This is a genomic window from Oceanimonas smirnovii ATCC BAA-899, from assembly GCF_000381965.1.
GTDB lineage: Bacteria > Pseudomonadota > Gammaproteobacteria > Enterobacterales > Aeromonadaceae > Oceanimonas > Oceanimonas smirnovii.
The window spans coordinates 1-54813 of record NZ_KB908470.1; the positions used below are offsets into that span (position 1 = coordinate 1).

At 56.7% G+C, this 54813-nt stretch carries 55 protein-coding genes, 5 tRNA genes and 1 rRNA gene (1 of these 61 only partly in view); 31 read left to right on the plus strand and 30 right to left on the minus strand.

The features are described 5' to 3' along the window. Nucleotides 1-6 precede the first annotated feature (6 nt). Both rrf and G364_RS0114545 read left to right on the plus strand, forming a co-directional pair. Nucleotides 7-121, plus strand: a 5S ribosomal RNA gene (gene rrf, locus G364_RS0114540). 34 nt (nt 122-155) lie between these two features. Then, nucleotides 156-232, plus strand: a tRNA-Asp gene (locus G364_RS0114545). 40 nt (nt 233-272) lie between these two features. Here the strand turns inward: G364_RS0114545 and G364_RS0114550 are convergent. Continuing rightward, nucleotides 273-1181 carry a LysR family transcriptional regulator gene (locus G364_RS0114550; protein ID WP_019935874.1) on the minus strand — a complete coding sequence of 303 codons (909 nt, stop codon included), beginning with the start codon at nt 1179-1181 and terminating at the stop codon, nt 273-275. A gap of 161 nt (nt 1182-1342) precedes the next feature. Here G364_RS0114550 and G364_RS0114555 point away from each other — a divergent pair, with 161 nt between their 5' ends. The 3 genes from G364_RS0114555 (at nt 1343) to G364_RS0114565 (ending at nt 3578) form a co-directional block, all read left to right on the plus strand. After that, a complete protein-coding gene (locus G364_RS0114555) occupies nt 1343-1819 on the plus strand; it encodes a DoxX family protein (protein WP_019935875.1) in 477 nt (158 codons plus the stop codon). Nucleotides 1820-1874: 55 nt separating this feature from the next. Then, entirely contained in the window at nt 1875-2642 is a 768-nt protein-coding gene (locus tag G364_RS0114560; protein WP_019935876.1) for a DODA-type extradiol aromatic ring-opening family dioxygenase, read from the plus strand. 132 nt (nt 2643-2774) lie between these two features. Next, a complete protein-coding gene (locus G364_RS0114565) occupies nt 2775-3578 on the plus strand; it encodes a siderophore-interacting protein (protein ID WP_019935877.1) in 804 nt (267 codons plus the stop codon). Between the two features lie 67 nt (nt 3579-3645). On the opposite strand, the gene G364_RS0114570 is transcribed toward G364_RS0114565, so the two are convergent. The 3 genes from G364_RS0114570 to G364_RS0114580 form a co-directional block, all read right to left on the minus strand. Further along, entirely contained in the window at nt 3646-4383 is a 738-nt protein-coding gene (locus tag G364_RS0114570; protein ID WP_019935878.1) for a spermidine synthase, read from the minus strand. 75 nt (nt 4384-4458) lie between these two features. Then, nucleotides 4459-4746, minus strand: coding sequence for a hypothetical protein (locus G364_RS0114575; RefSeq protein ID WP_019935879.1), 288 nt, complete (start codon nt 4744-4746; stop codon nt 4459-4461). Between the two features lie 94 nt (nt 4747-4840). Then, nucleotides 4841-5389 carry a LysM-like peptidoglycan-binding domain-containing protein gene (locus G364_RS0114580; protein ID WP_019935880.1) on the minus strand — a complete coding sequence of 183 codons (549 nt, stop codon included), beginning with the start codon at nt 5387-5389 and terminating at the stop codon, nt 4841-4843. A gap of 187 nt (nt 5390-5576) precedes the next feature. Between G364_RS0114580 and gltX the strand changes: the two genes are divergently transcribed. From gltX to G364_RS0114610, 6 genes are all read left to right on the plus strand, one after another. Beyond that, entirely contained in the window at nt 5577-6989 is a 1413-nt protein-coding gene (gene gltX / locus G364_RS0114585) for a glutamate--tRNA ligase (protein WP_019935881.1), read from the plus strand. Between the two features lie 232 nt (nt 6990-7221). Beyond that, nucleotides 7222-7297 (plus strand) — tRNA-Ala (locus tag G364_RS0114590). Nucleotides 7298-7324: 27 nt separating this feature from the next. Further along, nucleotides 7325-7400: transfer RNA gene (locus G364_RS0114595), tRNA-Ala, on the plus strand. 38 nt (nt 7401-7438) lie between these two features. After that, nucleotides 7439-7514: transfer RNA gene (locus G364_RS0114600), tRNA-Ala, on the plus strand. Nucleotides 7515-7533: 19 nt separating this feature from the next. After that, nucleotides 7534-7609: transfer RNA gene (locus tag G364_RS0114605), tRNA-Ala, on the plus strand. 100 nt (nt 7610-7709) lie between these two features. Further along, nucleotides 7710-8378: a DNA-3-methyladenine glycosylase I gene (locus G364_RS0114610; RefSeq protein ID WP_019935882.1), complete on the plus strand. Its 669-nt coding sequence runs from the start codon at nt 7710-7712 to the stop codon at nt 8376-8378. A gap of 9 nt (nt 8379-8387) precedes the next feature. Here G364_RS0114610 and G364_RS0114615 read toward each other — a convergent pair whose 3' ends face one another. Next, the gene (locus G364_RS0114615) at nt 8388-8984 is read right to left on the minus strand and encodes an arylesterase (RefSeq protein ID WP_026344930.1); all 597 of its coding nucleotides are present in this window, start codon (nt 8982-8984) and stop codon (nt 8388-8390) included. On the opposite strand from G364_RS0114615, the gene G364_RS0114620 reads away from it, so the two are divergent. Beyond that, on the plus strand, nt 8983-9669 hold the full coding sequence (locus tag G364_RS0114620) for an ABC transporter ATP-binding protein (protein ID WP_019935884.1): 687 nt from the start codon (nt 8983-8985) through the stop codon (nt 9667-9669). The two genes, G364_RS0114615 and G364_RS0114620, sit on opposite strands and share 2 nt — an antisense overlap. Beyond that, the gene (locus G364_RS0114625) at nt 9662-12085 is read left to right on the plus strand and encodes an ABC transporter permease (RefSeq protein ID WP_019935885.1); all 2424 of its coding nucleotides are present in this window, start codon (nt 9662-9664) and stop codon (nt 12083-12085) included. The genes G364_RS0114620 and G364_RS0114625 overlap by 8 nt, the downstream gene beginning before the upstream one ends. 183 nt (nt 12086-12268) lie before the next feature. Here the strand turns inward: G364_RS0114625 and G364_RS0114630 are convergent, their stop codons facing one another. Next, nucleotides 12269-13174: a TIGR01777 family oxidoreductase gene (locus G364_RS0114630; protein WP_019935886.1), complete on the minus strand. Its 906-nt coding sequence runs from the start codon at nt 13172-13174 to the stop codon at nt 12269-12271. A 151-nt stretch (nt 13175-13325) separates the two neighbouring features. Further along, nucleotides 13326-13826 carry a thiol peroxidase gene (gene tpx / locus G364_RS0114635; RefSeq protein ID WP_019935887.1) on the minus strand — a complete coding sequence of 167 codons (501 nt, stop codon included), beginning with the start codon at nt 13824-13826 and terminating at the stop codon, nt 13326-13328. A 200-nt stretch (nt 13827-14026) separates the two neighbouring features. On the opposite strand from tpx, the gene frdA reads away from it, so the two are divergent. From frdA to frdD, 4 genes are read left to right on the plus strand one after another with little or no spacing between them, the layout of a single operon-like run. Continuing rightward, nucleotides 14027-15802 (plus strand): fumarate reductase (quinol) flavoprotein subunit, encoded by a 1776-nt coding sequence (gene frdA, locus G364_RS0114640; RefSeq protein ID WP_019935888.1) that lies wholly within the window; start codon nt 14027-14029, stop codon nt 15800-15802. Then, complete coding sequence (locus tag G364_RS0114645) at nt 15799-16524, plus strand: succinate dehydrogenase/fumarate reductase iron-sulfur subunit (protein ID WP_019935889.1); 726 nt, start codon at nt 15799-15801, stop codon at nt 16522-16524. The genes frdA and G364_RS0114645 overlap by 4 nt, the downstream gene beginning before the upstream one ends. 9 nt (nt 16525-16533) lie before the next feature. After that, nucleotides 16534-16929: a fumarate reductase subunit C gene (locus G364_RS0114650; protein WP_019935890.1), complete on the plus strand. Its 396-nt coding sequence runs from the start codon at nt 16534-16536 to the stop codon at nt 16927-16929. Further along, on the plus strand, nt 16926-17291 hold the full coding sequence (frdD, locus tag G364_RS0114655) for a fumarate reductase subunit FrdD (RefSeq protein ID WP_019935891.1): 366 nt from the start codon (nt 16926-16928) through the stop codon (nt 17289-17291). Before G364_RS0114650 ends, frdD begins: the two co-directional genes overlap by 4 nt. Before the next feature lie 38 nt (nt 17292-17329). Here the strand turns inward: frdD and yfbV are convergent, their stop codons facing one another. Next, nucleotides 17330-17770 (minus strand): terminus macrodomain insulation protein YfbV, encoded by a 441-nt coding sequence (yfbV, locus tag G364_RS0114660; RefSeq protein ID WP_026344931.1) that lies wholly within the window; start codon nt 17768-17770, stop codon nt 17330-17332. 277 nt (nt 17771-18047) lie between these two features. Here yfbV and G364_RS0114665 point away from each other — a divergent pair, with 277 nt between their 5' ends. Then, on the plus strand, nt 18048-19259 hold the full coding sequence (locus tag G364_RS0114665) for an acetate kinase (protein WP_019935893.1): 1212 nt from the start codon (nt 18048-18050) through the stop codon (nt 19257-19259). Then, on the plus strand, nt 19256-21415 hold the full coding sequence (gene pta / locus G364_RS0114670) for a phosphate acetyltransferase (RefSeq protein WP_019935894.1): 2160 nt from the start codon (nt 19256-19258) through the stop codon (nt 21413-21415). The genes G364_RS0114665 and pta overlap by 4 nt, the downstream gene beginning before the upstream one ends. Nucleotides 21416-21460: 45 nt before the next feature. Here the strand turns inward: pta and G364_RS0114675 are convergent, their stop codons facing one another. Next, nucleotides 21461-21640, minus strand: coding sequence for a YgaP family membrane protein (locus G364_RS0114675; protein ID WP_019935895.1), 180 nt, complete (start codon nt 21638-21640; stop codon nt 21461-21463). Between the two features lie 132 nt (nt 21641-21772). Between G364_RS0114675 and G364_RS0114680 the strand changes: the two genes are divergently transcribed. From G364_RS0114680 to G364_RS0114690, 3 genes are all read left to right on the plus strand, one after another. Further along, nucleotides 21773-22531 (plus strand): M15 family metallopeptidase, encoded by a 759-nt coding sequence (locus G364_RS0114680; RefSeq protein ID WP_019935896.1) that lies wholly within the window; start codon nt 21773-21775, stop codon nt 22529-22531. Between the two features lie 370 nt (nt 22532-22901). Next, nucleotides 22902-24395, plus strand: coding sequence for an alanine/glycine:cation symporter family protein (locus G364_RS0114685; protein WP_019935897.1), 1494 nt, complete (start codon nt 22902-22904; stop codon nt 24393-24395). 130 nt (nt 24396-24525) lie between these two features. Then, a complete protein-coding gene (locus tag G364_RS0114690; RefSeq protein ID WP_019935898.1) occupies nt 24526-25971 on the plus strand; it encodes an NAD-dependent succinate-semialdehyde dehydrogenase in 1446 nt (481 codons plus the stop codon). Between the two features lie 21 nt (nt 25972-25992). Here the strand turns inward: G364_RS0114690 and G364_RS0114695 are convergent, their stop codons facing one another. Then, a complete protein-coding gene (locus tag G364_RS0114695; RefSeq protein WP_019935899.1) occupies nt 25993-27087 on the minus strand; it encodes an RNA-guided endonuclease InsQ/TnpB family protein in 1095 nt (364 codons plus the stop codon). A 46-nt stretch (nt 27088-27133) separates the two neighbouring features. On the opposite strand from G364_RS0114695, the gene tnpA reads away from it, so the two are divergent. Next, nucleotides 27134-27538 carry an IS200/IS605 family transposase gene (tnpA, locus tag G364_RS0114700; RefSeq protein ID WP_026344932.1) on the plus strand — a complete coding sequence of 135 codons (405 nt, stop codon included), beginning with the start codon at nt 27134-27136 and terminating at the stop codon, nt 27536-27538. Nucleotides 27539-27747: 209 nt separating this feature from the next. Further along, the gene (locus tag G364_RS0114705) at nt 27748-29811 is read left to right on the plus strand and encodes a BCCT family transporter (RefSeq protein ID WP_019935901.1); all 2064 of its coding nucleotides are present in this window, start codon (nt 27748-27750) and stop codon (nt 29809-29811) included. A 43-nt stretch (nt 29812-29854) separates the two neighbouring features. Here G364_RS0114705 and G364_RS16645 read toward each other — a convergent pair whose 3' ends face one another. Beyond that, nucleotides 29855-30307 carry a hypothetical protein gene (locus tag G364_RS16645; protein WP_019935902.1) on the minus strand — a complete coding sequence of 151 codons (453 nt, stop codon included), beginning with the start codon at nt 30305-30307 and terminating at the stop codon, nt 29855-29857. A gap of 182 nt (nt 30308-30489) precedes the next feature. On the opposite strand from G364_RS16645, the gene G364_RS0114715 reads away from it, so the two are divergent. Further along, the gene (locus G364_RS0114715; protein WP_019935903.1) at nt 30490-31299 is read left to right on the plus strand and encodes a glycine betaine ABC transporter substrate-binding protein; all 810 of its coding nucleotides are present in this window, start codon (nt 30490-30492) and stop codon (nt 31297-31299) included. A 49-nt stretch (nt 31300-31348) separates the two neighbouring features. Here G364_RS0114715 and G364_RS0114720 read toward each other — a convergent pair whose 3' ends face one another. Continuing rightward, on the minus strand, nt 31349-31840 hold the full coding sequence (locus tag G364_RS0114720; RefSeq protein ID WP_019935904.1) for a GlcG/HbpS family heme-binding protein: 492 nt from the start codon (nt 31838-31840) through the stop codon (nt 31349-31351). Nucleotides 31841-31938: 98 nt separating this feature from the next. Continuing rightward, a complete protein-coding gene (locus G364_RS0114725; protein WP_019935905.1) occupies nt 31939-33597 on the minus strand; it encodes a VRR-NUC domain-containing protein in 1659 nt (552 codons plus the stop codon). Between the two features lie 121 nt (nt 33598-33718). On the opposite strand from G364_RS0114725, the gene G364_RS0114730 reads away from it, so the two are divergent. Beyond that, nucleotides 33719-34324, plus strand: a complete 606-nt coding sequence (locus G364_RS0114730) for a class I SAM-dependent methyltransferase (protein WP_019935906.1) — start codon at nt 33719-33721, stop codon at nt 34322-34324. Continuing rightward, nucleotides 34324-37197, plus strand: a complete 2874-nt coding sequence (locus G364_RS0114735) for a DEAD/DEAH box helicase family protein (RefSeq protein WP_019935907.1) — start codon at nt 34324-34326, stop codon at nt 37195-37197. Before G364_RS0114730 ends, G364_RS0114735 begins: the two co-directional genes overlap by 1 nt. A gap of 4 nt (nt 37198-37201) precedes the next feature. On the opposite strand, the gene G364_RS17245 is transcribed toward G364_RS0114735, so the two are convergent. Continuing rightward, a complete protein-coding gene (locus G364_RS17245; protein ID WP_019935908.1) occupies nt 37202-37345 on the minus strand; it encodes a hypothetical protein in 144 nt (47 codons plus the stop codon). 17 nt (nt 37346-37362) lie between these two features. Between G364_RS17245 and G364_RS0114745 the strand changes: the two genes are divergently transcribed. From G364_RS0114745 to G364_RS0114760, 4 genes are all read left to right on the plus strand, one after another. After that, nucleotides 37363-38658, plus strand: coding sequence for an AAA family ATPase (locus tag G364_RS0114745; RefSeq protein WP_019935909.1), 1296 nt, complete (start codon nt 37363-37365; stop codon nt 38656-38658). Beyond that, nucleotides 38655-39452 carry a retron system putative HNH endonuclease gene (locus G364_RS0114750; RefSeq protein WP_019935910.1) on the plus strand — a complete coding sequence of 266 codons (798 nt, stop codon included), beginning with the start codon at nt 38655-38657 and terminating at the stop codon, nt 39450-39452. Before G364_RS0114745 ends, G364_RS0114750 begins: the two co-directional genes overlap by 4 nt. A 280-nt stretch (nt 39453-39732) precedes the next feature. Then, nucleotides 39733-40005 carry a type II toxin-antitoxin system RelE/ParE family toxin gene (locus G364_RS17435; protein WP_418135448.1) on the plus strand — a complete coding sequence of 91 codons (273 nt, stop codon included), beginning with the start codon at nt 39733-39735 and terminating at the stop codon, nt 40003-40005. Continuing rightward, nucleotides 39998-40294, plus strand: coding sequence for an addiction module antidote protein (locus tag G364_RS0114760; RefSeq protein ID WP_019935911.1), 297 nt, complete (start codon nt 39998-40000; stop codon nt 40292-40294). The genes G364_RS17435 and G364_RS0114760 overlap by 8 nt, the downstream gene beginning before the upstream one ends. 115 nt (nt 40295-40409) lie before the next feature. Here G364_RS0114760 and fis read toward each other — a convergent pair whose 3' ends face one another. The 16 genes from fis to G364_RS0114840 form a co-directional block, all read right to left on the minus strand. Next, entirely contained in the window at nt 40410-40709 is a 300-nt protein-coding gene (gene fis / locus G364_RS0114765) for a DNA-binding transcriptional regulator Fis (protein ID WP_019935912.1), read from the minus strand. A gap of 2 nt (nt 40710-40711) precedes the next feature. Next, the gene (gene dusB, locus G364_RS0114770; RefSeq protein ID WP_019935913.1) at nt 40712-41701 is read right to left on the minus strand and encodes a tRNA dihydrouridine synthase DusB; all 990 of its coding nucleotides are present in this window, start codon (nt 41699-41701) and stop codon (nt 40712-40714) included. 172 nt (nt 41702-41873) lie between these two features. Continuing rightward, the gene (prmA, locus tag G364_RS0114775; protein ID WP_019935914.1) at nt 41874-42749 is read right to left on the minus strand and encodes a 50S ribosomal protein L11 methyltransferase; all 876 of its coding nucleotides are present in this window, start codon (nt 42747-42749) and stop codon (nt 41874-41876) included. Nucleotides 42750-42800: 51 nt separating this feature from the next. Continuing rightward, nucleotides 42801-44252 (minus strand): sodium/pantothenate symporter, encoded by a 1452-nt coding sequence (gene panF / locus G364_RS0114780; RefSeq protein ID WP_019935915.1) that lies wholly within the window; start codon nt 44250-44252, stop codon nt 42801-42803. Then, nucleotides 44249-44485 carry a DUF997 family protein gene (locus G364_RS0114785; protein ID WP_019935916.1) on the minus strand — a complete coding sequence of 79 codons (237 nt, stop codon included), beginning with the start codon at nt 44483-44485 and terminating at the stop codon, nt 44249-44251. Before G364_RS0114785 ends, panF begins: the two co-directional genes overlap by 4 nt. A gap of 173 nt (nt 44486-44658) precedes the next feature. After that, complete coding sequence (locus tag G364_RS0114790) at nt 44659-45024, minus strand: RidA family protein (protein ID WP_019935917.1); 366 nt, start codon at nt 45022-45024, stop codon at nt 44659-44661. 90 nt (nt 45025-45114) lie between these two features. Next, nucleotides 45115-46455 carry an acetyl-CoA carboxylase biotin carboxylase subunit gene (gene accC / locus G364_RS0114795; protein ID WP_019935918.1) on the minus strand — a complete coding sequence of 447 codons (1341 nt, stop codon included), beginning with the start codon at nt 46453-46455 and terminating at the stop codon, nt 45115-45117. A 9-nt stretch (nt 46456-46464) separates the two neighbouring features. Beyond that, nucleotides 46465-46920: an acetyl-CoA carboxylase biotin carboxyl carrier protein gene (gene accB / locus G364_RS0114800; RefSeq protein WP_019935919.1), complete on the minus strand. Its 456-nt coding sequence runs from the start codon at nt 46918-46920 to the stop codon at nt 46465-46467. Between the two features lie 36 nt (nt 46921-46956). Next, on the minus strand, nt 46957-47406 hold the full coding sequence (aroQ, locus tag G364_RS0114805) for a type II 3-dehydroquinate dehydratase (protein WP_019935920.1): 450 nt from the start codon (nt 47404-47406) through the stop codon (nt 46957-46959). 324 nt (nt 47407-47730) lie between these two features. Next, entirely contained in the window at nt 47731-49680 is a 1950-nt protein-coding gene (gene acs / locus G364_RS0114810) for an acetate--CoA ligase (RefSeq protein ID WP_019935922.1), read from the minus strand. A 172-nt stretch (nt 49681-49852) separates the two neighbouring features. Next, entirely contained in the window at nt 49853-50470 is a 618-nt protein-coding gene (locus tag G364_RS0114815; RefSeq protein WP_019935923.1) for a 3'-5' exonuclease, read from the minus strand. Beyond that, nucleotides 50470-52260: a putative nucleotidyltransferase substrate binding domain-containing protein gene (locus G364_RS0114820; RefSeq protein WP_019935924.1), complete on the minus strand. Its 1791-nt coding sequence runs from the start codon at nt 52258-52260 to the stop codon at nt 50470-50472. Before G364_RS0114820 ends, G364_RS0114815 begins: the two co-directional genes overlap by 1 nt. 66 nt (nt 52261-52326) lie before the next feature. Next, nucleotides 52327-52758 carry a YqaA family protein gene (locus G364_RS0114825; RefSeq protein ID WP_019935925.1) on the minus strand — a complete coding sequence of 144 codons (432 nt, stop codon included), beginning with the start codon at nt 52756-52758 and terminating at the stop codon, nt 52327-52329. After that, a complete protein-coding gene (locus G364_RS0114830) occupies nt 52751-53440 on the minus strand; it encodes a gamma-glutamyl-gamma-aminobutyrate hydrolase family protein (protein ID WP_019935926.1) in 690 nt (229 codons plus the stop codon). The genes G364_RS0114825 and G364_RS0114830 overlap by 8 nt, the downstream gene beginning before the upstream one ends. Next, the gene (locus G364_RS0114835) at nt 53428-54396 is read right to left on the minus strand and encodes an amidoligase family protein (RefSeq protein ID WP_019935927.1); all 969 of its coding nucleotides are present in this window, start codon (nt 54394-54396) and stop codon (nt 53428-53430) included. The genes G364_RS0114830 and G364_RS0114835 overlap by 13 nt, the downstream gene beginning before the upstream one ends. Before the next feature lie 2 nt (nt 54397-54398). Then, nucleotides 54399-54813, minus strand: the 3' portion of a protein-coding gene (locus tag G364_RS0114840) for a molecular chaperone TorD family protein (RefSeq protein WP_019935928.1). The gene runs 191 nt beyond the window's last position; 415 of the gene's 606 nt are visible here — the last part of the coding sequence; the start codon falls outside the window, past its right edge; the stop codon is at nt 54399-54401.

The following is a 54813-nucleotide window of genomic DNA, read 5'->3' on the forward strand; positions in this document are numbered from 1 at the left end:
TTAATGCCTGGCGGCCATAGCGTTGTGGAACCACCTGATTCCATGCCGAACTCAGCAGTGAAACGCAACCGCGCCGATGATAGTGTGGCAGCTGCCATGTGAAAGTAGGTCACTGCCAGGCACCCAATTTAGTACTCTGACTATACAGCTTTTGCGGAGCGGTAGTTCAGTTGGTTAGAATACCGGCCTGTCACGCCGGGGGTCGCGGGTTCGAGTCCCGTCCGCTCCGCCATTACTCAAAACCCCAGCCGATTGGCTGGGGTTTTTTCGTCTTAATCAAAATTATCCCAGTACGGCGGGTTACTGAAGTATCCTTCCATAAAATCGATAAAGCATCTGACCTTGCTGGCCAGCAATTTACGGTGTGCATATACGGCATAAAGACCCATAGGCTCGGGCTCATGTTGCGGCAGCACAACTTTCAGCTTGCCTGCTGCAATGGCGGGGCCGCAAATAAAAGAGGGTTGAATGATAATACCGGCACCTTCTATGGCGGCGCTGACCAGTATTTCTCCATTATTGCTGAGCATGTCACCTGTTTGTTGATATCCAGCCGGTTGTAGCCACTCGTTGATAGAAAAACCGGTGTTGTCTTCCATATAGCTGTAGCGCAGATACCGATGATTTTTTAGTTCATCCGGACTGGAAGGAGTGCCGTGTTTTTCCAGGTAATCCGGAGCGGCGCACATGATCAGCCTGACCGGAGCTATCAGCTTGGCAATCATGGATGAGCTCTTTAAATGGCCGATGCGCAGCGCTATATCAAAGCCTTCTTCCACAATATCCACTTTTCGGTCGTTCAGTTGCAGGTCGATACTCACCGCCGGATGAGCGCGCTGAAAGCGACAGAGCAAAGGAGCCAGGTGCAGAGTAGCAAAGGATACCGGGGCACTGATGCGCAGTAGCCCCTGTGCATTTTGCTGCAGATCAGTAAGCTGGCTATCCATATCGTCAATATCATCCAGCACTAACTGGGCACGCTGGGCGTAACGGGATCCGGCTTCGGTAAGGTGTATCTTGCGGGTGGTGCGATTGAGCAAGCGTGCACCGAGGTGGTCTTCCAGGCGGGAAACATACTTGCTGACCAGCTGCGGTGACATATTCAGCCGCTCTGCTGCACGGGTAAAACTGCCTTCGGTGACCACGGTAACAAAGGCACGCATAGCATCAATACGGTCCATGGAAGCTCCTGACAAAGTAGACGTCTAATTATCAATGTTATGTTTATAATTAAGCAATATGAGCAGTATTAATCCCTTCAAAAAGAGATAGTAAAGTGTGCTTACTTCCTGAACATATACTTTCAGGCACACTCATTATTATCTTCATTTGAGGGCATTCCATGAAACGTTCATTAGCACAGAGCTTGTTCAGCAGTAACGGTGGTTATGCTTCATTGGTGCTGCGGATACCCGTCGGGCTGATCCTGGCTGCTCATGGGGCACAAAAGCTGTTTGGCTGGTTTGGTGGCCATGGTCTGGAAGGAACAGGGCAGTGGCTGGCAAGCATTGGTCTGACTCCCGGCTATCTGATGGCAATGCTGGCCGGCAGTGCCGAGTTTTTTGGTGGTATAGCGCTGCTACTGGGCTTGCTGACTCGTCCGGCAGCGCTGGTGTCTGCTTTTACTATGCTGGTGGCAATTTTTTCCGTACATATCGACAATGGCCTGTTTATGTCCAATAACGGCTACGAATATGCTCTGACATTATTGGCGGCGACACTTGCTCTGGCCATTCAGGGAGCGGGACGGCTCTCGCTGGACGACATAATACTGAAGCATTTCGAGCGTGCAGGAAACGGGTTGCGTACTGATGCATAATCATTCCCGGTCTAAACCCAGCAATATTCTCTTTATCTCTCACGGAGGCGGCCCTATGCCGCTGCTGGGAGATCCGGGCCATCAAGAGATGGTGTTTCAGCTCAAGACAATCGCCGGTGCCTTGCCCAGGCCCTCGGCCATACTGGTGATCAGTGCCCATTGGGAAGAGACGGTGCCAACCATTACTTCAGGAGCCAGCCCGTCTCTGATCTACGATTACTTCGGCTTTCCGCCGGAGTCCTATCTCATCGAGTATCCCTGCCCGGGTGAACCTGTGCTGGCGGTGCAGATCCACCAGGCGCTTGAGCAGGCAGGCATTACTGCCCGGCTCGATGAGCACCGGGGGTTTGATCACGGCCTGTTTGTTCCGCTTAAGCTCATGTATCCGGCGGCAGATATTCCGTGTGTTCAGTTGTCACTGGTCACTAGTCTGAATGCAGCTACGCACCTTGCTATCGGACGTGCGTTACAGGCTCTGGAGTGTGAAAATCTGCTGGTGATTGGATCTGGTTTCTCCTTCCATAATATGCGCGCTTTTTTCGCGGCTGATACACCGGACATTCAGGCCGGTAATGCGGCATTTGAATACTGGCTGAAAGAAACCTGCAGCAGTACTGACATAAAGGAGCCGGAACGTGCGGAGCGGCTGGTGCACTGGGAGCATGCGCCCTATGCCCGACTCTGTCACCCCCGGGAAGAGCATCTGCTGCCGCTGCACGTCTGCTACGGGCTGGCAGAAAAGCCCTGTAGTACTCATATTTCTGCGACGATCCTGGGCAAAAAGTCGGGCATTGTATATTGGGGGCCGGAATCTCTGGTTTGATCGTCTGTTTAAAGACCTGGCTGAAGCGTAAAAATTACTGTAAAACGTAAATGCAAATTAGTTTTAATTGCATTATAGTGTGGTTGCCTGGTTTTATCACATCAAATGCCATTAAATACTAACGGGTGAAAAATGAAAAAAGATAAGAAAATACAAAAGCTGACAGTAAGTGATTGTTACTCTGTCACACCTCATATGCAGCGCCTTGTATTTACAGTCGATGATATTACCCCTTTCACAGAGTGTAGTGCTGGCCAGTACATCAAACTTATGTTTACTCCACAGGGTAAAACCGATCTGTCTTTACTTGGTGAAGAAGAAAAGCCGGTATTACGAACTTACACCATCAGAAAATTCAGCCCGTTACATCAACAAATCACGGTAGATTTTGTCAAGCATCGGGATCTGCCAGAAAAAACATCCATATCGATTAACAGCGGCGGTTATGGTCATTACTTTGCCCAGCATGCAGCTATTGGTGATACCATTTTCATGGCAGGGCCCGGTATCATAAAGCCCATCAATATGGATGCAGACTGGTTTTTACTGGTTGCTGACATGGCAGCAATTCCTGCATTAAGCGTTGAAATAAACACCTTGCCTGAATGTGAAAAGGGCTATGTTGTATTAGCATTAACATCTGAAGATGATATGCCCGAAATAAATATTCCAGCAGGAATGAACTTGAAATTATGTATTAAAGGTGAAGAGGAATCACTGGCAAACACAGTAGAAAAACTTGAGTGGTTGCGTGGTCGTCCTTCAGTCTGGTGCGCATGTGAGTTTAATGTCATGAAGGCCATTCGCAGATATATCTCTGACCAGCATAATGTTGAACGTAGTAGATGTTACTTTAGTAGTTACTGGAAGGAAGGTGTTACCGAAGATGGCCACAAGGTATTGAAACGAGAAGATAACGACGCTTTTTATCGTTAAATAATACGGGTGACCTACCTACGTTGTTATAACACGCAACCTGGCTGCAGTAGCTCAGAATAGGAAATCATGAGCCATGACTGGCCAGCCTTCCCAGATAAGGCTGCAGCGAAAAGCCCAGCTGTTTGCTGAGCGCCCATTCCTGCTCTTTTAGTGCTTTGGCATTACCAGGAGCGGGGCTGGTGCCGGCAAATACCACCCAGTTGCCGCTGCTGAGCAGGCAGGAACGTACCTCGCAAAAGTGACGGTCCAGCAGTGCCATAAACTCGTCACTCTGATGACAGTCCCAGCAGTTCAGCACCAGCCAGCCGCCGGTTTTAAGCTGGTGTCGGCAGTTTTCGATAAACTCCGCCGAGAACTGCTCGCCTTCTGCATCATCAGCGTTATACAAGTCACTGAAGATCACATCCAGTTTTTTACCCTTGTACTCCCGCATAAAAGCAAAGGCATCGGCCTGATGCAGCTGCAGACGTTTGCCCTGAGGCAACTGAAAATAACGCTGAGCAGCCTCAACCACACCGGGGCGCAGTTCAACTACCTGCTGTTTCAAACCAGCCACGCCTGCATGCAGGCAACTGTTCAGGGTACCGGCACCCAGCCCCAGAGTCAGTGTCTGCCTGGGAGTATTAAATAACAGTACCAATAGCATGGCTCTTACATACTCCAGCTGTGGCACATGAGGTTCACTTCTGCTCCAGCTGCTCTGAGCATCCGGGCCGCCAAAGTTAAGGGTGCGTACACCGTCAGATTCCAGCACGCGAATTGGTCCGAATTCATCATGAGCAGTGAAAATTTCCTGCGGCATAGCTATCTCCCTGGCATAACAAAAAATAAAAAGCCCCGGCTGAGAGACCGGGGCCTGAAAAATACGGAAGGGTATTCAGTCCAGCAGCGCCTGCGCAATTTGCTGCCACTCATCTTTGGTGGAGCAATTGGGGCGTTTTTTACCGGCACGGCCATACCAGTAATCGGCATTCCACAGCACGCCTTCCACATGGTGCAGATAGGCATGAACCCAGGCAGAGGGCTGATCACTGTTATCGCGAATGCATTCGTGGGCATATTCCCACCGGTCGTTGGCATCCAGCCACAGTGCGGTGAGAGCATCAGACAGGCCGACCGGCGGCTGAGGCTGGTTAAGAGAAGCGTGAAAGGCCTTGAAGTTCATTGATGGCTCCCTGCAGGTTAACTGAAACTTTTGATAATGATCACAGTTTACCATAACGAAGCCGTCTAAAAACTCGCAAGCGGGCATCTGAATATTATTGAGTATTTACCATGGTGAACTCCTGGCCCAGCCGGCGAAAAGCATTCAGCACCAGACCATTATCCCGGACTTCCAGATAATGCAGGTTACCGTCGGCATTCAGCACCATGGTGAGCTGCTGGCCAGCCTGCAGCCGGCTTAGTGGCTTGTAAGAAGGCTCTGCCTGCACCAGGGCGATCAGCTCCTTGCCGGGCAGCTGCCAACTGCGGAACAGAGCGGATAGCGTTTCTCCGGGTGCCAGTGTGTGATCAATACGTTTGCCGCCAGTGGGCACATCTATCACCCGTTTGTCGGCATCACTCAAGGGCACCGCCAAGCGACCGGTAACAGGGGCATCCGGGGTTGCCGGAGCCGGTTGCCAGACAAACAACCCCAGCCAGGCGGGAAGCAGGATCAGCAGACCCGCCTTATGAACGCGAGGCAAGCGACCCAGAGCGTTCAGCAGCCGCCCCAGGCCTTTGCGGGCAGGCAGTGTAAATTGGTTAAAGCGCGCTCCCAAAGAGTGGCGCTGTTGATGTTTGGCGGCGCTTTTTGATCTGGACATAGTTTCCTCCCCTCGCGGCCACAAGTGTATCCAGCGCCCTGTAACTCCACAAGATAGCGGCACCGCTTCTTTACAAAAGCCGGCGTTGCAGACAGGGTGCTGCGACAAGGCGTTTCACCCCATGCCTTGCGGGTGCTAAAATAGCCGCCATTTCATTTTCAGCTCCTATTTAACCAAGGCAGACAGAATGACAGTTAAAACACGGTTCGCCCCCAGTCCAACCGGCTTTCTTCACGTAGGTGGTGCCCGCACCGCTCTGTATTCCTGGCTTTATGCCCGTCATCAGCAGGGCGAGTTTGTGCTGCGCATTGAAGACACGGATCTGGAGCGCTCCACCCAGGAAGCCATTGACGCCATTCTGGAAGGCATGAACTGGCTGGGCCTGAGCTGGGATGAGGGCCCCTATTACCAGACCAAGCGTTTTGACCGCTATAACCAGCTGATTGATCAGCTGCTGGAGCAAGGTAAGGCTTATAAGTGCTACTGCTCCAAAGAGCGGCTGGAAAGCCTGCGCGAGCAGCAAATGGCTGCCGGTGAAAAGCCCCGCTACGACGGCACCTGTCGTCATGGTGAGCACCAGCATGCTGCCGATGCGCCTTATGTTGTTCGTTTTGCCAACCCCACCGAAGGCAGTGTGGTCTTTGACGATCATGTACGCGGTCGCATAGAGATTGCCAACGATCAGCTGGATGATCTCATTATCCGCCGTACCGACGGCGCACCTACCTATAACTTCTGTGTGGTGGTAGACGACTGGGATATGGAAATTACCCATGTGGTACGCGGTGAAGATCACATCAACAACACACCGCGCCAGATCAATATCTATAAAGCGCTGGGTGCTCCTGTGCCGGAGTTTGCTCATGTGTCCATGATCCTGGGTGATGACGGTGCCAAGCTGTCCAAGCGCCATGGCGCGGTAAGCGTGATGCAGTATCGTGACGACGGTTATCTGCCTCAGGCCTTGCTGAACTATCTGGTGCGTCTGGGCTGGTCTCACGGCGATCAGGAGATCTTTACTCTTGATGAAATGATCTCGCTGTTCTCGCTCAATGCCATCAGCAAATCGGCGTCTGCCTTTAATACCGATAAGCTGCTGTGGCTGAACCAGCACTATATGAAAACCCTGCCTGCGGCAGAGGTGGCCGGTCATCTTGAATGGCACATGCAGGATCAGGGAATAGATATGACTCAAGGTCCGGCGCTGACCGACCTGATTGGCCTGTATGCCGAGCGTTGCCATACCCTGAAGGAGCTGGCCGGACAAAGCCGCTATTTGTTTGAAGACTTCAGCGAGTTTGATGCGGCGGCCGCCAAAAAGCACCTGCGCCCGGTAGCCGCCGAGCCGCTGCAGCTGGCCCGCACCAAACTGGCAGCCCTGACCGACTGGCAGGCGGCATCGATCCATGAAGTGATCAATGCGGTGGCGGCCGAGCTGGATCTTGGCATGGGCAAGGTAGGTATGCCGCTGCGGGTGGCGGTAACCGGTATTGGTCAGTCACCAGCCATTGATGGCGTGATGGCGCTGCTGAGCAAAGACAAGGTTCTGGCCCGCATCGACATGGCACTGGCCTTTATTGCCGAGCGTGCTCAAGGGTAATACATAGCTTGAAGCGAAAAGCCTGAAGCTGGAAGAAAAACGGCGTTGCCTGCAGGTAACGCCGTTTTCACAATCCTCAATCCTAAATTCCGCCAAAATGAATAATTACTGAACGCTTTGTTCAAAAATCATCTGCTTGCACTAATTTTTCTAATTGCCTGTTGACTCTGAACAGCGCTGTGCCTATTATGCGCCTCGCTCGCAGGGACAAGATTCCTGCAACGACTTGTGCGGGGCTATAGCTCAGCTGGGAGAGCGCTTGCATGGCATGCAAGAGGTCCGCGGTTCGATCCCGCGTAGCTCCACCAATCAAGTCAGAGCAGTTTCTGCCAAATGGGGTTATAGCTCAGCTGGGAGAGCGCTTGCATGGCATGCAAGAGGTCCGCGGTTCGATCCCGCGTAGCTCCACCAGGCGGCAGAAACAAACACCAGTGAAACAGCATTGTTTTGGGGCTATAGCTCAGCTGGGAGAGCGCTTGCATGGCATGCAAGAGGTCCGCGGTTCGATCCCGCGTAGCTCCACCAAAACAATCTGACCCAATTCGGGGCTATAGCTCAGCTGGGAGAGCGCTTGCATGGCATGCAAGAGGTCCGCGGTTCGATCCCGCGTAGCTCCACCAAATTTTAAAAAGCCGCAGTTATCATACTGCGGCTTTTTTCGTTCTGGCCTTTTTCCATTCAACTGCGCACAATAAAACAAACTCGTACGAGACTGTTTTTATGGAGCACTTCAATTCTATTTTTGAGCGCGCCTGCGCTCGTCACGGCGAAACCATGTTGCGCCGGCTTATCGCCACGCCTGCCCTCAGTGCCGGTGAACTGGCTGCCATTCCCGATGATCGCTGGCTGTCTTCCTTTACCATGAGCCTGTTTCAGTCGGGGTTTGTGTGGAAAGTGATCAGAGATAAGTGGCCGGACTTTGAGCGTGCCTTCTTTGGCTTTGATCCCAACAAGATGCTGCTGCTGGATGAACACCATCTGGAGCGGCTGAATAACGACGCCAGCATAGTGCGCCACGCGAAGAAGATTGCTGCTGTGCCGGTCAATGCTCAAATGGTGCTGGATTTAGGCCGTGATCACGGCGGCTTTGGTGCCTTTGTGGCCGCCTGGCCCAAAGACGATGTGGTAGGGCTGTGGCAGCACATTCGCAAGCACAGCAAACTGCTGGGCGGCAATATCGCCCCCTATGCCTTGCGCCGGCTGGGAGCAGAGACTTTTGTATTTACCGGTGATGTCAGCGCTTATCTGCAGCATCACGGTGTGGTGGATGCGGCGTTAAGCTCCAAAAAAGGCATGAACCAGGCCCAGGCCGCTTTTAACACCTGGCGCGAGCAAAGCGGCCTGAATTTAGGCGAAATCAGCAAGACCATCGCCTTTTCCATCGGTTAACGACAAGGGTTAAAGATAAGGCGCAAGAAACTCGTCTACTTGCTCGGCAATCAATGGCTGTGCCTCGGCAGTGGGATGAATACCGTCATCCATCATCATGCCGTTTTGGCCAATCAGCGGTGCCACAAAAAACGGCAGCAGAGGCACTTGCTGCTGCGTAGCTAGGCGGCTGAACAGGCTTTCAAACTGCTGCAGATAACGGCGGCCATAATTGGGTGGCAGCTGAATATCGGTCAGCACCACCCGGGCACCGGCGTTGTTGGCCAGCGTGATCAGCTGCGCAAGATTGCGTTCAATCAAATCCGGGGGCAGGCCGCGCAGGCCATCATTGCCACCCAGCTCCAGCAAGACCAGGCTGGGCTGATGGCGCTGCAGCAGAGGTGGCAACCGCTGCAGCCCCCCTTGAGTGGTATCGCCACTCACGCTGGCATTGATGACGGTGACATCACGTCCTTGCTGCTGCCATTTTTCAGCCAGCAAATGAGGCCAGGCCTGATCGGCACGCATGCGATAGCCGGCGCTCAGGCTGTCGCCAAGAATAAGCAGGGTATCGGCCAGCACGGCGGGCGACCCCAAAAAAACAAACAGCACAAGGATCCGTAGCATGACAACAGCATCTCCCATTATTCGTGTGGTGGATCTCGAGCACAGGGTGAGCCTGGGCGACGAGGACATTACCATCCTTAAAGGTGTTAATCTGGAAGTCAAGGCCGGACAGCGGCTGGCCCTGGTGGGCGCTTCCGGCTCGGGCAAGTCTACGCTGCTGGGATTGCTGGCGGGGCTGGACAGTGCCAGCCGCGGGCAAATTCATATTGCCGGTCAGCCCCTGCACCAGCTTGATGAAGAGCAGCGGGCGGCGCTCAGGGCCAGACACATCGGCTTTGTGTTTCAGTCGTTTTTGCTGCTGCCCACTTTAACCGCCCTGGAAAACGTCATGCTGCCGGCGGAGCTGAAGGGCGACAGTGGTAACCGCAAGCGGGCCATGGCGTTGCTGGAGCAGGTGGGTCTGGGTAACCGGGTGCGGCATTTTCCGGCTCAGCTGTCAGGTGGCGAGCAGCAGCGGGTCGCTATTGCCCGGGCCTTTATGACACAACCCGATATTCTGCTGGCAGATGAGCCTACCGGTAATCTAGATCAGCAAACCGGCGCCCGTATTATTGAGCTGTTGTTTGAGCTTAACCGCCAGCACGGCACCACCCTGGTGATTGTGACGCACGACGAATCTCTTGCCGTCCGCTGTGAGCGCCGTTTGCTGATGACCGCGGGTCAGCTGGAGGAGCAGCATGGCTAGTCTGGGATGGGGACTGATCAAACGGGAAATAGCCAGCGGCCCGCTGCGGCTGTTTGTGCTGGCGCTGGCCCTGTGTGTGGCCAGTATTCTCAGCGTCACTTTGGTGGCCGACCGGCTTAACGGTGCCCTGCAGGTATCAGGACGGGATTACATTGCCGCCGACAGAGTGCTGGCGGGCAGCCGGGCCGCCGAGTCTGAGTGGCTGAGCGAAGCCGAAGAACGTGGCCTGCAGGTGTCGCGGGGGCAATCGTTCAACAGTGTGCTGTTTGCCAATGAACAGCTGCAGCTGGCCAGCATCAGGGCGGTGGATAACGCGTTTCCGTTTTATGGCGATCTGGTGCTGGCACCGGCGGGCAAGGTTCGGCCTGGCAATATCTGGCTGTCGGCCCGGCTGCTGGCGTTGTTGCAGGTCAGCCCGGGAGACAGGGTGGAGCTGGGCAATCTTGAGCTGACCGTGGCCGGTGAGCTGGTGAGCGAGCCGGATCAGGGCTTTTCACCGTTTTTGCTGGCACCCAGAGCCCTGATGCATCTGGATGACGTGGCCGCCACCGGCATTTTTATGGAAGGCAGCCGCAGCCGTTACCGTTATCTGTTCAAGGGGGAAGACAACATCCTCAATGAATACGCTGACTGGCTGGAGCCACAATTGCAGCAAGGGCAGAACTGGCGCGGCCCCGACAATGCCGACACCCCCGTGGCCCGCTCCATTACCCGGGCTGAGCAGTTTTTTCGGCTGGCCTCACTGATTGGTGTGCTGCTGGGCATTCTGGCCATGGCCATTGCGCTGGGTTACTTCTCCCGCCGTGAGCAGGACCGCATTGCCTTGCTGAAAACCCTGGGAGCAGGGCGGCAGTCATTGCTGCGCTGGCTGGCGCGGCTGCTGAGCGGGCTGATGTTGCTGGGGGCAACACTTGGTGCTGCGGTGGGCTATGGCGTGCACCAGCTGATTTTGCTGGCGCTGGGGGATGCTCTGGCGGTGCCCTTGCCACCGCCTTCGCTCACGCCCTTCCTGGTGGCCGGCGGCCTGGCGTTGCTCACCACGGTTATGCTTTCTGTGGTGCCCATGCTGCGGCTGTTAAAAGTGCCGCCGCTCAGAGTGCTGCGCAACGAGGCCGAGGCATATATTTCACCCTGGCTCAGCGGCGGCATTCTGCTGGCAGGCACAGTGGTATTAAGCTGGCTGTTTGCCGGCAGTCTGGGCCTGGCCGCCGGTTTATTGCTTGGGCTGCTGGCGCTGGCGCTGTTGCTGGGCGGCTTGTGCCGGGGCTTGCTGGCACTGGCGCGTCTGCCCAAAGGCAGTGTGGCGTTCCGGCTGGCATTGAGCCGGCTTAATCGTGCCCGGCTGGCCACGCTGCTGCAGTTTGGTGGTGTGGCGATGGCGCTGTTTCTGGCCAGCCTGTTATGGGTAGTGCGCGGCGAGCTGACCGAGGGCTTTCTGGCCCGCCTGCCCGCCGACACTCATAACCGTTTTTTAATTAATATTGCCGATTATCAGCTGGATCCGGTACGTCAGATCCTGAACGATAACGGTCTGGCATCTTCTCGTTTTTATCCCATCGTACGCGGGCGGCTGGTGCAGGTGAACGGTGTGCCGGTGGCTGAAATCAACAGCGAGCGCGGCGGTGGTCTGGGCCGGGAGCTGAACCTGACCTGGAGTGACCAAATACCCGAAGGTAACCGCATTGTCAGCGGACAGTGGTCACAGGCTGAAGGTGGTGTTTCGGTAGAAAGCGACCTGGCCGAGCGGCTGGGGCTGATGCTGGGAGATACCCTCAGACTGGATCTGGCCGGCCAGCAGGTATCCGCTGAAGTACGCAATATTCGCGAAGTAGACTGGGACAGCATGAAACCCAACTTCTATCTGGTGCTCAGCCCCGACGTACTGGCGGATTATCCCGCCGCCTGGATGGCGAGTTTTTATCTGCCCGAGCGCCAGAAAGCGGTGGAAGTAGAGCTGATCCGTGCCTTTCCCACCATGACAGTGTTTGATGTGGAAGCTCTGCTGCAGCAGCTGCGCACCATACTGGCGCAGGTGAGTCAGGCGCTGCTGGTCATCATGGCGCTGGTGACCGGTGCCAGCCTGCTGGTGCTGCTGGCGCAGGTGGAAGCTACCCTGGAAAGCCGCCGCCGCGAGCTGGTATTGCTGCGCACGCTGGGGGCCAGCAACCGGGTGATTCGTGCCTCATTACGCTGGGAGTGGCTGGGGGCGGGTCTGGTGGCCGGGCTGGCGGCGGCGCTGGCGGTAGAGCTATGTGTGGCTGTGCTGCTGCCCTGGTGGCTTGATCTGCCCTGGCAGCCTCATCCGCGCTTATGGCTGGCGCTGCCGGGGCTGGGAGCCGTGCTTTTGCTGATCACCGGCCGCGCCGGCGGCCTGCTCAGCGGCACCCTGATGAACCGGCTGCGGCAATGGGGGTGACCCTGCGGGGAACTGTAAGTCGGAAGCTGGAAGTTTAAATCAAAACATTGTCACTCCGGTACTGAACCAAGTTCAGCATGACGGACCCGGAGTCTAAGTCAGAAACACAGTTATCTGCAGAAAGATTCCGGCTCGAAGGCCGGAATGACCAGTGTTTGGGGCCGGAGTGATGTTGGTTTTAACCTACCGCCTTGGCGCACTCAGGGTTTCTTTCAGCGCCTTGTCGAGGGTGGGGTAACGAAAATGAAAGCCGGCCTGTTGCAGCCGTACCGGCATCACCCGCTGGCCGGTCAGCAGCAGATCGGCCATTTCACCAAACAGCAGCTTCATGGCCCAGGCGGGAATGCGGGCAAAATGGGGCTTGCTCAGGTTCGCGGCCAGACTTTTACTGAACTGGGCATTGGTCACCGGCTCGGGAGCAGTGGCATTAAACGCACCGCGACACTCCTCGTGCTCCAGCAAAAACAAAATCAGGTTCACCACATCTTCAATGTGGATCCACGACATATACTGTTTGCCCGAGCCAATGGGGCCACCCATACCAAAACGATAGCTGGGCAGCATTTTGGCCAGCGCGCCTCCTTCGGCACCCAGCACCACGCCCAGACGAATACAACAGACCCGGGTCTGCTCGGTGTCTGCCCGTCTGGCCAGCTCTTCCCATCTGGCACAGACGTCATGGCTGAACTCGGGATGAGGGTGAGTGTCTTCGTCCACCAGGGTGTCGCCCTGGCGGCCGTAAAAGCCCACTGCCGAACCGCTGATCAGCACTCCGGGCGGATTGCTGCCGGCGCGTAGTTTTTCTACCAGCTGCTCGGTAATTTGCCAGCGGCTTTGACAAATGCGCTCTTTCTGCGCCGGACTCCAGCGCTTGTCGGCAATGGGCTCCCCGGCCAGGTTAATAACCGCATCAAAGCGGTCGAGATCGGGCAAATCATCAAGAGAAGAGAGGGCTTCAATATCGTGCCCCAAACGTTGATACACCTTATTGGGTGAACGGCTCAGCACCGACACCTGATGGTGCGGACGCAGGTGGCTCATCAGGCGGCTGCCTACAAAGCCGGTTCCTCCGGTAAGCAGTATCTTCATCACAGGCTCCTTCAAAAGGCGGGGCCGGCAGGCCCCGCAAAGACAAGGTTATCCACATTATCTGTGAGTAAGTCTGTAGATTATCTTGCCTGATAAGGATAGTTCTTTGATCTTTATAAAAAAATCAAAGACGCACAGGGATCCGTCAGGATCACTTCAGTGCGGCCAGAGCGCCGTCATAGTCGGGCTCGTTGGTCAGTTCGGGCACACGCTCAACGTGAGTGACCTTGCCGTCTTCGTCAATACATACCACGGCACGGGCAGACAGACCACGCAGGGCACCGTCGCTCAGGGCCACGCCATAGTCGGCCAGAAAATCAGTGTGACGGAAGGCTGAAGCCACCTGTACGTTTTCCAGACCTTCGGCAGCACAGAAGCGGCTGGCGGCAAAAGGCAGATCCATGGACACACACAGCACCTGAGTGTTGTTCAGGCCGGCGGCCTTTTCGTTAAAGGTGCGCACGCTGGTGGCGCACACACCGGTGTCGATGCTGGGGAAGATGTTCAGCAGCACTTTTTTGCCTTTGAAGTCACCCAGCTTGATATCGCTCAAATCGGCACCGGTCAGGGTGAAGTCGGGGGCCGCCTGGCCAACGGTGGGCAGCTGGCCGGAAACGGCAACGGAATTACCCTGAAAAGTTACGGAAGACATTGAGACTCTCCTGATGATTGCGGGTTGTTGGTGATTAGTTATCAGTATGAGTGACTAAGGTAGCAGTTTTCCTGTGCTGAAACAGCTTTTTATCCACCTGATAACGCCCCTGTTTATGTAGGGTTATGACCCTCGTCAACGCTTTTGTCATCCTTTGTTAGTAGAGTGGTCAAATGACTCTTTCATTTCAGGGAAATACGGTGCGTACTCTTCATCTGGATGTGGCCATTATCGGGGCTGGCGGGGCCGGGCTGCGGGCGGCCATTGCCGCCGCCGAAGCCAACCCGGCCCTTAACATCGGGCTGTTGTCCAAGGTCTATCCCATGCGCTCGCACACTGTGGCGGCGGAAGGCGGCGCTGCCGCTGTGGTGCGTGACGACGACAGCCTGCAACAGCACTTTGACGACACCGTCTCGGGCGGAGACTGGCTGTGCGAGCAGGACGTGGTGGCGTTCTTTGTGGAACGCTGCCCGGAAGAAATGACGCGCATGGAGCACTGGGGCTGCCCCTGGAGCCGCAAACCCGACGGCAGCGTTAATGTGCGCCGTTTTGGCGGCATGAAGGTAGAGCGCACCTGGTTTGCCGCCGATAAAACCGGCTTTCATATGCTGCACACCCTGTTTCAGACCTCAATCAAATACTCGCAAATTCAGCGCTTTGACGAGTTCTTTGTGCTTGACCTGCTGGTAGAAGAAGGCCGGGTGCGCGGGCTGGTGGCGCTGCACCTGGCCGAAGGGGAGCCGGTGCTGATTCGTGCCAATGCGGTGGTGATGGCCACCGGCGGCGGTGCCCGCGTGTTTCGCTATAACACCAACGGCGGCATTGTCACCGGCGACGGCATGGCCATGGCGTATCGTCATGGGGCCGCGCTGCGGGACATGGAGTTTGTGCAATACCATCCCACCGGCCTGCCCGGCTCCGGCATATTAATGACCGAAGGCTGCCGGGGGGAGGGCGGTGTGCTGCTCAATCGCCACGGCTACCGCTATTTGCAGGACTATGGCCTGGGGCCGGAACCCCCCCTGGGTGAGCCCAAAAACAAGCACATGGAGCTGGGTCCGCGAGACAAAGTCTCTCAGGCGTTCTGGCACGAGCTGCAACAGGGTAACACCATTACCCATGCGCTGGGCGAGGTGGTACACCTCGATCTGCGCCATCTCGGTGAGCAAAAAATCAAAGAGCGACTGCCCTTTATTCGTGAGCTGGCCAAGGCTTATGTGAATGTGGATCCGGTGCATGAGCCCATTCCCATTCGGCCCACGGCTCACTACACCATGGGCGGCATAGAGGTCGATAAACATAGTCATTCGGCAATTTATGGCCTGTTTGCCGCCGGCGAATGCGCGTCCAGCGGCATTCATGGTGCCAACCGGCTTGGCTCCAACTCGCTGGCAGAGCTGCTGGTATTTGGCCGTGAAGCCGGCGAAGGGGCGGCCCGGCTGGCGGCCGAAAACGGCGGCGGCAATGACGCAGCCATACAAGAGCAGGCCCGTGCCGTGGTGGCTGGGCTGGACAAGCTCAGAGGCCAGCGCGGCACAGAGCGGCTGGCAGACATTCGCAACGAGCTGGGCCGGGTAATGGAAGACGGCTGTGGCATTTACCGGGACGCCACCGGCATGCAGGCAGCGGTGAACAAAGTCGGCGAGCTGAAAGCCCGCTATCAGCACCTTAACCTGACCGACAGCAGCTGGGTGTTTAACACCGAGCTGGTCTCGGCGGTGGAGCTGGGCTTTTGCCTGGATGTGGCCGAGGCCATGGCCCACAGCGCGCTGGCGCGCACAGAGTCGCGCGGGGCGCACCAGCGGCTGGATGACCCTTGCCGCGAGCGCAACGATGAGCAATTTCTCAAGCATACTCAGGCCTTTTATCAGGCTGGTGCCGCGCCGCGCATTGATTACAGCCCGGTCAGGATCACTATATCGTCGCCCGCAAAACGAGTGTACGGTGCCGCTGCCGAGCAGGAGAAAACACAGTGAGCCAACTGAAAACCCTGAACATATTGCGTTATCAGCCCGAGCAGGACGAGGCACCGCATTTTGAGCCGTTTCAAGTGCCCTGGGACGACACTACCTCGGTGCTGGATGCGCTCAACTACATCAAGGACGAGCTCGATGCCAGCCTCAGTTATCGCTGGTCCTGCCGCATGGCCATCTGCGGCTCCTGTGGCTTTATGATCAACGGCGTGCCAACGCTCGGCTGCAAAACCTTTTTGCGCGACTTTGACGAGCTGACCATAGCGCCGCTGGAGCACTACCCCATAGAGCGGGATCTGGTGGTGGATATGGCGCCCTTTGTGGAGCGGCTGGAAGCGGTCAAGCCCTACATTATCGGCAACGAGCGCAAGGTGGAAGACGGCCCCAATGTGCAGACCCCGGCCGAGATGAGCGCCTATCATGCGCTGTCTCAGTGCATTAACTGCGGCCTCTGTTATGCCGCCTGCCCGCAGGTGGGACTGCGTCCGGGCTTTGTGGGGCCGGCCGCCATCGCGCTGGCCCGCCGTTATAACCTGGACAGCCGGGATAACGGCAAGAAAGAGCGCATGGCGCTGCTGAACGGTGAAGACGGCGTCTGGGGTTGCACCTTTGTGGGGTACTGCTCGGAAGTGTGCCCCAAAGAGGTAGACCCGGCGGCGGCAGTAAACCAGGGCAAAATCGACTCCGGCATCAGCTATCTGCTGGCGGCCTTAAGGCGGGAATAAGGAGCAGTTATGAGTGCACGCAAACCCTATCACAGACCCATGCCGGCAGGCTGGTGGCGGCAAAAGGCCCCTTACCGGCTGTATATGCTGCGGGAAGCCACGGTATTGCCCTTAACCTTTTTCTGCCTCTGTCTGCTGGCGGGATTATGGTCGCTGGGGCAGGGCGCTGCAGCCTGGGAAAGCTGGCTGGGCTTTATGGCCAGTCCGCTGGTGCTGGCGCTGAATGCTCTGGCGCTGGCGGCCAGCTTGTTTCACGCCGCTACCTTTTTTCTGATGATGCCCAGAGTCATGCCGGTAAAACTGGCGGGCAAGCCGCTGCCGGTGATCAAGGTGGCGCTGGTGCAGTGGGCCATCACGGCGGGCATCAGTCTGTTTGCGCTGTTGTGGTTGCTGGAGGTGATATGAAACCCATCAATTCAAACCCCAAACGCTCGGAAGAGCCCATCTGGTGGAGCCTGTTCGGTGCCGGCGGCAGCTGGTTTGCCATGCTCACCCCCGTTACTGTGCTGCTGGTGGGTATTCTGGTACCGCTTGGGATAATAGACGCCAGCACGCTCAGCTATGAACGCATGCAGGGAGTGGCGGCCGGCTGGCTGGGCAAGGCAGTGATTGCCGGCTCCATTATTTTGCCGCTGTGGCATGCCATGCACCGCATTCACCATGGCATTCACGACCTGGGTGTAAACGCCGGCCTGGCCGGCAAGGTGGTGTGCTACAGCTTTGCGGCGCTGGTGTCGGTGGTCACTCTGGGATTGCTGGTGTTGTAGAAAAATTCCGGCTCGAAGGCCGGAATGACGGCAAGAAGTCACAGCTCGCGAATAAACGACTTATCCAGCTGCTTAAAAGCGGTGTTCAGGGTCTCGCCCAGCTCAAAGTAGCGGGGGCGGGACACAGGATCACTGATGCGGCCGCCGGCAGCAGTTATTTTCTCATGGATCTGCAGATACCATTCTCTGAGTGACGGCGGTAACCGGGTATCGGCCCGCTTGCCCAGCCAGTAATAACCCTGCATGGGCAGGCTGGCCAGGAACAACGCCGAAGCGACCACGCTTGGCCAGTAGTGGGGGGCACCAAACTGAAACTGCAGCATCAGGCTGAGAGTGATAAGCGCCGGCATGGTTTTAATACCAAAGCGGGTAGCAGCAATAATCCGGCTTTCCGGGAACATGGCGGCCAGCCTGCGTTCCTGGGGCCAGATAGTCGAATACTCCTGACCACGATGTAGAGTGCGAGTAAAGGGACTCATAAGTCCTCCGGCAACAACGATTCAGTGTAGCTAAGTTGCAAAACAACGACTCAGGTCAAAAAAACAGCGACAACTGTCAGTTATTTTACCACAGACAAAAGGTTAATATTTTCCATCATGGCTGCCGGCTACAATGCCTGCCCTGTAACGGAAGACACACGGCCCGACCGCCCGTTGGTAAAGCGCCTTTTCTCAAGGATAGAGTGAAAGTGATTTTTATTGCCCGGTTTTTATAACGGGCAAGATGTTTTCGCAACTCCGAAAGAAAGGATTTCCAATGAGTAACGATCTGGTCCTGGTGCTTAACTGTGGCAGCTCTTCCCTCAAGTTTGCCATTCTGGATGCCACCAGCGGCAATGAGCAGCTGTCGGGACTGGCCGAATGCTTCTATCTGCCTGATGCCCGCATCAAGTGGAAACTGAACGGTGAAAAAGGCGAAGCCGGGCTGGGTGCCGGTGCTGCACACCAGCAGGCGCTGGACTTTATTGTGAGCCAGCTGCTCAACCCCAACCCGGGGCTGCTGCAGGGGCTGGTGGCGGTGGGCCACAGAGTGGTGCACGGCGGCGAGCGCTTCACCCGCTCGGCGCTGATCACCGACGAGGTCATCAAAGGCATTGAAGACTGTGCCAGTCTGGCTCCGCTGCACAACCCGGCGCATCTGGTGGGTATTCACTCGGCGCTGGCGTCTTTCCCCAACCTGCCTCAGGTAGCGGTATTTGACACTGCCTTTCATCAGACCATGCCCGAGCAGGCTTACCTCTATGCCATTCCGCACCGGCTTTATCGCGAGCATGGCATTCGCCGCTACGGCATGCATGGTACCAGCCACTACTTTATTACCCAGGAAACCGCCAAAGTACTGAATAAACCGGTTAACGAGCTGAATATTATCAGCTGTCACCTGGGTAACGGTGCTTCCGTGTGTGCGGTGAAAAATGGTGAATCGGTAGACACCTCCATGGGCCTGACGCCGCTGGAAGGCCTGGTGATGGGCACTCGCAGCGGCGATATCGATCCGGCCATTATTTTTCATCTGCACGATGCTCTGGGCTACAGCGTGGAAAGCATTAATACCCTGCTGACCAAAGAATCTGGCCTGCTGGGGTTAACCGAAATCAGCAGTGACTGTCGCTTTGCGGTAGAAAACTATCATCAGTTGCCGGCCGCCAAACGGGCGCTGGATATTTTTGCCTATCGCCTGGCCAAATACATTGCCGGCTACACCTGTGCCCTTGATGGCCGGCTGGATGCCATCGTGTTTACCGGTGGCATTGGCGAAAACGCCGCCACGGTGCGCGCGCTGACCCTGTCCAAACTGGCACTGCTGGGTGTGGAAGTAGATGCCGACGCCAACCGCGATGCCTGCCTGGGCCGGGCGGGGCGCATCAGCACCAGTAACAGCCTGCCGGTGTGGGTGCTGCCCACCAATGAAGAATGGGTGATTGCCAAAGACGCACTCGCCCTGTCACAACAAGAGGAAAACCAATGACCAGAACCATCATGCTGGTGCCTGTCAGCAGTGGTGTGGGTGCCACCTCGGTAAGCCTGGGGATGGTGCGCGCCATGGAGCGCAACGGCGTTAACGTCAGCTTTTTCAAACCGGTATCCCAGCCTCGAAACCGCCGCAAAATACAGGATCATTCCACTGCTGTGGTGGCCAATGGCACCAACCTGACGCCGCCCGAGCCCTTTGCCCTCAGCTATGCCGAAAGCATGATCTCGGCGGGCAATCTGGATGTATTACTGGAAGAAATTGTGGCCCGCTTTGAAAAGCACGTGACCGAAAGCGCTGCCGAAGTGGTGGTGGTAGAAGGGCTTATTCCTACCGACAAACAGCCCTTTGCCACCCGCATTAACTACGATATTGCCAAGGCGCTGGACGCCGACATGGTGTTTATTGCCCAGCCCGGCAGCGACAGCAGCCAATATTTAAAAGAGCGGCTGGAGCTGGCCTGCGCCAACTTTGGTGGTGTGCTCAACAAGCGTATTGTGGGTTGCATCATCAATAAGGTAGGGGCACCGGTTGACGAGCAGGGCAACACCCGGCCCGATTTGACAGAAATGTTTAACCCCAACTACAAGGGCGATCATGTTACTGCCAACCTGGAAGTGCTGCAGGTGTTTGGCAAAACGCCCCTGCGCATTCTGGGCTGCATTCCCTGGAATACTCAGCTGGTGGCTCCCCGTGCGGTGGATCTGGCCCGTCACCTCAATGCCACCATTATTAACGAAGGCGCGCTTAATACCCGCCGCCTGCAAAGTGTGACCTTCTGCGCCCGCGCGCTGCACAACATGGTGCATCACTTTAAACCGGGCAGCCTGCTGGTGGCGTCCGGCGACCGCTCAGACGTGATAGTGTCTGTGTGTCTGGCTGCCATGAACGGCGTTAAAATCGGCGCGCTGCTGCTGACCGGCAGCTATCACCCCGAGCCTCAGATCATGGCGCTGTGCCAGCGTGCCATTGAGACCGGCCTGCCCATTCTGATGGTCAACACCAACACCTGGCAGACGGCGGTCAGCCTGCAGCATTTTAATCTGGAAATTCCGGTAGATGACGCCGGCCGTATTGAAGCAGTGCAGGACTATGTGGCCGGCCATATCGACAAGCACTGGATTGAATCGCTGTCGGCCAAGTCTGCCCGCAGCCGCCGGCTCAGTCCGCCGGCGTTCCGCTATCAGCTTACCGAGCTGGCCCGCCGGGCCGCCAAGCGCATTGTGCTGCCGGAAGGGGAAGAGCCGCGTACCATCAAGGCCGCCGCCATCTGTGCCGAGCGCGGCATTGCCCGCCCTGTGCTGCTGGGCAACCCGGAAGAAGTGCTGCGCATTGCCGCTCAGCAGGGGGTGGTGCTGGATGAAAAGGTCGACATTGTTGATCCGGAAGAAGTACGGGAAAACTATGTAGAGCGGCTGGTCGAGCTGCGTAAAGGCAAGGGCATTACCGAAATTGTGGCCCGCGAGCAGCTGCAGGACAACGTGGTGCTGGGCACCATGATGCTGGAACGCGATGAAGTGGACGGTCTGGTGTCCGGTGCTGTTAATACCACGGCCAACACCATACGGCCGCCGCTGCAAATTATTAAAACCGCGCCAGGCTGCTCGCTGGTGTCGTCTGTATTCTTTATGCTGCTGCCGGATCAGGTGCTGGTATATGGCGACTGTGCCATCAATCCGGATCCTACCGCCGAGCAGCTGGCAGAGATTGCCATTCAGTCGGCAGAGTCGGCCCGTGCCTTTGGCATAGAGCCCAGAGTGGCCATGATCTCCTACTCCACCGGTAGCTCAGGCACGGGTGCCGATGTGGAAAAAGTGCGGGAAGCCACGCGTCTGGCTCAGGATAAACGCCCGGATCTGGTGATTGACGGCCCGCTGCAGTATGACGCCGCCATTATGGAAAATGTGGCCAAGTCCAAAGCGCCCGATTCACCGGTAGCGGGCAAGGCTACCGTGTTTATTTTCCCGGATCTGAATACCGGCAATACTACCTACAAGGCGGTGCAGCGGTCAGCTCAGCTGGTGTCCATTGGCCCCATGCTGCAGGGCATGCGCAAACCGGTAAACGATCTGTCCCGCGGTGCTCTGGTAGACGACATTGTCTATACCATAGCGCTGACTGCCATTCAGGCAGGGCAGCAGAGCGGTAAATAAGAGGTCGTACTGAATGCCGCGCTTCAGGCGCGGCAATATACAAACTTATTTGCTCTTGATGCCCAGTATTTTATACAGCGGGCAAAAGTTCACAAAAGCGGTGATCAGCGGAATCACGCCAATCCAGCCCCAGGGCGTCTGCGGCCCCACAAACACCATGGCAATCAGGGCCAGGCCCACCACAATACGAATGACCTTATCGATACTGCCCACGTTCTTTTCCATCACAGCTCCTTTGATTAGCATTTTCTAATTAATAATGGCGCATTTTCATTCGCCCTGCAAGCCGGCACGCCTTGCAAATTACTGCACGATTGGCGAGGCTGGACCTTTCCCCCGTACCGAGAGTCATGATTGATGAACTTTTTATCCCAGCCGCTGCAAAGCCTGCCCGAGCCAGACTGGCAACAGGTGCAGGCCATTCCTGTTGTAGATAATGGTGATCCGCTGGTACCACTGGGGCTGGTGCCGCCGCCGCTGCGGGTGTATCCGGCCTATTTTCACCTGGGGGTGCCCGGCGCGCTGACCGAATGCTATGTGCGCCGCTCGGTATTGCACCGGCTGCAGCAGGCCGCTACGTTGCTGCCCTCGGGCACCGAGCTGGTGGTACTGGACGGCTGGCGGCCGTTTCGTGTGCAGGAGTATTTGTTTGACACCCTGACGGATGCCCTCAAGCGACGCTTTCCCGATGAAGATGAGCAGCACCTGCTGGCTCGGGCCCGGCATTTCGTGTCTGTGCCAAGTCAGGATGAAAACGCGCCCAGCCCGCACCTGACCGGCGGGGCTGTGGATGTGTGCCTGTGTGACGGCAACGGTCAGTTGCTGAACATGGGCACCGCCTTTGACGACATCACTCCCTGGTCTTACACCGCCGCCTTTGAGGGAGTGGTTAAACCCGGTGCTGCCGAAGCAGAAGTGATTGAACACCGCCGTCTGCTGCACAGCTGCATGACCCGCGCCGGCTTTACCAACCTGCCCAGCGAATGGTGGCACTATGACTACGGCACTCAAAACTGGGCCTGGTACAGCCAGCAGCCGGCGGCGATGTTTGGTGCTGTGCAGCAGCCCAGTCTGGCCGAGCGCTGGCGTATGCAGGTGGACGCCGGCAATCGCTGAGCCGTTTTAAAATGTGATTTCTGCAACAAATTCACACATTAGCCCGGGCATCGGGCTTATGTTTCTCTTCTTTATTTTTGCACTTCAACGCCCGCCAGCAGGGTTAAGCATAAACAGAGTAAAATGCTTAACCTTATAAAAAATAAAACATATTCCATTGCATCAAAACGCGCGATGATTTTCCGCTCAGTGCTGCTCATATCACTTTATAAATGAGTGCCGTCACTTCAATTAACATTACTGATGGTGTTACCTACTTGTTATAAGACCAATAGCGGAGTAATTTCCCTGCACTCGTCGGGTGCTCCAAGTAAATGATCCGCAGCCGGCGAACAACTCAGGATGATGTACTGCCAAAAAGGATATGTTCATGAGCGAACTGGTCAATACCATCAACGGCTATATCTGGAGCCTGCCCCTTATCTATCTGTGTTTGGGCGTGGGCTTATACTTCTCTCTTCGTACCCGCTTTCTGCAGGTACGCCACATCAAGGAAATGGTGCGGCTGATGTTTCAGGGGGGATCCTCTGCCGCCGGCATCAGCTCGTTTCAAGCGCTGGCGCTGTCGTTGTCGGGCCGGGTAGGCACAGGCAACATTGCCGGTGTGGCCACTGCCATTACCTTTGGCGGCCCGGGTGCCGTGTTCTGGATGTGGGTGGTGGCCTTTTTAGGCTCGGGCACCGCCTTTGTCGAGTCGGCGCTGGCGCAAATCTACAAAGAAAAAGACGACAACGGCCTCTATCGTGGCGGCCCCGCTTTTTACATTGAAAAGGGGCTGGGCATTAAATGGTATGCCTGGGTGTTTGCCATCTCCACCGTGCTTGCCTGCGGCATGCTGTTGCCCGGCGTACAGGCCAACAGCATTGCCTCCGGCATTGAGAACGCCTTTGGCATTCCCACGACTGTCTCAGCGGCCATTGTGGTGGTGCTGCTTGGGCTGATCATCTTTGGCGGCGTAAAGCGTATTGCTCACTTCACCCAGATAGTGGTGCCCTTTATGGCGCTGGGCTACATTCTGGTGGCCTTTGTGATCCTGGTGCTGAACATTAGCCAGGTGCCGGAAGTCGTCAGTTTGATTGTGGGCAGTGCCTTTGGCATGAAAGCGGGCTTTGGTGCCATTCTGGGCCTTGCTATTGAATGGGGTGTAAAACGCGGCATCTATTCCAACGAAGCCGGTCAGGGCACAGGCCCTCATGCGGCGGCGGCGGCCGAAGTGTCTCATCCGGCCAAGCAGGGCCTGGTGCAAAGCTTCTCGGTATACATAGACACCCTGTTTGTGTGCTCCGCCACTGCCTTTATGATCATTATCACCGGTGCTTACAACGTCATGGGCAAGGCCGGCGAGGCCATTGTAGAGCAGCTGCCCGGCGTGGAAGCCGGCCCCGGTTACACTCAGGCGGCGGTAGAGGCGGTCATGCCCGGCTTTGGCGGCATTTTTGTGGCGGTGGCGCTGTTCTTCTTCGCTTTTACCACCATTCTGGCTTACTACTACATTGCCGAAACCAACGTGGCTTATATCAACCGCAAGGTACACCGCCCCTGGCTGATGTTTGTGCTCAAGCTGGTGCTGATGGCGTCTGTGGTATACGGCTCGGTAAAAACCGCCGATCTGGCCTGGGGCCTGGGAGACATTGGTGTGGGGCTGATGGCCTGGCTCAACATTATTGCCATTCTGTTACTGCAAAAGCCCGCTCTGCTGGCGCTGAAAGACTATGAAGCGCAAAAGGCACAGGGGCTGGATCCTACCTTTGATCCGGAAAAGCTCGGCATTAAAAACGCCGATCACTGGGTAAACAAGGGCAAGCCTTCTCAGGCGGCACCTGCGCCGGATGCCCCTGAGTTAAAACCGCAGCCCGAGCGCTGATCACAAACCACTACCAAAGGCCGGACACAGTTCCGGCCTTTTTTGGCACCAGCATTTTGTGCACACTGGTGCCTATACTCGGGAGCAGGACTCAGGCATAACGAATTCATTACCATCACAGGAGGCAAACATGGACTCGAACAACCCACTGTGGCAAACCGGCTGGTACTGCAACGGTCAGTGGCAGCGCACTCAGCAACACTATGATGTGATTAACCCCGCCACCGGCAAGGTGCTGGCGCAGGTGTCTCGCTGTGGCAGCGATGAAACACAAGCCGCCATTGATGCCGCCGAGCAGGCCTTTAGTCACTGGCGCAACACCACCCCCAAAGAGCGCACCGCCGTGCTGCATCGCTGGTTTGAGCTGATGATGGAGCATCAGGACGAGCTGGCCGAGCTGATGGTGCTGGAGCAGGGCAAACCCCTGGCAGAAGCCAAGGGTGAAGTGGCCTATGCCGCCAGCTTTCTGGAATGGTTTGGTGAAGAAGCCAAGCGCGCCACCGGCAGCACCATTCCCAGCCCCAAGCGGGAAAACCGGCTGTGGGTGATCAAGCAGCCGGTGGGGGTGGTGGCCGCCATTACCCCCTGGAACTTTCCGCTGGCCATGATCACCCGCAAGGTGGGCCCGGCCATTGCCGCCGGTTGCACCGCCGTGGTTAAAGCCTCCAGCGTGACCCCTCTGTGTGCCAATGCGCTGGCGGTGCTGGCCGAGCGGGCCGGCTTGCCTGCCGGTGTGCTTAATTTGGTATCGGGCGACTCGGGCCCCATAGGGGAAACCCTGATGAAGAGCCCGGCCGTGCGCAAGCTGTCGTTCACCGGCTCCACCGGTATCGGCAAAAAACTGATGGCCCAGGCCGCCGGCACGGTAAAAAAACTGTCACTGGAGCTGGGCGGCAATGCGCCTTTTATTGTGTTTGACGACGCCGATCTCGATGCCGCCGTGGCCGGGGCCATGGCGTCCAAGTTCCGTAACACCGGCCAGACCTGTGTGTGCGTGAACCGTTTCTATGTGCAGGCCGGCATTTACGACCAGTTTGTAAGCCGCCTGGCGGAGGCCGCCAGCGCCCTGAAAGTGGCCGAAGGCCGGGTAGAAGGTGCTCAGCAGGGGCCGCTTATTACTCAGGATGCGCTCGACAAGGTAAAAGCTCATGTGGCCGATGCCCTGGAAAAAGGCGGCCGGCTGGTCTGCGGCGGCGCGGCCCATGCGTTGGGCGGTACCTTTTATCAGCCCACCGTGATTGCCGATGCCAGCGAAGAAATGCAGCTGGCTCAGGAAGAAACCTTTGGTCCGGTGGCCGCCTGCTTTAAGTTTACCGATGAAGCAGAGGTCATTGAACGCGCCAACAACACGCCCTTTGGGCTGGCGGCCTACTTCTACACTCAGGATCTGGGCCGGGTGTTCCGCGTCTCCGAAGCGCTGGAATCAGGCATGGTGGGCGTAAACGAGGGCATCATCTCCAACGAAGTAGCCCCCTTTGGCGGCGTCAAGGAATCCGGCCTGGGCCGCGAAGGCAGCCAGATAGGGCTGGATGAATTTCTTGAGACCAAATACGTTAACCTGGGTAATTTGAGCTGACACATTGACATCCTCCCCTCCCTAAAGGAAGGGGATTCCTACAGCTAGACGGCAATGTCCTGCCGCGAGAATGTTCATGGCCGCGTTCACATCGCGGTCGTACTCTGCTCCGCACTCAGAGCATGTCCATTCTCTTATTCCAAGACCTGCGATACCTCTCGGCCTCGAATCGGGCAGGGTGCCGCAACTCGAACAGGTTTGGGTGGAGTAGGATTCGTTAACGACTTCAAACACCACTGACCGCGCTATCGCTTTATATTCCAGTTGTGTTTTGAGCATGGCCCAGCCCGCATCCAGTACCGATTTGGCCATGCGGGTTTGGGTTAGCTTGGTGCTGCTCACGTCACCAACGAAAATCGCGGCGTGGCTGTTTACCAGCCGCGTGCTGAATTTGTGCAAGGCGTCCTTGCGTCGGTTTTTGATCTTGGCGTGGATCGCCTTGACTCGTTGCTTCTTGTTGGCCCGCTGGGCCTTGCCCAGGGCGCTTTCCAGATCACGGTAAAACCGCCCAGCTGACAGCTTGGTGCCGTCACTACAGGTAGCCGCATCCTTCAGGCCCAAATCAATGCCCACGGCGCTTTTGCCAGCCGTTACCGGCTGCGCGGCCACCTGCACACAGATATTGAAGTACCAGCGGCCCCGCGCATCTTCTGAAAAACTGCCCGCCCGGAACGGGTATTTGGATAAGCCATAGCTGTCCCACACCTTGAAGTGGTGCCCGGCAAATTTAACCTGGCCGTTGCGCCATTGGGCCGCCCGGCTCTTGAAGGGGATAAAGCCAAGGGAGCGTTTTGAGCCGGAGCTGACCCGCCAGCGCAGCTTGGCTCGCTTGAACTGCTTGCGGGCCTTGGCATGAACGGCAATCACTTCCTGCACAGTGGCCGAGCCGATCAGATAACCGCGCTCTTTCTGGATGCCTGCCGTCAATTTCTGAACATCAAACGCAGACAGCCACTCAGGCTTAACCGGGCCAAGATCGCTGTGGTTGCGATTAGCCTTCATGGTCAGTTCGTTGGCGTGGTTAAATACTTGGTTTACTTCGAACGCCATCTGCCGGAGCAATTTGGCGTGCTTGTCTTTAACGCGAACGCTGAGTGTTTTGGTCTGAATGCTCATAGTGGTTTACTATAGAGACCATAACTCACGTTTGCAAGGTTGGTCTATGGAACTTAGAAAAGGGCGTCATTGCGTATTTATGCTGCACGCGCACCTGATATTTATCACCAAGTACCGGGGCAAAGTGTTCAATGGTGCGCAACTTGCCACCATGAGGGGGGTCATGGCGGGGGTATGCGAGAAATTTGAGGCAGAAATTCAGGAGTTCAACGGCGAACAGGATCACGTTCATCTGCTGATCACCTACCCGCCAAAGGTGGCGCTGTCCAAGTTGGTTAACAGCCTGAAAGGGGTGTCCAGTCGCAAGATGAAGCACTATCACCCTGAGCTGATCAAGCCTGCTTATATGAAGGATGCACTGTGGTCTCCAAGCTACTTTGCCGGTTCAGTAGGTGGCGCACCGCTTGAAGTGCTGAAACAATATATCGAGCAACAGGACAGGCCGCATTGACGTTGCTTCGCAACGTGGCGCTATCCCTCCCCGCCCTAAAAGGACGGGGCTTCCCGTGCCTTATTGGTGACGGGGAAGCGGGTCGGTTGGTGACTGTTTTTTATACAGACAACCGGCCCGGGTGCGGAATTGTCATGATTTTGCGTTAAACTAGATTCGATTGAATCAAATCTTACGCCATTTTAACGCCACTCCAAGGAGGCCCGGCCATGACAGCGGATAAATCTCCCCCGTCTTCCACTGTGCTGATCCCTGTTTTTATTCCGGCAGTAATCGTGATCGCCCTGATGGTGATCGGCACCATGAGCAACCCGCAACTGGCGGGTGACATCTTTTCCAGCACCCTGGCCTACATTACCCGCAGCTTTGGCTGGTTCTATATGCTGTCGGTTGCCATTTTCCTGGTATTTATTGTTTCCATTGCTTTTAGCCGCTGGGGCAACATCAGGCTCGGGCCGGATCACGCCGAACCCGAATACAGCTTTCCTGCCTGGTTCGCCATGCTGTTTTCTGCCGGTTATGGTATTGCCCTGCTGTTTTTCGGGGTGGCAGAGCCGGTGCTGCACTATGCCGCACCGCCTGAAGGGCCGGCACTGACGGTGGACGCTGCCAAGCAGGCAATGCAAATTGCCTTTTTTCACTGGGGCTTTCATATTTGGGCCATTTACGGTCTGGTGGGGCTGGCGCTGGCCTACTTCGCTTTTCGCCATGGCCTGCCGCTGTCGATGCGTTCCACGCTGTATCCCATTATTGGCGAGAAAATTCATGGCCCCATGGGCCATACGGTAGATATTTTCGCCATTCTTGGCACCTTGTTCGGCATTGCCACAACACTGGGGCTGTCGGTAGCTCAGATCAATGCAGGCCTTAACTATCTGTGGCCGGAAATACCGGTGAATACCACGGTACAGATTATTGCCATCGTTGCCATTACCGGCCTGGCCATATTGTCGGTGGTAGCGGGCATGGACAAGGGGGTGAAGCGGCTGTCGATCCTTAATATGGTGCTGGCCATTTCGCTGATGGTGTTTGTGTTTGCCGTGGGGCCGACTATTTTCATCCTCAACACCTTTATGCAGAACACCGGCAGCTATTTAAGCAATATTGTGGAGCGCACCTTTAACCTGCAGGCCTACACAGCCAGTGACTGGATTGGTAACTGGACCCTGTTTATCTTTGGCTGGACTATTGCCTGGGCACCCTTTGTAGGCCTGTTTATTGCCAAGATCAGCCGGGGCCGCACCATTCGCCAGTTTGTGGTGGGCGTGATGGTGGTGCCGACCATTTTCACTTTTTTATGGTTTTCAGTGTTTGGCGACACGGCCCTGCATTTGATTATGGTGGAAGGTTATACCGCGCTTATTGACGAAGTGCAGACCGATCATGCCATTGCCCTGTTTAAGCTGTTTGAGCGCTTGCCGCTGACCTCCATTGTGTCTTTTATCACAGTCGTGCTGATCATCACTTTCTTTGTGACGTCGTCCGACTCGGGCTCTTTGGTGATTGACTCTCTTGCCTCTGGTGGCGCTCAGCATACGCCAGCCTGGCAGCGGGTATTCTGGGCCTCAACCGAGGGCATTGTTGCCGCCGCGCTGTTGCTGGCAGGAGGCCTGGGCGCGCTGCAAACCGCCTCCATTGTCAGCGCCCTGCCGTTTGCCATTATTATGCTGATTGCAGCCATTGGCATGTGGCGTGCCTTGATCATTGAAGGCCATCACGAGGTAAGCCTGCAACAGCATATGCAGATGCGCCAGACCAAGGCCGGCCCCGGCTTCTGGAAAAAGCGGCTGGCCAACCTGGTTGATTTTCCGCCGCGCGATGCAGTGGAAACCTTTATTCGTACTACTTCTTTTCAGGCCATGCAGCGGGTTGAGGAAGAGCTTGAGCAGCAGGGTTGGGTAGCAGAGGTTGTGTTTGACGAACCCAACTGCCGCACGCGCTTTGAGGTATTTCAGGAGGGTAAACTGGAGTTCATTTATGAAGTCCGGTTACGCGGTTATGCCATGCCCGACTTTGCCTTTCCGGAAACCGAGCGGGATCTGGATGGTGATGATCACTACTATCGTGCCGAGGTGTTTCTGCGCCGGGGCGGTCAGTCTTATGATGTTTACGGCTATGATCAGCAGGACATCATCAGTGACATTCTTGATCAGTTCGAGAAATATCTGCACTTTCTGCATATCTCTCCGGGCATATTGCCCTGGAAAATGGAAGAGCACGATGACGACCTCAAGCCGGATGAGGCCTCGCCGGCAGATGAAAAGCCGGCATAAGCCGGCTGCGGATAAAAATGGCGCTGTATTCAGCGCCATTTTTTTATTCAGTGGTGGGGCGGTTCAGCCAGCCCTGCATGGCAACAGGCCATACCGCGGCCTTGCCGGTGTGTGACTCACTGAATACGCTGAGCTGTTCATTGGCGCTGAGCAGCACCGACATCTGGTTGCTGTCGGCATTCCATACCAGGCCGGCCTTGTCGGCCCCGGCTTGCCGGGTGCGTGACATCAGATAAAACAACGGACCTTCCTGCTGCAACGCATCGGCGGTGCGCAGCAAAGACACAGTGGTGTCGTAATGAGGGCCAAGCAGGCTGGTCATACGGGTTTTAATGAGCGGCTGCTCCAACAAATTGGTCTGTTCAGGATCAAGCCCCACCATGGGTTTAAGGATGGCCCACATCAGCTGGCTGGGGCCCATTGCCAGTAACGGTGCCATACAGGCACTAAGGGTAAAAGAGAGCAACGCCACCTTTAACAACAGAGCAAAACGCATAGCAAACTATCCGGGTTGAAATAAGCCGGCGCAAATTATCACAGCTCACACAAAAAGAAATCAGCCCCGTTAAAAAATAACCGGCACGTGACAGGCCGGAACAACGCCAGCATGCAACCGGCACACGACAACCCTGCCATTTTTTGGCATGCTGAGCGCCTTGTTGTGACAAGGGTTCTGATATGAAATACGGGCTTATATTGATGCTGACCCTGCTGCTGACGGCGTGCTCGCCCGAGCCACAGCGGCACATTCGTTTGCTTGGTGGCGACTGGAGCACGGCCCGCGCCATGACAGAGCTGGCCCGGCAGGAGCTGGAGCAGGCCGGCTTTGCCGTGAGCGTAGAGACGGTGGCACCGGGTCAGGTCTGGTCAAAACTGGCCACGGGCGAGGCCGATGCCAGCCTGTTGGTCTGGTTGCCCGACAGCAGCCGGCATCACGCCGAGCGTTTTTTTGACAAGCTGCACGATCTGGGCCCTAACGGCCCTGTGCTGAAACTGGGGCTGGCGGTGCCGGTCTCGGCACCACTGAGTCGTATCAGTGATCTGAACGACAGTGATTATGCCGACCATAAGGTGATTGGCATGATGCCCGGACACGGCAGCCAAGTGCTGACCGAGCAGGCCCTGGCCCGCTACCGGCTGGATCATTATCAGCTGCTGTCCGGCACCGGTGAGGCTTACACACATCTTGCCGATAGCGCCATTGCACAACAACTGCCGGTAGTGATCGCAGCCTGGTCACCGGGCACTATCATGCTCAACCCGCAGCTAAAATGGCTGCAGGACGACAAGGAGTATTTTCCTGCCACCGAGCGGGCACACACACTGGTGCGCCGCGGTCTGGAAGACAGTGCTCCCGAGGCCATGACGGTGCTTGGCAATATTCGTCTGAACGAACATGAACTGATCCGGCTGCTGCAGCTGGTAGCTGACGAAGCAGATATTACGCTGGCGGTTAATAAGTGGCGCAGAGAAACAGCGCCGCTGTAGGGGACTCTGTTACCGGCCGGGCTCAGATATGAGCCCGGGTCTGTTGTGTTTAAAGGGTTTTCGGCAGCACCTGCTCAATGGCCGTGAGCGCACAGCCTTCATCAATTTCGGCTCCGCCGGCACCGGCTACGCCAATGGCACCAATCACCTGATCTTCCACTTTCAGCGGCACGCCGCCACCCAGCAGCAGCAGTTCATCCAGCGTATTGAGGTTTTCGGCCTCAGGGTTGTTGCGGGCGTTTTCTGACAGCTGCCGAGACGAAGTTTTGGTAGACAGAGAAGTAAACGCCTTGCGCTGGGCGGCCAGGGTATTGTGCGGGCCCACGTTATCATCCCGCTGCAGTGCCACCAGATTACCGCCACGATCTACCACCGCCGCGACGGCAGTGCGCCCCTGGGCGTGGCAGGCAGCCAGCGTGGCGTCCAGCAACTGGTTGGCAAGAGACAGGCTTACATCAGCTCGCTGAGGAATGGCGTCGGCGGCAAAACCGGGAGCGGCACACAGGGCCAGAGCCAGCAGAGAAAAGCGTAAGTTTTTCATGACGGTGGTTATCTCCGTTACATATCAGGTGGGAGTGAATAAACACCATCTTGCCTGCCTGACCCCGTCAAACGGATTGCCAAAGCATTACCATTTTGTCATGTTGGCAGCCAGCTGACCTCACACACACTCACCGGCAGCCCCTGTTCCAGCATGGCCCCAAGCCACAGCCGCTGATGATCCTGCAGCCGGTCGCCGGGGCCTTTTACTTCAATTAACCGATACTGGCCGGTGGCCGTATTCAGCTCCAGCAAATCGGGCATGCCCTTGCGGTGGTGGCGCAAATCCAGCAATAAATGCCGGAACACCGCCTCAAGATGCGTTGCCGGAATAATGTTCAGCGCCTGCTCCACCAGCCTTGCCGGCAGGGCAGGCCAATAAATAAAAGAACAGCTGATGCCCTGTTTTTGCTGATGCCGCGCCATGATAAGGGCTCGATATTCTCCTTTGGCCAGCTGAGTAAAACCTTCATCAATCAGCTCACGCCGGGCATCGGCAAATCCGGGCCGGTATAAATCGGCCGGCCCCGCCTGAAACGGATGAAAAAATGCCCCCCGCACCGGCGCAAACAGCGCAGGCCAGAACAGCAACGCAAACAGGCCGTTAAACAGCCGGTTTTCCACATGAAAAACGCACACCTGCTCGTTGGCCAAATGCGCGGCTACCGCCGCCTCCACACCGCCGCTGTCGGGCTTTGGCAACGACAAATGACTTACCGGCACCGCAGGCGAGGCCGGTGCAGGCACAACCATGCCCGCCTTTTTGGCGCTGCGCTGCAAAATGCGGCCGAGGCTAATGCGGGCTTCCGGCTGCGTTATCTCATTAAGCGCCTGCTGCGCCAGGGCGGCTACCTTGGCCGGATTGTCCTGTTTTTCCCGCAGGCGCAGGGCACGAATGCGCGCCTCTCTGTGCCGGCTTTGTTCATAATGTGCCAGGGCCAGTGCTGTGTTGCCTTCCCGCTCCGCCTGCCGGCCCAGCTGAAACAGCAACTTGTGGCGGCGATATTCAATCCACTCGCAGGCCACAGGCGCAGGCAGCGGCACATTCTGAGCACAGGTGTCTTGCATGCGCTCCTGCAGCTCAAACAGAGCCAGCATGGCATTTACTTCGTCCCGGTGCTGAAACGGGCGTGAATGCTCACTCAGCGCCACCGGCTCAAAGCGTTGCAGGCCCAGCTCGGTAAGCACAAATTCCGACCAGTCCTGATGCAGATTGCCGAAAAACATCAATCGCAGCCGGGTAAACAAGGCGGTGCAGGAAAGCGCCACCACTGCAAAGGGCGCATGGGGCCACCAGCCGGCCAGCGGCTGCGGGTTTTGCGCCGGGCCGGTTAACAACACCTCTTCCAGATCCTGCTTGCGGGCAGATGCCGCAAAAGTTTGCTCCGGGTGCCGGTGGCGGGCCAGCTGCACACATTCCTCACGCCGGGCCAGGGCGCAAACATCACTTAACGCCAGCGCTGGCTCCAGCGTCACCAGGCCGGCCCCGGCCAGCTCATGCAGCGCAGAAGTCACATTCGGAATTTCGGCATACACCAGCTTGTTAAGCCGAAACAAATGGCCCTTGCGCATGACCAGCCGCACCAGCAAGCCCTGAGCCGGCTCGCTCAGGGCCAGCATACCGGCAAGCTGGGCGCGTTCACCGGTCAGCCATAAATCGCCATAGCGGGTCAGGCAAAACCGAATTATCTGCTGCATATTACGCAGATAATAAAACGGGTCGTCCAGCGGGGCTGGCGTGATGGAAGGTGTTGTCATGGGGGTAGTTTACAGCGTTAAATTATTGATGAAAAAGACACAGCAGCAAACTGATCCATTTCACATTAAGTCTCGAATGAAAACGCCTCTATACCAGCAAGTTTGATACAGTAACCCGCATGTGTATTTACCGGCCGGCGTGATGACTCTCGATTATTACCAGCAACAGGCGGATGCCTTTTTTGCCGCCACAGTGAGTGTGGACATGACCTCCCTTTACCAGCGTTTTCTGCCAAGGGTAAGCAAGGGTGGCCATATTGTGGATGCCGGCTGCGGCTCGGGCCGCGACAGCCGGCATTTTGCCGGCCAGGGCTACAGGGTAACGGCCTTTGATGCCAGCCCGGCGCTGGTGCAAAAGGCGAGGGACTACACCGGTCTGCCGGTGGCCTGCCACGACTTTATGGCGCTGCATTGCCAGCCACCCGCCGATGCTATCTGGGCCTGTGCGTCTTTACTGCATGTGCCAGAAAATGAGTTGGCGGGCGTGCTGGCGCATCTGGCCACACAGCTGAAAACCGGCGGCGTGCTTTATTGCTCCTTTAAATACGGCAGGGGCGAGGTGGAGCGTCATGGCCGCCGTTTTACTGATATGAATGAACAGGGTCTGGCACAGTGGCTGGAAGTGTTGCCACTGACAATTGCAGAAAGCTGGCAGACGGCGGATCTGCGCCCCGGCCGCGAGCAGGAAACCTGGCTTAATGCCCTGCTGAAAAAGGAGAGCGACTGATGCTGGAACTGGTCACCGGTGGCGGCAAGCAGGATCCTGTGTTCAACCAGCCACTGTTAACGCCACTGCTTGATGCCATTAACCAGGCCGGCAAGGGCAGTGCCATTACCATGGCGGTGTCTTTTATTCGTCAGAGTGGGCTGTGGCTGCTGAAAGATGCGTTGCATGAAGCGCTGGGGCGGGGGGCCACATTGCGGGTGCTCACGTCCGATTATCTGGATGTAACCGAGCCGGTGGCACTCAGAGAGCTGATGCTGCTGGCCGAGCGCAGTGCCGATGTGCGTATTTACCAAAGCAGCGGCGAGGCTGGCTTTCATCTCAAGTCTTATCTGTTTATTCAGCAACAGGGCGAGCAGCAGCTGCAGGGCAAAGGCTTTGTGGGCTCCAGTAATTTATCGAAAGCGGCACTGACCCAGTCGCTGGAATGGAGCTGGCAGCTGACGGTGAATGATGTTCACAGTCCGGCGGCCAGCAGCCTGCTGGCGCTGCAGGCGCAGATGGAGCGACTGTTTAACGACAGCCGGGTAGTCCCGCTTTCCAGTGAATGGATAGATGATTACCTCAAGCGTTATCGCCAAAGCCCGTTAACCCATCTTCGGCTGGTTACCGGCGACACCCGCAGCGATGACGAAACCCTGCGCGAAACCCCCATGCCCAACAGCGTGCAGGAAGCAGCATTGGCGGCATTGCAGGCCAGCCGGACCGAGGGCTATCGCCGTGGTCTGGTGGTGATGGCCACCGGCCTTGGCAAAACCTGGCTGGCAGCCTTTGATGTGCGCCAGATGCAAGCCGCGCGCATTTTGTTTGTGGCTCACAGAGACGAGATTATTCGTCAGGCTCAGTCCACTTTTATTCACATGAACCCCGACGCACACACCGGCCTGTATACCGGCGATCAGAAAGAGCAGGCCAACTGGCTGTTTGCTTCGGTGCAGACCCTGGGGCAGGATGCTCATCTCAAACGGTTTGACCGGGAACACTTCGATTACATCGTAGTGGACGAATTTCACCATGCCACGGCGTCGTCTTATCGTCGGCTGCTGGATCACTTTAGGCCAAAGTTTTTACTGGGCCTGACCGCCACTCCCGACCGCACCGATCAGGCGGATATTCTGGCCCTGTGCGACGACAATCTGGTGTTTGAGTGCCACCTGCGGGAAGCCATAGAGCGCCGTCATCTGGTGCCGCTGGTCTATCACGGCATTTATGACGAGCATATCAACTACGAGGACATTCCATGGCGCAATGGCCGCTTTGATCCTGATGCTCTGGATCATGCCTTTGCCAGCCAAAAGCGGGCCAGGCACGCGCTGGAACAATGGCGACGGCTGGGGCGCAGCCGCACTCTGGCGTTTTGTGTATCGGTGCGTCATGCCGAATTTATGGCGCGGATCTTTCAGGAAGCCGGCATTAACGCCGCCGCCGTCTATGCCGGATCTTCGCTGCCCCGTAACCAGGCACTGAAGGATCTTGCTGTAGGCCGGCTCAGCGTGATCTTCTCGGTGGATTTGTTTAACGAAGGTACGGATCTTCCTGCCATCGACACTCTGCTGATGTTGCGGCCCACCGAATCGCGCATTGTGTTTTTGCAGCAACTGGGTCGCGGCCTGCGCCTGCACCCGGGCAAGCAGGATCTGATGGTGATTGATCTGGTGGGCAATCACAGATCCTGTCTGTTTAAACCCTGGCAATTGCAGGAGACGCTGGGGGGATCAGGCACGCCGGGAGTAACCGATATCACGCTGCCGCCCGGCTGCTTTATTAATCTGGATCCGCAAGTGATCAAACTTGCCGATCAACTGCGTTACGGCAGTCGGGTGAGAGTAGCCGATGATTATGTGCGCCTGCGGGATCAACTGGGATCACGGCCTACGGCGGTGCAGGTCTTTCAGGCAAATATCGATTTTACCAAGGTGCGCAAGCAGCACGGCAGCTGGTTTGGGCTGGTACAAGAGCAGGGTGATCTGCCGGCGAACGCCGAGCGTGTGCTGGCAAAACTACATGATTTTTTGCTGACCGGCATTGAAACCACCCGGCTTGCCAAGTGCTTCAAGCTGATTTTATTGCAGGCGCTGCTAGAGCTGGACGGCCTGCGTGAGCCGCCTCTGCTTAGCGAACTGGCCGAGCAGTCCCGGCTGGTGCTGGAGCGCCATCCTGATTTATTTATGCAGGATTTGCCCAAGCCTCAGCAGACCATGGCAGGCAACTCTGCCCAGTGGCTCAGCTACTGGAGCAGAAATCCGATAAAACACAGCACCAGCGGCAGCGGAGACTCTCAGGCTGACTACTGGTTCGAGATTCAGAATGAGCGCTTTTGTCCGCGCTTCAGCCTGCCGCTCAACGAGCTGAGTACTCTGCACGACATGATGCAGGAACTGGTGGACTTGCGGCTGGCAGAATACCGCCGGCGCAAGAATAAAGCCAAAACGGAGCAGATTACGCCAAGCGCCGAGGTGGTGAAGCTGCCGTATTATCCGAACCTAAAAATTGCCTGTGGCCATTTCAGAACCGGCAGCAGCGATGGTGCGGAAATGATGCCGGTGCCCGAAACAAAAGTGCGCGTGGATCCTCTGCATCACTTTCTGGCCAGAGCAAAAGGCAACTCAATGAATGGCGGTAAGCATCCGGTGAACGACGGCGATCTGCTGTTGCTGGAGTGGATTACTCCAGACCATGCCGGCAGCATCAGCAACCAGACGGTGGCTATAGAGCGGCAGGATCAAACCGGTGACGATCAATACCTGCTGCGGGTAGTGCGCAAAATCGCCGAGGGCAGCTATCTGCTGCACGCCACCAACCCGGATTATGAAGACATTGCCGTTACCGAGGAAATGAAGCCGTTTGCGCGGCTGAAGCAGGTAGTGGAGGGCTGATCCCTCATTCTACTACCGCCCTTTTCGCTACCGGCATTTTGAACACCAGCGCCAGGGCAAGCACCAGAGTCAGGCCTTCGGCCAGAGGCAGTAACCCGGCCAAATGGAGCAGGAAAAAGCAGGGATGAGCGGGTATGATGGCCGACATAAAGAGAGAGGCCAACAGTGAAAATCAAAAAACTCACACTGACCAATTTTCGTCGCTTCGCCGAGTTTGAAATCGGCTTTGAACAGCAGTTGACCGTGCTGGTCGCCCGCAACGGGGCGGGCAAGTCCAGTGTACTGGATGCGGTGGCTACGGCTCTGGGACCGTTTCTGACGCGCTTGCCTGGTGTGTCGGGACTTAATCCCAGAGATCTCGACTTTCGAGTATTTGAAGATGGCCAGAAGCCCCCTTTTATGCGCATTGCCTGTGAAAGTTACGATGGCATTTGCTGGGATCGTACAGAAAAACGGGATAAAACCAAAAAAACGGCGGCGCAAATTCCCGATGGCTTGGGGATTAAGCAACTTAATGACCACGTAGATTGCTTTGTTGATGCTCATAATGAAGGCGACGATTATCAGTTGCCAGTTTTCGTTTATTACGGCACCGGCCGGGGCGTATTTGATGTGCCTCAGCGTAAAAAGGGATTTGGCAAGGTGTTTTCCCGCTTTGAGGCTCTGGATGGAGCGCTGGAAAGCCGCACTAACTTCAGGCGCTTTGTTGAGTATTTTTACTTTCTGGAAGGTCAGGAATCCAGGTTGCAGAAGGAGAAGCGCTCCTTTGATGTTGAACTACCGGAACTCAAAGCCATTCGTGCAGCTGTGCAGCGGCTGATGCCGGAATTCAGCAACCCAAGAGGCGCTCATCCTGCCGGTATCATGGTTGACTGGACGGTAGAAAAGGAAGTGAAGCAGCTGCGTATTGAGCAACTTAGCGATGGTTACCGCACCACACTCGCTATGGTAATGGACATTGCCGCCCGTATGGCCGAGGCCAACCCGTCCATGGCTGATCCGCTGGAGACGGAGGGGGTGGTACTTATCGACGAAGTCGACTTGCATCTGCATCCGGGCTGGCAACAACGCATTCTGCCGGATCTCACTCGTACCTTCCCCAATGTGCAGTTTATTGTTACTACTCACAGCCCTCAGGTGGTTAGTACAGTGCTACCGCAGTCGTTGCGGGTGATCGACTGGCAAGCAGATACACCGCGGTTGTTGCCGGTAGATTTTTCTCTGGGTGCTGAGTCACAACAGGTGCTTAAGCAAGTATTGGGAGTTGATTCCAGGCCCGAGAAGCTTGAAATTGTCGGCAAGTTGCACCGTTATCAGCAACTGGTGGCTGAAGATGCTTGGGACAGTGAAGAAGCGCTGACGCTGCGACGGGAATTGGATCAGTGGGGTGCAGAGCATGAGCCGGAATTGCTGCGCCTTGATATGGATATTCGTCTCAAGGAACTGGACCGCTCTTTATGAAAAAGGTGTTGAAAGGTAAGGAGCCGGACCAACTCAAACGTTATCGTGCAGATTTTCCCGACCACAATTGGAAACAGTGCACTCAGGGTGGCTCAACCAAAACACGCAAGCAAGAAATCAGAGTCCGCCGGCAACAGATCCAGCAGCAACTGCGGGAGGATCAAGGTGGTCTCTGTGCCTATTGCGAAATCGATTTGAGACCTGCTGCCTCTGATGGCGTTGCGGATCTGCGGGTTGAGCACTTCCATCCCAAGTCTGACAACAGCACTGATCATAACTGGCACCTGGACTGGCAAAATTTGTTGGCCTGCTGCCATGGTGGCTCCCGGCCGGACGTAGTAGAAGCCGGCGTGCGCTACTCCAGCCCGGATCACAGCTGTGATGTTCCCAAGGCTGAGCAGAACTGGGATAACCTTATTCTCAATCCGCTACAGCTACCTGCCTCTCCATGCCTGTTCAAGTATCAACGAGCCAATGGTGCCATCCTGGTTAACATTGAGCACTGCCAGCAGGCCGGTATAGAGCAGGCCCGGGCTCAGGCGACCATCGAAAACCTGAGGCTGGATGCCGACAGGCTACGCCGTTTGCGCAAGGGAGAGCTGGACCGTATTAATGAACTGCTCAGAAACCTGGTGCAGCAGGGCAAGTCTGTCGAAGCTGCCCGGTCACACCTGGCCAGGGCCCTGCTGCGTAAAGACAGTGAGCAGCAGTGGCCGAGGTTCTTTTCCGCTATTCGCAGTTATCTGGGCCGTGCGGCTGAAGAGCAGCTGACAGCTATTAACTATGATGGTTGAGTGTTGTTCAAAACTCGCAACGCCAGCTTGTTATCTTGCCGATGCGCTTGAGTCTGGTGATGCCATGTATATATCCAAGGCGATCGGCATTATCGTCCGTCCTCATCATTGAGCATCATTAACCTTTAAGGCCGGCTGCACAGGAACGCCAGCTAAAGCGGCGGCTACATTTGTGTGTAACCAGAGTTTTATGGGCAAATAAAAGCGCTGTATTGTTTGGTTGTAACTTTTAAACTACAATTCACGCTATGAAGGTTATCGAATCAACCAAGTTCCGGCAATGGCTGAAAAAGCTCAGAGACGACACAGGCAGAGCCAAGGTTGTTTCCCGAGTCAGCCTCTTGCTGCCGGCCTGCCTGGCGATGTGGCCCCTGTTGGGCAGGGCGTAAGCGAGCTACGCATTCACTATGGGCCTGGCTATCGGGTTTACTTCTACCAGCAAGGTGAGGTGCTGGTGTTGTTGCTGTGTGGTGGCGACAAAGGGAGTCAACGTCGCGATATCGAAACCGCCCATCAGTTGTTGAAGGAATGGAGGGAGCAGCATCATGGCTGAAACATTCACCGAGTTTGACCCTGCCGAATATCTGAGCACCCCTGAGGCCATTGCCGAGTTCATTGCTGATGCGCTTGAGTCTGGTGATGCCACTTACATATCTAAGGCGATCGGCATTGCCGCCCGAGCCAGAGGCATGACTGATCTGGCCAGAGAAACCGGCTTGTCCCGCGAACAGCTTTACCGCAGCTTTAGCGAGCGGGGTAACCCTACCCTGAAAACCGTCATGGCCGTGACTCGCGCCCTTGGCGTGGACATCACTGCACGGCCTCATGTTGAGCATCATTAATTTTTTAAGGCCTGTTGTACAGGCCCCGCCGGCTGAAGCGGCGGCTACAAACAAGAAAAAGGCGTTAACTCTTTCGAGGTAACGCCTTAAAAATCAGTGCTTTAACTGAATATTATCAGTTCATTCCATACTTTTTGAGCTTTTTACGCAGAGTGCCGCGGTTAATGCCCATCATGTTGGCAGCGCGGGTCTGGTTGCCGCGGGTATACTGCATGATCACGTCCAGCATGGGCGCTTCGACTTCGGAGAGAACCAGTTCATACAGCTCGGTTACTTCCTGGCCGTTAAGCTGGGACAGGTAGTTGCGCAGGGCCTGATCCACAGAGTTGCGCAGCGGGCGCTGGGTCGGCTGCTCGGAAGTTGCAGATTTGGTGGTAGTTACCAGTGCGTCAGAAGTCGTAGTTTGTTCGAACATATTCAGTCGGCTCTTCTATTGTTCGTTAAGCTATTATTCGCGAAAAACTGCTCCAAGGCGTCGAGCTGTTGCTCGGCATCCTCGATAGCGTTGAAATTACGGCGAAAGTCACGGCCCGCCTCACTTTCCTGCAAGTACCAGCCCACATGTTTTCGGGCAATCCTTGGACCCATTACCTCGCCATAAAAGTCATGCAGCGCGGTAACGTGTTCCCGAATCATTGCCTGCTCCTGTTCCGTCGGGAGCGGGGCGGGCAGGGTGCCTTGCTCAAGATAATGGCGGATTTCTCTGAAAATCCATGGTCGTCCCTGGGCAGCCCGGCCAATCATAATGGCATCGGCACCGGTGTAATCCAGCACAAACCGCGCCTTTTGCGGACTGCTGATATCTCCGTTGGCAACAACGGGGATCGAGACGGCCTGTTTTATTGCCCTGATGGTGTCGTATTCCGCGTTTCCCTTATACATGCAGGCGCGAGTGCGGCCATGCACGGCAAGAGCCCGAATTCCGCAGTCTTCGGCAATGCGGGCAATGTGCACGCCGTTGCGGTTATCCGTGTCCCAGCCAGTACGAATTTTCAGGGTAACGGGCACCGGCACTGCATTTACCACGGCGCTGACAATGTCCTGCACCAGCTCCGGGAATTGCAGCAGGGCGGAGCCTGCCATCTTTTTATTTACTTTCTTTGCCGGACAGCCCATGTTGATGTCGATGATCTGCGCGCCCTGATCCACATTGTATCGGGCGGCATCGGCCATCAGCTCCGGATCGGCACCAGCAATTTGCACGGAGCGAATACCGGCCTCACCAGCATGATCCATTCGCCGGCGCGATTTGTCGGAATCCCGCAAACGGGGATTGGCCGACATCATTTCCGACACGGCCATGCCGGCCCCCATGCGCATGCACAGGGTGCGGAAGGGTCTGTCGGTCACGCCCGCCATGGGTGCAACCAGTAACGGTGCGTCCAGTTTGTAAGGACCAATTTCCATGAGGTTAAGGCTGTCTTGGCTCAGGGTCGCGTATCTTACGCATTTTTAACGGTGCTGAAAAGCTCACAAATTGACCGGCGCATAAATTTTTATAAGTCAAGGTTCTGGTGTATTTTTTATGCAGTTTCAAGAGGGCTTTGGGGCTTTAAAAGGCCCCGAAAGGAGCCTTTAGTCAGCGCTTGCTGCCGTTCAGGCGGGCCCATTCTTCCCGGAACTCAGGCGCAGCCATATCAAACCACTGGTCGTACACCTGATTCAGACCATCGGCCTGGGTTTCCAGAATGCCGGACAGCGCCAGTTTGCCGCCTGTGCGCACCAGGCTGCTGATCACCGGAGAGAGTTCTTTCAGCGGGCCGGCCAGAATGTTGGCCACCACCACATCGGCGGTGAGGCCTTCGGGCTGATCCTGGGGCAGATATACGCTCAGGCGGTCGGCCACGCCGTTGCGCTCAGCGTTGTCTTTGCTGGCCTGCAGCGCCTGAGGGTCAATGTCGATGCCAATCACTTCCTTGGCACCCAGCTTGAGCGCGGCAAGGCCAAGAATGCCTGAGCCGCAGCCAAAGTCGATCACGGTTTTGCCGGTGAGATCCTGGCCGTCGAGCCATTCCAGACACAGTGCCGTGGTGGGGTGAGTACCGGTGCCAAAGGCCAGGCCCGGATCCAGCATCACGTTGACGGCATCGGGCTCGGGCACATCGCGCCAGCTGGGGCAAATCCACAGCCGGTTGCCAAAGCGCATGGGATGAAAGCTGTCCATCCACTCGCGCACCCAGTCCTTGTCTTCCAGCTGCTCTACCTTATATACCAGATCTTTGCGGTAGAACTTTTTCAGAAAGTCGATGATGGGGGCCGGATCAGTTTCGGCGTCGAACAGTCCCACCACTACGGTGTCGTCCCACAACAGGGTTTCACCGGGCAGAGGCTCAAACACCGGCTTGTCTTCGGCGTCCATGTAGGTCACCGCCTGAGCGCCACGGCCAGACAGCATATTGCTGACCTTGTCGGCGGTTTTTTCGGTGGCGTTGATGCGAATTTGTATCCAGGGCATGGCAGTCTTCGTTAGGGGTTAAAGAGCATATTCTATCATATTGCCGCCGTGTCAGCGGCCAAACAGGGCGCGCACGTCGGCAGAGGGGGGCGGCGTCAGCAGAGAGCCCACCACATAGGCCAGGCCCGAGAGCGCCAGGCTCGGCACTATGGCATGCAGCCCCAGCGGCTTGATGCCAAAGTGCAGCAGCAGGCTATAGCTGATGGCACCGGTGAGCATGGAGGCCAGCGCGCCCGTGCTGTTACCCCGCCACCAGTACAGGCCCAGCACCAGCGGCCAGAAAAAGATCGCCTGCAGGGCACCAAAGGCCATCAGGTTCAGCCAGATAATCATTTCCGGCGGACTCAGGGCGGCCCACAGCACAATCAGCCCCAGCACCAGCGTCACCAGCTTGCTGGCGCGCTTGATGGTGGCGGGGGCCGGCTGGGTTTTGCACAGGTGATTAAGATAAAGGTCTTTTACCAAAGTGGCGGCGGCCTGGATCAGCTGAGAATCAATGGTCGACATAATGGCGGCCATGGGCCCGGCCAGAAACAGTCCGGCTACCAGCGGCGGCAGCACGGTGAGCATCAGGGTGGGCATCACCTTGTCGGGCACCGTCAGCTCGGGCACCAGCACGCGCCCAAGCGCACCGGCAAAGTGCATGCCAAACATCAGCAGGGCACCCACCACAGTGCCGATAATAATGCCTCTGTGCATGGCGGTGCTGTCTTTGTAGGCCAGGCAGCGCACCGCCGAGTGGGGCAGACCAATGACCCCAAAGCACACCAGCACCCAGAACGACAGCATAAAGCTCATGCTCAGAAAGCCGTCGGGCCCCTGCGGCTGCACCAGACCGGGATCAATGGCTTCCAGCTTGGTGAACATGGCCGCTGCGCCGCCACCGGCCTGCAGCACGCCGGCCAGCAGCACCACAGTGCCCAGCAGCATCAGCACGCCCTGCACCGCGTCGGTCACCACAACAGCGCGAAAGCCGCCCACCAGGGTATAGAGCAGCACGGCCCCGGCAAACAGCATAAGCCCGCTCTGATAAGACAATCCGGTCACGGTTTCCAGCAGCCGGGCACCGCCAATAAACTGCACCACCATGGTGGCCACAAAGGCGGCCAGCAGCCCCAGGCCGGCCAGCAGTACCACCAGCGAGTTCTGGTAGCGGGCCTGCAGCATGTCGTTAATGGTGAGTGCGTTTACCCGCCGCGCAATATGGGCGAACTGTTTGCCCAGCACCCCCAGAGTCAGCCAGACCGTGGGCACCTGTATCATGGCCAGCAGCACCCAGCCCAGCCCCATGCGGTAGGCAGCACCCGGGCCGCCAATAAAGGAAGAGGCCGAGGCGTAGGTGGCCACCATGGTCATGGCCAGCACAAAGCCGCCCATGGAGCGGCTGCCCAGAAAATAGTCCTGCATAAAGCCGTTTTCACTCTGGCGACGGCCCAGCCAGAGCCCCAGGCTGATCATGGCTGCCAGATAGACGAGCAGCGGAAGGGTGAGTTCGGCATTCATGAGGAGGCTTCCAGGTTTACTGCTTTAAAACACCAGCGCACCATGAGCGCACACAGCACAATAAACAGCAGCGGGTTGAACAGGCAGCTCAGCAAAAACCACAGCGGCCAGCCGGCCAGGGTGAGTGCCGGCGGCACCAGCCAGGCACAAGCGGCCCAAAGCGCCAGATACAGCAAGGCCAGCAGCACGCTGAGCAAGGCTTCGCGCCGGGCAACAGAGACAATGGAATTCATCAATTGAAGGCTCCTTCAGGAAGGACCGAAGCATACCAGCGAGGGAATAAAGGGACAAACACGGGGGTCACATCAGGGCGTATGTTGTGATGAGCGCAGCGAATCGCAACACCCGGGCACCGGTGAACAGTTGGGGGGCGAACAAAGATACCGGGTCGAGGCCCGGTATGACATTACCCCTGATATTCCTCGCCGGCGGCGGCGACAAAGGCCATCTCCACCAGATAGCCGGGGTTGGCCAGTTCGGCTTTAACGCAGGCGCGGCTGGGCGCTGTGTTTTCCGGGAACCATTCATCCCAGACTTCGTTAAAGGCGGGCAGGTTGGCAAAGTCGGTAAGATAAATGGTCACAGACAGCAGCCGGCCTGTGTCGCTGCCGATTTTGGCCAGCGCTGCTTCGGCCTGTGTCATCACCTGCCGGGTCTGCTCCTGAATGCCGGCAGACAGATCGCACTCGGGCACTTCCACAAAATGGGCGATGCCGTTAAATATGGTAATGTCGGACCAGCGTTTGCAGGGGTTGATACGATGAATCTTCATATTGCAGTTGTCTCAGTGGGCTGAGCGCCTGGTGTAACGGTTAGACAAAAACGGCACCCTCGGGTGCCGTTTTATCATTCCGCACAAGCCTTACAGGCCCAGCTTTTTCTCAAGGTAGTGGATGTTGGTTCCGCCATTGCGGAAGTTCTCATCACTCATAATTTCCTTGTGCAGCGGAATATTGGTTTTAATGCCGTCAATAACCAGCTCGTTCAGGGCGTGATTCATGCGGGCAATGGCGATATCGCGGTTTTCGCCGTAGCAGATCAGCTTGCCGATCATGGAGTCATAATAGGGCGGTACCCGGTAGCCGGCATACACGTGAGAGTCCCAGCGCACACCCAGGCCACCCGGCGAGTGGAAGCGGGTAATTTCGCCCGGGCTGGGAATAAAGGTGCGCGGGTCTTCGGCGTTAATGCGGCACTCAATGGCATGGCCACGCACCATCACCTGCTCCTGGGTGATGGACAGGGGCAGACCGGCGGCCACACGCAGCTGTTCTTTAATCAGATCCACACCGGTGATCATCTCGGTCACCGGGTGCTCCACCTGAATACGGGTGTTCATTTCAATGAAATAGAACTCGCCGTTTTCATAGAGGAACTCAAAGGTACCGGCACCGCGGTAGCCGATGTCGACACAGGCCTTGCAGCAGCGCTCGCCAATGAACTTGCGCATTTCAGCAGTAATGCCCGGCGCCGGCGCTTCTTCCACTACCTTCTGGTGGCGGCGCTGCATGGAGCAGTCGCGCTCGGCCAGATGAATGGCGTTGCCCTGGCCGTCGGCCAAAATCTGAATTTCGATATGGCGCGGGTTTTCCAGGAATTTCTCCATATACACCATGTCGTTGCCAAAGGCAGCACCGGCCTCGGCCTTGGTCATGGCAATGGAGCTTTCCAGCTCAGACTCGGAGCGCACCACACGCATGCCGCGACCACCACCGCCACCGGCGGCCTTGATGATCACCGGATAGCCAATGCGCTTGGCAATGGTGGCGTTACGCTTGGCATCGCCGCCAATGGGGCCATCGGAGCCGGGCACACAGGGCACGCCGGCTTTTTTCATGGCTTCAATGGCAGACACCTTGTCACCCATCAGGCGAATGGTATCGCCGCGGGGGCCAATGAAGATAAAGCCGGATTTTTCTACCTGATCGGCAAATTCGGCATTTTCTGCCAGAAAGCCGTACCCAGGGTGAATGGCCACGGCGTCGGTCACTTCGGCAGCGGCAATAATGGACGGCACGTTCAAATAAGACTGAGTGGCCTGATTGCCACCAATACAGATGGACTCGTCGGCCAGCAGCACGTGCTTGAGGTCGCGGTCGGCGGTTGAGTGAACCGCCACCGTCTTGATTCCGAGCTCCTTACAGGCGCGCAGAATGCGAAGGGCGATTTCACCGCGGTTGGCGATGACTACTTTATCAAGCATGGGAATTCCTTATTCGATGATGAACAGCGGCTCGTCGAATTCAACGGGCTGGGCGTTGTCGACCAGAATGGCCTTCACCACGCCGGCCTTGTCGGCCTCGATCTGGTTCATCATCTTCATGGCTTCAACAATGCACAGGGTGTCGCCCACATTGACGGTCTGGCCTACTTCAACGAAGTTTTTGGCACCCGGGCTGGAGGCGCGGTAGAAGGTGCCTACCATGGGAGAACGCATCACATGACCGCTCAGCTCGGCAGCCGGGGCTTCGGCAGCAGGTGCAGCCGGGGCGGCAGGAGCAGCAGCCGGGGCAGGAGCAGCCTGAAACTGCTGCGGAGCCTGCATCATCGGGGCGGGGTTACCGTAACGGCTGATGCGAACGGACTCTTCACCTTCGGCAATTTCCAGCTCGGCAATGCCGGACTCTTCTACCAGTTCGATCAGTTTTTTGATTTTACGAATATCCATGGGCGTTCTCTTTAGTTTTGTTGATGCTGTTATCAATCAGCGACGAGCCAGATAGCGGGCCGCCGCCTCTAGGGCAAATTCGTAACCATCGGCACCCAGGCCGCAAATTACACCCACTGCCTTGTCTGCCAGGTAGGAGTGATGGCGGAAAGGCTCCCGGGCATGCACATTCGACAGGTGCACTTCAATGAAGGGAATATTGACTCCCAGCAGTGCATCGCGAATAGCCACGCTGGTGTGGGTAAAGGCAGCAGGATTGATAATGATAAAATCCTGCTGGCCGTCGGCCTGGTGAATGGCATCGAGCAGCAGGTGTTCCGCATTGGACTGCACATGGCTGAGCTCAATATTGTGCGCCGCAGCCTGCTCGGTGAGGCGGGCAACAATATCGTTCAGACTGTTATTGCCGTAAATGCCCGGTTCGCGCCGGCCCAGCAGGTTAAGGTTTGGCCCGTTGAGCAGCAGAATTCGGTATTTGTCGGCCATTGTGCAGCAATCCTCGTCAATCTTGCGGTGTTCACCTTGATTTGAGATGAGCCTAACGCTTTTTGCCGGTTTCAGGCAAATAAAATTATGCATTTGGGCTCGGTGCGCTCAATTATAGTGATTTCACGAAAATTGGCAGCAATTTACTGGTCTAATGACCTAAGTTTTTTTGATGATGATCATGGCGGGCTGCCGCTGACGGGCATTGAAAGCGACAGCAAGCTCTGCAAACTGTTGTTGCTGCGACAATTTGCGACAGCCGCTCAAGGCTGCCTATAAAAAAACGCCGCATAAAGCGGCGTTTTTGCAACGGGCAGTCTGGCCTTATGCGACCTTGCTGCGCTCTTCAATCAGGCGATCCACCACACCCGGATCGGCCAGAGTGGAGGTATCACCCAGAGAGTCGGTCTCGCCGGTGGCGATCTTGCGCAGAATGCGGCGCATGATTTTGCCGGAGCGGGTCTTGGGCAGACCTTCAGCCCAGTGGATCACATCGGGCGTGGCAATAGGACCAATCTCTTTACGCACCCAGTCTTTTACTTCCTTGTGCAGCTCGGCAGACGGTACTTCACCGGCGTTGAGCGTGACATAGGCGTAAATGCCCTGGCCTTTGATGTCGTGAGGCACACCCACCACAGCGGCTTCGGCAATTTTGGGATGGGCCACCAGTGCTGACTCAATCTCAGCGGTGCCCATGCGGTGGCCGGACACGTTGAGTACGTCATCCACCCGGCCGGTGATCCAGTAGTAACCATCTTCGTCACGACGGGCACCGTCACCACTGAAGTAAGTGCCGGGGAAGGTAGAGAAATAGGTCTGCTCAAAGCGGTCATGGTCACCATAAATGGTGCGCATCTGACCTGGCCAGGAGTCCAGAATAACCAGGTTGCCGTCGGTGGCACCTTGCAGCTGGTTGCCTTCGCCGTCTACCAGGGCCGGCTGAACCCCGAAGAAAGGACGGGTAGCAGAGCCGGGCTTGAGATCGGTAGCGCCGGGCAGCGGCGTGATCAGAATGCCGCCGGTCTCGGTTTGCCACCAGGTATCTACAATGGGGCAGCGCTCTTCGCCGATCACACGGTAATACCATTCCCATGCTTCCGGGTTAATGGGCTCACCCACTGAGCCGAGCACGCGCAGGCTGGCACGGCTGGTGCCTTCCACGGCTTCGTTGCCCTTGGCCATAAAGGCACGAATGGCGGTGGGGGCGGTATACAGAATGTTAACCTGGTGCTTGTCCACTACCTGCGCCATGCGGTTGGTCTTGGGATAGTTGGGCACCCCTTCAAACAGCAGTGTGGTGGCACCGTTAGACAGCGGGCCGTAGATCAGGTAGCTGTGACCGGTGATCCAGCCTACATCGGCAGTACACCAGTACACATCACCCGGGTGATAGTCAAAGATGTACTTGAAGGTCATGGTGGCATACACCAGATAACCGCCGGTGGTGTGCAGTACGCCCTTGGGGGTACCGGTAGAGCCGGAGGTGTAGAGAATGAACAGCGGATCTTCGGCGTTCATTTCTACCGGCTCACAGTCGGCGCTGGCCTGGGCAGTGGCTTCGTGCCACCAGATATCACGATGATCATGCCAGGCAATGTCGCCGCCGGTGCGCTGATATACGATCACACTCTTTACAGAAGTGACGTTCGGGTTGGTGAGGGCTTCATCCACGTTGGCCTTGAGGGCCACTTTACGGCCACCACGCAGACCTTCGTCAGCGGTAATCACCACCTTGGCTTTGGAGTCAATAATACGGCTGGCCACGGCATCGGGAGAGAAGCCGCCAAACACCACAGAGTGCACGGCACCAATGCGGGTACAGGCCAGCATGGCCACGGCAGCTTCAACCACCATGGGCATGTAGATGCTGACCACGTCGCCCTTTTGCACGCCCTGCGCCTTGAGTACGTTGGCAAAGCGGCATACCTGCTCATGCAGTTCACGGTAGGTGACTTTTTTGTCGTCTTCGGGGCTGTCACCTTCCCAGATGATGGCAAACTCGTCGGCCTTAGTGGCCAGGTGACGGTCAATACAGTTGGCAGACAGGTTCAGGGTGCCGTCTTCAAACCATTTAATGCTGATGTGACCCGGGTCGTAGGAGGTGTTCTTGACCTTGGTGTAGGGTTTAATCCAGTCAACAAGCTTGCCCTGTGTACCCCAGAATTCGTCGGGGTTTTCAATGGACTGCTGATACATGGCCAGATAGCCGTCGTTATCCAGCAGTGCGGTCTTCGCAAACTCGGGCGTGACCGGATGAACCTTTACTTCACTCATTATTCCGCTCCTTGGTTGTAACCATTGGTTAACAAGGTGACCCAGATGGCCGTTACGCTCAATTAGACTTTCGGCTAGCCAATACGGGCACAGCCTCACGTAACATCATGATTCAGTCTGTCGAGTATACGGGTATGAAAGCCGCGTTCGATACCGATCAGGCTCACATTTCTTAACGATTGCTTAAAGATTGTTCCGGTTGCAGTGCCAGATACATCAGGGCGGTGGTTAATGCATCACCAAAGGCAGTGTGGCGGGCCAGCAATGGCACCCTGAGGTGGGTTGCCATTTGCTCAAAACCCAGATGGGGCTCAATGTCGGGATTTTTACGCAGCTGCCGGCTGCGATAAATGTGAGCCAGTTCAAGGTGCCGGTTGGGCAGCTCAAAACCAAGGTGTTCTTTGGTGAGCCGGCTGAGCAGCGCAATATCAAAACGCACATGATAGCCCAGCAGGGGGCGGTTCTGAATAAAGCCCAGCAGCCGCTCCAGGGCCTCTTTCTGAGTCAGGCCGGCGCTCAGGTCCTGATGGCGCAGGCCATGAATACGAATGCTGTCGCCGGTGAGTCTGGGGCTGGCCTGCAGCGTCAGCTCCAGCCGTTGACTGGTGAGCACCCGCCGGCCACGAATGGGCACGGCGGCAATGGTGAGCACATCGGCACGGCGCGGATCCAGCCCGGTGGTTTCGGTGTCGATAGCAATCACCTCTTCCCCTTTATAAGCTTCAAACAGATGATGCCAGGGGCTGCCGGCAAATTTGCGCGCCAGCCACAAGCGCTTCAGCGGCAGCATTACAGCCCCCTGATCTGAAAATGTACTTCCAGCTTTTGTTTGAACTTCTTTACCACATGCAGGGCGTGACGCAGTAAATCCCGCTGGTGGCGGGGCAGGGTGGCAGGATTGAGCCGCTGGTTCATGCCATCGCCGCCGCTGGCCAGCTGCTGCTCCAGCCTGAGCTGCCAGAACAGGATCAGTGCCGCACTCAGGTTATCGGCCTGCTCGGGCTCAAAAATATGCAGATTGGTCAGCCGGCGAATGCGTTCCAGGGTGTTGGTCTCGGTCACGCTTTGCTCCAGTGCCAGCGCGCGCACGCCCTGCACCACCGGAAAAATGCCGCCGCGTTTAATATCCAGCCCCTTGTCGGATTGCTTGATATCACCAAAAAAGGTCAGCGGGGTATGAAAGCGCAGCGCCTGGCCGGCAAATTCGCTCAGCAGCAGCTCCCGGCCTTTTACCGCCGCCAGCAGGTGTTTCTGAAACTGCCGCACCAAAGACTCGCGGCCGGCTATAAAGTGCGGATCTGCCACTATGGCCAGCTGCATATGGCTTTCCGGGGTGTTGCGGTTCACCCAGCGGTCCAGGCACTGCTGCCAGTCGTCAAGCGGTCTTACCCAGTCGGGATTATTGACCATGACCCGGCCGGGGCAGGGCGGATAACCCAGCCGCTCCAGATAGCGGCTGAATTGTTCGGCCTGGGGCAGTACTTCGGCCGCTGAGAGATCATTATCCAGAATAAGGGCATTGTCCTGATCGGTTTTCAGTACCTGCTCGCTCCTGCCTTCACTGCCCAGCACCATGAGTGCCAGCCGGTCGTGCAGCTCGGGAGCAAAGGCAAACTCAAAGGCCTTGCGCATCAGCTGGCTGTTCAGGCTGGCCAGCAGCTTCATGATAAAGGGCAGACGCACGCCATTGTTATGCAGGTTTTCCACCAGCATGCCAAGGGTGGCAGCCGCCTCGGCCAGCTCGTCTATGTTATCAGCCCGCAATATGCGCAGCCCCAGCACATGAGAGTGGGTGGAAAACTGGCTGAGCAGCTGAGTCATTTCCAGAATACCTGCCAGTTGCTCGCCTTCTTTTACTGCCACCCGCTCAATTTTTTTCTGCACCATCAGCATCAGGGCGTTAAACAAAAAATCGCCCTTTTGCACCGATACCAGGTTAAAGCTGGCCAGCACATGCACCAGCTCGCCGGGGGGCAGCTCATTAAGCACGGCCCCATAAAGCAGATCGGTGCCGGTGAGCATGCCAAAGCTGCCGTCATGGGCCACAATCAGCGATTCGAGGTGATGGGTTTTTAACAGCTGAGTGGCCTGAAAAATCGAGGTCTGACCGTCAATGACCATGGCCGGCTGAATATTGCTGTTGTCGATGCGGGTTAAAATAAATTCCGACAGATTTTTACGGGGCTCGGCGGTTTGCTGGCGGCCTTTGAGATCGTGCTGAAACCAGGCGGCAAAGTCGGAGTTTTCCGTCATCAGGTTAAGAAAGGCCTGGGTAGGCAGCACAAAACACAGGGTTTCTTCCAGCGCCACATAGTCGTGGCGGCATTCGCCGTCGAACTGGCCACGAATATCAAACAAATCGTCCGTGGTGTATTGCGCCAGTACTTCATTACGATCTTTGTGGCGCTCTTCCACCACGCCTTTAAGGATAATATGCAGGCTGTCGATTAGCTGGCCCGGCTCAAGAATGGTTTCACCTCTGCCAAAATAGGCAATATCTGTCTGATCAAGCAGATCCTGGCGCTCGTCCGGGGTCAGAGTATTAAAAGGGGGTTGCTCAAAGTTAAACTTGTCCTGCATATTGGCCTCCGTGCCGCAATCCATTGAGTATTGCAGCCGCAGATGGCTTTACCAGCCAACTTTGGTCTATAGCAGCAGGGTGTCGGCAAACCAGAGCACAACGGCATAGCGCAACGCCTTGCCAATAAACACCAGCAGGGTAAACAGGGCCAGCCGCACCCGCATAATGCCGGCAATAAAGGTAAGCGCGTCGCCGCCCACCGGTGCCCAGGCCAGCAGCAGTGACCAGACCCCAAAGCGCTGAAACCAGCGCTGGGCCCGATCCAGTTGTTTATCACTGACCGGAAACCAGCGTTTGTGCCGGTAGTGCAGCAGATATTTACCCAGCCACCAGTTGATCATGGAACCAAGCGTGTTGCCCACACTGGCCAGCAGCCATAGCAGCAGAGCCGCATCGGGCTGGCGGGTGAGCACGGCGGCCAGCACCACTTCCGAATAAAAAGGCGCTATGGTGGCCGCCAGCAGACTGCTGCCAAATACCAGTAAATAATCAATCATAGAGGGCTTCGGGCCGGCTTTTTTCGGCGGCACGAACCAGATTGTGAAACAGCCGGCGCTGGCCGGCCAGATAAGGCAGATATTCCGGATGCCACTGCACTCCCAGCAAATAATGGCTGGAGGTGGTTTCAATGGCCTGCACAAAGCCGTCAAGATCTCTGGCGACGACGGCAAGCCCGGTGCCCACTCGGTCTACTGCCTGATGATGCAGGCTGTTTATGCGCCACTGTGGCTGCTGCATCACCCGGCTGAGCCGGCCGTCGCCACAGCCAATGGCGGTTTTGCGCGGCAGCGGTGTGCGCCGGTTGGAGGTGTGCAGGCGCTGCGGCCGAATATCGGCATGCAATGAGCCGCCCAGCACCACGTTAATTAATTGCGCGCCCCGGCAAATACCGAGCAACGGCAGTCTGGTATTGAGCGCATGTTCAATCAGTTCAATTTCAAAGGCGTCCCGCTCCGGATCTGCCGGTGCCCGTCCGGTGTCGGCCCCGTAGAGGGCGGCATCGATGTCGTCACCGCCGCCAATAATCAGCCCCTGCAGTTGATCACGCTTGTGTTTATGCATATTGGCGGGGGTCAGCCGCAGTCCCTGACCACCGGCCAGCCGCAGCGACAGCCGCGTGGCCCACCAGGCCAGGGGCAGGCGGCTGTTGGGGCCGGTGACGCCAATCAGCGCAGCCATGGGCGCACCTTGATACCCCAGGGATCGATAAAGTCGGGTGTGAGCTGATTAAGATGGGCCTGATAAGCCAGGCATACCTGCTCAAGACGGTGTTCGTCATGGGCCAGCCATTCCACCTGCAGCCAGCCGTCCCAGGCGTGCTGTAACGACCAGAGCGGGTTGTCGATATCGGAATTAGGCAGCCGGTAGTGCAGGGTAGGGCGCTTGTTGACCTTGCTGTCCTGTACCACGGCCTGTACTTTCTGTTCATTGTGCCAGGCCAGCAACGGCAGCAGATCCATGGCCCGGTTGCGGGTAGGGTTCCAGGCCAGATAATCCTCAATAAATTGTGTCATGTCAGGCTGATAAGCAGGGCTTATCACTTGTTTGACATAGTCTTTGGGAAAGGCGCGAATATAGGGCGATATTTTGCGGGCAGCCACGATATCTTCGTGGGCGTCAAGCCAGTCGTGCAGGCACAGATAGGCACGGAAATAGCGCAAAATAGTGTGAATGCCGGTGTCGGGCAGCTCGGGGTTAAGATGCAGGCCAAAAGCATAATGCAGGGCGTGGCGGGTGCCCTGGGCACCCAGCTCTCTGAGCCGGCCAAACAACCGGTTGAGCTCATTCAGCCGTGACAGGGGCAGCGGCGGGCAAACCAGCTCCAGCGGTACCAGCTGCAAGGCCAGGCTGCCCAGCAAGTCGGTGGCGGCCTGTTCCAGCTCGCCGGGCGGATGCTGTTTTTGCTCCCGGGCCAGCTGTTTAAGATAGTCAAAGTCGAGTTCGGCCCGAAAGCAGCCGTCTTCGGTCAGAATATCGGTTTCATAGTCTGATACCGGCTGAGCCTGGCCCTTAAGGGTGTCGGCCACCACAAAAGCCAGCTGCTCCAGCGTAATACCGCTGAGCTCCAGCTCCACGCCCAGCCGGCGCTCTTCACCCTGAGTAGTCGTCAGTTGCGGGGGCATGGCAAGTGGCATCGTTACTCCGCTACGTTGTTGAGATAGTGCAGATCCATGATAAACACCGCCTGCAGCAGGGCAGCCGCGGCAGCATAAAAGCCGTTATGGTCACGCTCGCTGCAACGGGTAACAAACGCAGGCAGCCAGTCAATCAGCAGGGTATTGGCCAGCTCTCTTTGCTGATCCAGCAGCGCCAGGCGGCCCTTCTCGTCGCCGGCTTCGGCAGCGGTCATGGCCAGGGTACCCATCATTTCCAGCTGGTTACACACATGCAGCGGATCATCATCGGCAAGGCCGGTGCCGTGTTGTTTAAGCAGCATGCTCATTAACAGCAGGTTATCTTGTGATGCTTCACTCAGGTGCTGAGTGTCGAGCAAGGACGGGCTGGCCGTAAGCGCCTGATAACGGCCGGCCAGCGCGTCGTGTTGTGCCTGC

What these genes read in the sequence shown, in the direction of transcription:
- G364_RS0114815 (WP_019935923.1), bottom strand. Translation starts at nt 50,470, where the DNA reads ATGCTGCCGCTGAAGCGCTTGTGGCTGGCGCGCAAATTTGCCGGCAGC.
- accC (WP_019935918.1), bottom strand. Translation starts at nt 46,455, where the DNA reads ATGCTTGATAAAGTAGTCATCGCCAACCGCGGTGAAATCGCCCTTCGC.
- G364_RS0114790 (WP_019935917.1), bottom strand. Translation starts at nt 45,024, where the DNA reads ATGAAGATTCATCGTATCAACCCCTGCAAACGCTGGTCCGACATTACC.
- accB (WP_019935919.1), bottom strand. Translation starts at nt 46,920, where the DNA reads ATGGATATTCGTAAAATCAAAAAACTGATCGAACTGGTAGAAGAGTCC.
- G364_RS0114720 (WP_019935904.1), bottom strand. Translation starts at nt 31,840, where the DNA reads ATGAAAAACTTACGCTTTTCTCTGCTGGCTCTGGCCCTGTGTGCCGCT.
- G364_RS0114680 (WP_019935896.1), top strand. Translation starts at nt 21,773, where the DNA reads ATGAACTTTTTATCCCAGCCGCTGCAAAGCCTGCCCGAGCCAGACTGG.
- G364_RS0114825 (WP_019935925.1), bottom strand. Translation starts at nt 52,758, where the DNA reads ATGATTGATTATTTACTGGTATTTGGCAGCAGTCTGCTGGCGGCCACC.
- dusB (WP_019935913.1), bottom strand. Translation starts at nt 41,701, where the DNA reads ATGGAAATTGGTCCTTACAAACTGGACGCACCGTTACTGGTTGCACCC.
- G364_RS0114620 (WP_019935884.1), top strand. Translation starts at nt 8,983, where the DNA reads ATGACAACAGCATCTCCCATTATTCGTGTGGTGGATCTCGAGCACAGG.
- G364_RS16645 (WP_019935902.1), bottom strand. Translation starts at nt 30,307, where the DNA reads ATGCGTTTTGCTCTGTTGTTAAAGGTGGCGTTGCTCTCTTTTACCCTT.
- G364_RS17435 (WP_418135448.1), top strand. Translation starts at nt 39,733, where the DNA reads ATGGCTGAAAAAGCTCAGAGACGACACAGGCAGAGCCAAGGTTGTTTC.
- tpx (WP_019935887.1), bottom strand. Translation starts at nt 13,826, where the DNA reads ATGTCTTCCGTAACTTTTCAGGGTAATTCCGTTGCCGTTTCCGGCCAG.
- acs (WP_019935922.1), bottom strand. Translation starts at nt 49,680, where the DNA reads ATGAGTGAAGTAAAGGTTCATCCGGTCACGCCCGAGTTTGCGAAGACC.
- G364_RS0114575 (WP_019935879.1), bottom strand. Translation starts at nt 4,746, where the DNA reads ATGAACTTCAAGGCCTTTCACGCTTCTCTTAACCAGCCTCAGCCGCCG.
- frdD (WP_019935891.1), top strand. Translation starts at nt 16,926, where the DNA reads ATGAAACCCATCAATTCAAACCCCAAACGCTCGGAAGAGCCCATCTGG.
- G364_RS0114570 (WP_019935878.1), bottom strand. Translation starts at nt 4,383, where the DNA reads ATGCCGCAGGAAATTTTCACTGCTCATGATGAATTCGGACCAATTCGC.
- G364_RS0114565 (WP_019935877.1), top strand. Translation starts at nt 2,775, where the DNA reads ATGAAAAAAGATAAGAAAATACAAAAGCTGACAGTAAGTGATTGTTAC.
- G364_RS0114580 (WP_019935880.1), bottom strand. Translation starts at nt 5,389, where the DNA reads ATGTCCAGATCAAAAAGCGCCGCCAAACATCAACAGCGCCACTCTTTG.
- G364_RS17245 (WP_019935908.1), bottom strand. Translation starts at nt 37,345, where the DNA reads ATGTCGGCCATCATACCCGCTCATCCCTGCTTTTTCCTGCTCCATTTG.
- G364_RS0114665 (WP_019935893.1), top strand. Translation starts at nt 18,048, where the DNA reads ATGAGTAACGATCTGGTCCTGGTGCTTAACTGTGGCAGCTCTTCCCTC.
- G364_RS0114785 (WP_019935916.1), bottom strand. Translation starts at nt 44,485, where the DNA reads ATGAATTCCATTGTCTCTGTTGCCCGGCGCGAAGCCTTGCTCAGCGTG.
- G364_RS0114725 (WP_019935905.1), bottom strand. Translation starts at nt 33,597, where the DNA reads ATGACAACACCTTCCATCACGCCAGCCCCGCTGGACGACCCGTTTTAT.
- G364_RS0114685 (WP_019935897.1), top strand. Translation starts at nt 22,902, where the DNA reads ATGAGCGAACTGGTCAATACCATCAACGGCTATATCTGGAGCCTGCCC.
- G364_RS0114690 (WP_019935898.1), top strand. Translation starts at nt 24,526, where the DNA reads ATGGACTCGAACAACCCACTGTGGCAAACCGGCTGGTACTGCAACGGT.
- G364_RS0114760 (WP_019935911.1), top strand. Translation starts at nt 39,998, where the DNA reads ATGGCTGAAACATTCACCGAGTTTGACCCTGCCGAATATCTGAGCACC.
- tnpA (WP_026344932.1), top strand. Translation starts at nt 27,134, where the DNA reads ATGGAACTTAGAAAAGGGCGTCATTGCGTATTTATGCTGCACGCGCAC.
- yfbV (WP_026344931.1), bottom strand. Translation starts at nt 17,770, where the DNA reads ATGAGTCCCTTTACTCGCACTCTACATCGTGGTCAGGAGTATTCGACT.
- G364_RS0114625 (WP_019935885.1), top strand. Translation starts at nt 9,662, where the DNA reads ATGGCTAGTCTGGGATGGGGACTGATCAAACGGGAAATAGCCAGCGGC.
- G364_RS0114835 (WP_019935927.1), bottom strand. Translation starts at nt 54,396, where the DNA reads ATGCCACTTGCCATGCCCCCGCAACTGACGACTACTCAGGGTGAAGAG.
- G364_RS0114555 (WP_019935875.1), top strand. Translation starts at nt 1,343, where the DNA reads ATGAAACGTTCATTAGCACAGAGCTTGTTCAGCAGTAACGGTGGTTAT.
- G364_RS0114735 (WP_019935907.1), top strand. Translation starts at nt 34,324, where the DNA reads ATGCTGGAACTGGTCACCGGTGGCGGCAAGCAGGATCCTGTGTTCAAC.
- G364_RS0114560 (WP_019935876.1), top strand. Translation starts at nt 1,875, where the DNA reads ATGCCGCTGCTGGGAGATCCGGGCCATCAAGAGATGGTGTTTCAGCTC.
- G364_RS0114820 (WP_019935924.1), bottom strand. Translation starts at nt 52,260, where the DNA reads ATGCAGGACAAGTTTAACTTTGAGCAACCCCCTTTTAATACTCTGACC.
- pta (WP_019935894.1), top strand. Translation starts at nt 19,256, where the DNA reads ATGACCAGAACCATCATGCTGGTGCCTGTCAGCAGTGGTGTGGGTGCC.
- G364_RS0114615 (WP_026344930.1), bottom strand. Translation starts at nt 8,984, where the DNA reads ATGCTACGGATCCTTGTGCTGTTTGTTTTTTTGGGGTCGCCCGCCGTG.
- G364_RS0114750 (WP_019935910.1), top strand. Translation starts at nt 38,655, where the DNA reads ATGAAAAAGGTGTTGAAAGGTAAGGAGCCGGACCAACTCAAACGTTAT.
- panF (WP_019935915.1), bottom strand. Translation starts at nt 44,252, where the DNA reads ATGAATGCCGAACTCACCCTTCCGCTGCTCGTCTATCTGGCAGCCATG.
- G364_RS0114630 (WP_019935886.1), bottom strand. Translation starts at nt 13,174, where the DNA reads ATGAAGATACTGCTTACCGGAGGAACCGGCTTTGTAGGCAGCCGCCTG.
- G364_RS0114830 (WP_019935926.1), bottom strand. Translation starts at nt 53,440, where the DNA reads ATGGCTGCGCTGATTGGCGTCACCGGCCCCAACAGCCGCCTGCCCCTG.
- G364_RS0114610 (WP_019935882.1), top strand. Translation starts at nt 7,710, where the DNA reads ATGGAGCACTTCAATTCTATTTTTGAGCGCGCCTGCGCTCGTCACGGC.
- G364_RS0114550 (WP_019935874.1), bottom strand. Translation starts at nt 1,181, where the DNA reads ATGGACCGTATTGATGCTATGCGTGCCTTTGTTACCGTGGTCACCGAA.
- G364_RS0114650 (WP_019935890.1), top strand. Translation starts at nt 16,534, where the DNA reads ATGAGTGCACGCAAACCCTATCACAGACCCATGCCGGCAGGCTGGTGG.
- fis (WP_019935912.1), bottom strand. Translation starts at nt 40,709, where the DNA reads ATGTTCGAACAAACTACGACTTCTGACGCACTGGTAACTACCACCAAA.
- gltX (WP_019935881.1), top strand. Translation starts at nt 5,577, where the DNA reads ATGACAGTTAAAACACGGTTCGCCCCCAGTCCAACCGGCTTTCTTCAC.
- G364_RS0114675 (WP_019935895.1), bottom strand. Translation starts at nt 21,640, where the DNA reads ATGGAAAAGAACGTGGGCAGTATCGATAAGGTCATTCGTATTGTGGTG.
- aroQ (WP_019935920.1), bottom strand. Translation starts at nt 47,406, where the DNA reads ATGGCCGACAAATACCGAATTCTGCTGCTCAACGGGCCAAACCTTAAC.
- G364_RS0114715 (WP_019935903.1), top strand. Translation starts at nt 30,490, where the DNA reads ATGAAATACGGGCTTATATTGATGCTGACCCTGCTGCTGACGGCGTGC.
- prmA (WP_019935914.1), bottom strand. Translation starts at nt 42,749, where the DNA reads ATGCCCTGGATACAAATTCGCATCAACGCCACCGAAAAAACCGCCGAC.
- G364_RS0114705 (WP_019935901.1), top strand. Translation starts at nt 27,748, where the DNA reads ATGACAGCGGATAAATCTCCCCCGTCTTCCACTGTGCTGATCCCTGTT.
- G364_RS0114695 (WP_019935899.1), bottom strand. Translation starts at nt 27,087, where the DNA reads ATGAGCATTCAGACCAAAACACTCAGCGTTCGCGTTAAAGACAAGCAC.